Below are 49,117 nucleotides of genomic sequence, written 5' to 3' on the forward strand. Positions count from 1 at the left end.
GCTCCGTTGCGGCGCGCGCGGCGCCGCTCCACAGCACCTGCAGCACGCACAGCACCAACAGAATCGACGATCCGATAGCTCTGCGATACACACCGGGCCTCGTGGGGAACGTTCTTCTCGATCGATTAATGCTTCATGCGCGAATGCCGATTGCGTGACGATTGAGCAAACGGCGCATGAAGGTCTGCCAGCTTTGCTTTATTGCACCTGCGCTTGCATCTGCGCTTGTATCTGCGCCTGTATCTGCGTTTGCAACTGCATTAACGGCGAATCGAAACGGACTTGTTCGGGACGGCGAAGTACTGATGCGACGGTAATGCGTTTGTCCGGCCAAAAACCTGATCTGCGACAACGTTCCGTGCTGAATGCGCCAAGGGGACGGCGACTTTCGGGCTGCAACGGCGACGCATGAGAGGCGCGAATGCGTGGCAGCGAGTAGCAGGGTGCAGCAATTCAACGGACGCGTCAATAGAGTTTAGGGCGGAAACAGACGCTCCGCTAATTGCACGTCGTCATAGACGAAAACTAAAGAGCATGGGTTTTTGTTATGGCCGACGTTATCGGCAATGCCCGATATAAGCGCATGACATCGAGACGTCACGCGAATGTAATTGTTTAATGCGTTTCAATGAGTTTCATTCGCACGCGAATCGGCGCGGGATTGACGCCGTATTCGCGTTTCATTGATTCGCGGATTGCCGCTCATTGCACCTGACTGCCACCTCATTGCCCGCGTATTGCGGATTTCGCGCGGCGCGCATGGCGCGTTACGCGAACAGCCGCCGCAACGCTTCACGTGCATTGCCGACCAGTTCGCTTTCGCCGGCGCGCGCCGGCAGCAGATGAAATTCCAGCGCCGGCAGCGCGGGCAAACCGATGTTGGCCGCGCACGCGACCACGCCGCCGCCGAGCGACGACTCGTTCAGACAGGAAATGCCGAGCCCCGCTTTCAACGCGAGCTGCAAACCCGCGACGCCCGACGCCGAATGCGACACCACGTACGCGACCTTGTGTTCGTCGAGCAGCCTGACGACGAAGCGCTGCAACAGGCAGGTGGCCGGCAGCAGCACCAGTTGATAGGGCGCGGCGGGGCGCGGATCGGCATCGGCGGCGCTGGCCCACAGCAGCTTTTCGCGCCGCACCGCGGTGCCGGCGGTGCTGGCGGCGCGGCTGCCGGTTGCCGCCTGGCTGCCGGCTGTGGCGCGCGCGCCGCCCGGGCCGCTGACGAGGCGCGCCGACAGACCGATGTCGAACGACGCGTGATCCTGCGCGCCGCTGTCGATCACCGTGCTCGGCAGCACGGTCACGTGCAGCTTCAGTCGCGGATGCTGCTCCGAGAAGGTCTTCAGGATTCGCGCGATGTCGTGCGGGCGGTAGTAGTCGGTGATCGCGATGCGCAACTCGCCGTCGAGCGAGCGGCCTTGCAGGTCGTCGAACGCCGCTTCGCTCATCGCGAGAATACGGCGCGCGTGTTCGAGCAGACGCGCGCCGGCCGGCGTCGTGCTGACGCCCTGACGGCCGCGCACGAACAGCGGCTGGCCGGCGCGCTCCTCGAGTTTCTTCAACTGCTCGCTGACCGACGACTGCGACAGGAACACCCGCTCGGCGCCCGCCGACACGCTGCCCGAGTCGGCGACCGCGACGAAGGTGCGCAGCTGGGTAAAGTCAAAACCGCGTTGGCTCATGATTCGGATATTCCGATATGTTCGATCTGAATTTCCGGCTTTTCCGATGGAAAGCCCAGCCGTAGCATACCTCCGAATTACTTGCGGAGGGTGTAATGAACAAGCTGTTATCGACGGCGCCGGGCGGTTCCCGCGAATTTGGCGCGCAGCATCGGTGGAAAGTGCTCGGCGTGGGCTTTGCCGCGAATGCGAGCTTTTCGGCGGCGTTTTCGGGCATCCCGACCACCGCGGTGTTTTTGCGCTCGGGCTATCACCTCGGCAACCATGAGCTCGGTCTGGTGCTCGGCATGCTGGGCCTGGGCATTGCGGTCAGCGAACTGCCGTGGGGGCTGCTGACCGACCGCTGGGGGGATCGCCGGGTGTTGCTGCTGGGCTTGCTGTCGACGGCCGCGGCGCTCGCCGGTCTCGCGTTGTTCGTGTCGCCCGGTCCCGGTTATGTGCCGGGCATGAGCATGCTGGCGCTCGGGCTGCTGCTGGTCGGCCTGCTCGGCGGCAGCGTCAATGGCTCGAGCGGCCGCGCGGTGATGGCGTGGTTTCGCGAGGGCGAACGCGGCCTCGCGATGAGCATCCGCCAGACCGCGGTGCCGGCGGGCGGCGGCCTCGGCGCGCTGGTGCTGCCGCTGCTCGCGTCGCGCTACGGTTTTGTCAGCGCCTATGCGGTGCTGGCGGTGGCCTGCGCGGTGACCGCGTGGTTTGCGTGGCGTTGGCTGCACGAGCCCGCGCCCGCGGATGACGCGGCGGTGGACGGTTCGAAGGAGACGCGTGGCCTGAATGCGGTGCAAGGCTCAGCGGCGGCACATGGCCCGAACGCGGCACACATTGCGAAGCCGGCGCACGGCGCGCAGCGGCCGGCTAGCGCAGCGCCGGCGAGTGCCGCTGCGGCCCCATCCAGCACCGCGTCGCCGCTGCGCGAACTGTCGATCTGGCGCGTCGCGCTCGGCGCCGGCGCGTTGTGCGTGCCGCAGATCGCCGTGATCACGTTCGGCACCGTGTTCCTGCACGACTTCGGCCGTGCCGGCGTGTTCGCGATCAGCGCGACGATGGCCGCGGTGCAGACCGGCGCCGCGGTCGCGCGGGTCTGGAGCGGTGCATGGACCGACCGGCGCGGCAATCGTCGCGCGTATATGCGGGCGTGCAGTCTGCTGACCGCGCTGCTGTTCGCACTGCTCGCGCTGGCGACCGGTCTCGCCGGCCTGCATCACGGCGTGAGCGTCGTGCCGTTCGCGCTGCTGCTCGTGCTCGGCGGCGTCAGCGCGTCGGCATGGCACGGCGTCGCGTACACGGAACTCGCGACGATCGCCGGCACCCGTCGCGCGGGCACCGCGCTCGCGATGGGCAATACCTGCGTGTTTCTCACGCTGTTCGTGACGCCGCTCGCGATTCCGGCGTTGCTGTCGGTGGGGGCGTGGCCGCTGGTGTGGGCGATCGCGAGCGCCTGTGCGTTGCTCGCGTGGCCGGTGTTGCCGGCCGCGGCGGCGGCACGCGCGATGCGGGCCGCGCGGGTCTGAAAGGGCGAACGCCGAACGCCGAACGCCGAAGGGCGAAGGGCGAAGGGCGAAGGGCGAAGGGCGAAGGGCGAAGGGCGAAGGGCGGGCCGGCGGCGAGCGCCACCGGCCGCCCGCCGCCCGCCGATTGGCAGCCCTACGCAATTAACAGTTGTTTGCAGCGACATAGGATCGTTCCGATTGCCGCGACGGTATCAGGGTGATGTGATGGCTTGCCCGCCAGCGACCGGCGGCGGGGCTGCGGCGGCGTCGTGTGTGGGATCGCGCGGCGCGGCCCGCGCGCTAACCCACCCCTGACAACGAGCGAGAACAATCGTGGCGAATCTTCGAATCATTCTGGCTGACGACCATCCCTTCGCACTGCTGGGCTTCAGATCGACGCTGGAGTCCAGCAAGGACATTTCCATCGTCGGCGAAGTGCTTACGTCCACCGCGTTGCTCGCGCTGCTGCTGCGCACGCCGTGCGACGTGCTGGTCGTCGACCTGTCGATGCCCGAGACCCCCGGCGTCGCAGAGGACGGTGTGAACCTGATCAAGCGCATCCGCAGCACGCGGCCCGCGCTGCGCGTGCTGGTGGTGACCGCGCAGACCAATCCCGCGATCCTGCGCATGGTCGCCGCGGACGGCACCGTCAGTCTGTTCAGCAAAAGCGACTCGCTCGCCCAACTGCCCGACGCGATTCGCGAGTGCGCGCGCGGGGTGCGCCACCTGAGCCCGTCGATGACCGCGGCGCTGGAGCGCGCGTATCGGGACGGCAGCATGCTGGTCGGCGCGCTGCTGCTGACCAAACGGCAGAGCGAGATTCTGCGCCGGCTGGTCGATGGCGAGTCGATCGACGAGATCGCTCTGGCGCTCGGCTGCCGGCGTCGCGCGGTCACCAATCAGAAGCGCGAAGCGATGGCGCGGCTCGGCGTGCGCGACGAAGCCGCGCTGTTTTCGCGGATCCGCAGCAACGGGATGCTGTTTCACTGGCGCGAGCGCGAATCATGAGCGGCGCTTCACCGGCCCGGCGGCGGCAATAACGCGCCGCCACCCATAGCGGGCAGCGCGCGCACGCGCCAGTACCGTTGTCGACGGGATCGGGGATGCTTCCCTGCGCGCAGCAGGGGCCGGTCGGCAGCGCAACAACAAAGAACAGAACAAAACAACGCATGAGAAAACTGCACGTCGTCGTGGCGGACCGCCACGATTGCATTCGCGCCGGTATCCGCTATCTGCTGCGCGACGAACCTCATCTCGACATCGTCGGCGAGGCGTCGAGCCTCTCCGCTCTCGCCGGCCTGCTCGAGAGCGGCCGCTGCGATGTCGTCGTGTCCGACCTCGAGATCGCCAACCTCGCGCAGTTCGACGACGACAGCCGCGCCCCGCCGGTGTTGCGCCGCTTGCTGCGCGGCGACGCGCGTCCGCGCGTGGTCGTGCTGACCCTCTCCACGCGCGAACAGATGTGGGCCGGGCTGCGCAACCTGGGCGTGAGCGGCATCGTCGACAAGCGCGACGCGCCGCCGGCGCTGCTCGCCGCGATCGATGCGGTCGCCGCCGGCCGCCAGCATCGGTCGGCGTGGGTCCAAGCCGCGCTCGACACCGGCGCGTCCGCGCTGTCGCCTCACGACGGCTCGATGAGCGCGCGCGAGTGGGAAGTGTTCCAGCTCTATGCGCAAGGTCTGCCGGTGCGTGAGATCGCGGCACGTCTGCAACGCAGCGGCAAGACGATCAGCACGCACAAGCGCACCGCGATGCGCAAGCTCGGGCTCGAAACGGAGGCCGATCTGACGCGATACGCGAGGCAGATCGGATTGATCTAGCCGATTTGATCTAGCGCAAGCCGCGTCCAATCATTCGTTTTTTTAGTACCGATACCGCAGCGGACGGAGATCTCGTAGGACTTTTCCGATTGGCCGCCTGGGGGGCGCCTCCTACATTGACCGCCTGACCGAAGCGCGTCGCTCGCGTGCGTGTCCCGCATGCGGCGAATGCTTCGGCTATTTCGTGATCCTGAGCTTCCTCGCGTGGCAAGACGGACCGGGAAATCGGCGGCGGATGCTTCGTGCGAGCGCGCGGCGCGTTCCGCCTGGTGGCTGAACGGAGAGGAGGGCGGATGGCTGGATTAGGCAAGCGATTGTGGTGCGAAGGGATGGGCACGGCGTGGCTCGTGTTCATCGGCTGCGGCAGCTCGGTGCTGGATACCCATCGGGTTCTGCAAGGCAGCGGCGTGCTCGAAATGTCGCTGGCATTCGGTCTGGCGCTCGCCACCGCCAGTTACGCGTTCGGCAAGGTGTCCGGCGCGCATTTTAACCCCGCGGTCACGGTCGGTTTCGCGGTCGCGAATCGTTTTCCGGTGCGCGACCTGCTGCCCTACATCGCCGCGCAGATTCTCGGCGCGCTGCTGGCCGCCGCGTTGCTCGCTCAGATTGCGAGCGGCCGGCCGGGCTTCGAACTGGCGGCGAGCGAATTCGCGGCGAACGGCTTCGGCGCCCATTCGCCCGCCGACTATCCGTTGCAGTCGGCGCTGGTGCTGGAGTTCGTGCTGTCGTTCGCGTTCGTCGCGGCCTGTCTGGTGACCGTCGCGCGCAAGGAGCTCGCGCCGCTGGCGCCGTTCATCTGCGGCTGCTGTCTGATGCTGGTCTATCTGATTTCGATTCCGGTCACCAACGGCTCGGCCAATCCCGCGCGTTCCACCGCTCAGGCGCTGTTCGTCGGCAACTGGGCGCTCGATCAGCTGTGGCTGTTCTGGGCCGCGCCGCTGGCCGCGGCGATCGCGGCCGGCCTGCTGGTGTCGTTTCTGAACGGGCCGCCAGAGACGTCGGCAGAGGCGGCGTTAGCGGACGGACGGGGCGACGTCGCGTGAGCGGGCAGCGCGGTGGTGGGCCGGTTCGCGTTGCCGCGTTGGTTTGCGTGCGCTTTGTTGTTCGCGGCGTATGGCCTGGCTGCGCCCCAGGCCGCTGGCGGCAGCGCGCCGCAGATGCAGGCCGAACTGGCGTCCAGCCCCTTTCCCGCTCGCCTCACGGTCGGCGTCCTCGCCGACGGCTGGCCGCCGTTCGATATCTCGCAGGACGGCCAGCTCACCGGCATGAGCGGCGAGCTGTTGCGCGCGCTTGTCGGGCCGAACGTCGTCATCGAGACGAAGGCGTTCCCGGACCTCGCGCAGATGCTCGCCGCCGCCTGCGCCGGCCACGTCGATCTGCTGGCGAGTCTCACGCGCACACCCGAACGCGAACGCTGCGTGAGCTTCACCGCGCCGTATTTCCGCTCGTCCGTGTCGGCGGTCGTGCGGCGCGGCGACGCCCGTTATGCGAAACCGGACGCGCTGGCCGGCGCGCGAATCGCGGTCGAGCTCGGTTTTTCGCGCGAACGCCTGCTGCGCGCCGGCATGCCGCGCGCCGAACTCGTCACGTTCGCGAGCACCCGCGAAGCGCTCGACGCGGTGCTGCGCGGCACCGCCGACATCTACTTCGGCTCGACCGCGGTCGTCCAGTTCGAACTGGCCACCGATGCGTTCCGCGATCTGCGCGTGGCCTACGAGCAGCGCGGCAACGCGCTCGACGTGCGCATCGCGGTGCCGCTCGCACGCTCCGCGTTGCGCGATCAATTGAATCGCGCGCTCGCAGCGCTGAACCCGGCCGAGGCCGCGGCGATCCGCGCGCGCTGGCTGTCCGTCGGCTTCGATGCGCGCTCGGTGCCGTCGGTGTCGTCGGTGCCGGACGCGCCGGGGTTCCAGCTCAGCGCGGACGAAAGGCGCTGGCTCGCAGCGCTGTCGCCGTTGCAGATCGGCTTCGACAGCGACTGGCACCCGTTCAGCTACGTCGACGACCGCGGCCGCCCCGTAGGTCTGACCGCCGATTACCTCGGCTACCTGAGCAGCACGCTGGGCGTCCAGTTCAGGCGCGCGCGCTTCGACGACTGGGCCGCCACCGTCGCCGCGTTCCGGCGCGGCGAACTCGCGATGCTGTCCACCGCGTCGAGCCGGGGGCCGCTGCTCGAGGGGGCGAGTCGCAGCCGCGTGTACGCGAGCACGCCGCTGGTGCTGGTCGGGCGCAGCGGCGCGGCGCCGATACGCGGGCCGGAGGATTTCGCGACGTCGCGCGTCGTGATGTCCTCGCATGTGGCCGGCTGGCTGCCGCTCGCGCTCGCGGCGGTGCCGCCCGAGCAGATCGTCGTCGCGCGCAGCCTCGGCGACGCGCTGCGCCAGGTCGCGAGCGGCGAGGCGGACGTGCTGGCCGGCAACGCGGCCGCGATCGGCGCGCAGCTGCGGCAGGGCTATCAGGGCGTGCTCGAGGAGCTCGGCACGCTCGGCGACTCCGACTCGCTGTACTTCGCGGTGCGCGAGGATCTGAGCCCGCTCGTCAAGCTGATCGACCGCGCGTTGCAGGCGATGCCGGCCGCCGACAAGCAGCGCATCCGCGACAAATGGGTGAGTGCCGCTGTGCCGGTCGATACGACCGTGAGCGTGTCCGCGGTGCGCCTGTTGCCGGCGCTGATCGGCATCGGCGTCGTGCTGCTGGTCACGCTGCGCGCGTACCTGCTGTTGCAGCGCGAGGTCCGGCTGCGCAAGCGGACCGAGCGCGAGCTCGCGTTGCAGCTCAATTTCCAGGAAACGATGATGAAGACGGTGCCGTATCCGCTCATCGCGAAAGATCTGGACGGGCGCTACATCGCGATCAACGAAGCGTATGAGAAGGTTTCCGGACTGAGCCGCGAGGCCGTGCTCGGACGCACCACCACCGAGAGCGGCTTCTGGGGCGAGGTCAACAGCCGCAAGCTCGACGACATCACGCGCGAGGCTCTGGCCGGCGCGAACATGGCGAAGGTCGAGCTGCAATTCGAGGACGCGGCCGGCGAGCAGCGGCATGGCCTGTTCTGGACCCGCGTGTGCCACGGCGGCGACGGGCAGCCGGTGTGCGTACTGGGCACGATGGTCGACATCACCGTGATCCGCCGCGCGCTCGAACGCGCGCGCAAAACCCAGCGGCGGCTGTTCGACGTCACCAGCTCGCTGCCGGCGGTGGTGTTCCAGTTGCGGCGCACGCCGGCCGGCGAGTACTCGTTTCCGTATATCGGCGGCAACACCCGCTCTCTGCTCGGCGCCGCGTGGCGCGGGCAGCGCGCGCGGGTCGATTTCCGGCGCGTGGCGGAAGCGGACCGGGCGATGGTGATCGCCGAGCTCGAGCGTTCGGCCAGCGCCGCCACACCGGTACATATGGAGTTTCGCCTCGACAGCGCGGGACAGCACAAGTGGGTCCGCGCCGAACTGGTGCCGCGCCGCGACGCGGATGGCGGCGTGGTGTGGAGCGGTTACTGGGTCGACGCGAGTGTCGAGCGCGCGCGTGCCGAGGAACTCGCGCGGGCGCGCGACGTGGCCGAGGCGGCTTCGCGCGCGAAAGACGATTTCTTCGCGATGATGAGCCACGAAATCCGCACGCCGATGAACGGCGTGCTGGGTCTCGTCGAAGTGCTCGAACGCACGCCGCTCAGTACCGACCAGAGCGAAATGCTCGGCATGATCGACGAATCGGCGGGTGCGCTGCTGCAGATTCTCGACGACCTGCTCGACTATTCGAAGATCGAAGCGGGGCGGCTGACGCTCGAGGCCGAGCCGCTCGATCTGCGCGAACTCGTCGATAACGCGGTCGGGCTGCTGGCGGGCCGCGCGCATGAAAAGGGCTTGCGGGTGCGCGTCGAGATTGCGTCCGAAGTCGGCGCGACGCTGCTGGGCGACAGCGTGCGGCTGCGGCAGATCCTGTTCAACCTGGTCGGCAATGCGATCAAGTTCACTGCGCAGGGCGAGGTGGGCGTGAGCGTGGCGGTGCTCGAAGCGCGCGACGCCGGGCCCATGTCCGCGCACCGCTTTGCGCAGACGCTCGAAATGATCGTGCACGACACCGGCATCGGCATCGCGCCGGATGTGCAGGCGCGTTTGTTCGAGCCGTTCGTGCAGGCCGAGTCATCGACCACGCGGCGCTTCGGCGGCACCGGGCTGGGCCTGACGATCTGCCGCAAGCTGGTCGAGATGATGAACGGCACGCTCGAATTGCGCAGCGCACCTGGATGCGGGACCAGCATGATCGTGCGGCTGACGCTGCCGGTCGTCGCGCGGCACGCTGCACCGGGCGGGTTGCGCGGCAAGCGCGGCGTCGTGATCGCGAGCGATCCGGGCATCGGTCGCGCGCTGGTGCAGTTCGGCGCCGCGCTCGGGCTCGACTTGCGCAGCATTGCACCCGATGCGCCGGCGTTGCGCGAGCGCGCGGCGCTCGCCGACGCGCAGTTGCTGTTCGTTTGCGACGGCGTGACACTCGCGGCCCAACCCGGCGCGGCGACGCGCATCGTCACGCTGAGCGACGAGCCGACCCCGACCGGCTACCGGATTCTTGATGGCAACGTGCGGCTGAGCGTCAATCCGCTGTCGTTGCGCGGCCTCGGCGCCGCGTGCGCCGCGTGCGCGGCTGCGCTGAGGAGCGGCGCGGCGACGGCGCCGGACGCCGGCGGAATGCCGCTGGCGGCGCAACGCGCGACGCCGCCGCCGGATCGCGATCGGGCGCTCGCGAGCGGGCGGCTGATTCTGGTCGCGGAGGACCATCCGGTGAATCAGGAGTTGATCCGTCATCAACTGGCGTTGCTCGGCTATGCGTGCGACGTCGCGAACGACGGCGCGCAAGCGCTCGCCGCGCTGCAGCGCACGAGCTACGGCTGCCTGATCACCGATTGCCACATGCCGAATCTGTCCGGCTACGCATTGACGCGGCGCATTCGCGCGGACGAGGCACGCGCCGGCGGCGCGCGGCGTCTGCCGATTCTCGGCATCACCGCGAACACCGCACCCGACGATCTGCGGCAGTGTCGCGAAGCCGGCATGGACGACAGCCTGATCAAGCCGACCCGGCTGGCTACGCTGCGGGACTATCTGAGTCGCTGGTTCGGTCGCGAGGAAGACACGGACGGTGGCAGCGACGGAGACGCCGACAGTGGCGCTGGGGACGACAGCGACGGTGGGCGGCAAACCGCGCAGGCGGACGGCGAGTCGCCGGCAGTACCGGCGCTTTCGGCAAGCGACTCGCCCGCACCACGGCCAGACAGCACCGAACCATTCGGCGCGCCCGATCTCGCGCGAATGATGCGTTTGTGGGGGAGTGAAGCGACGGTCAAGGCGCTGCTCGACTCGTTCGTTGCTGCGCTACGCGACGATCTGCAAGCGCTCGCGGCGCTGCTGGAGCAAGCGGAACTGACGGAGCGCGCAGAGTTGACGCCATTCAGCGAGTGGCTGCATCGAGTGATGGGAGCGGCGAGCGTGCTGCAATACGCGCCGCTGATTCAGGCGCTGGACGCGTACCGGCAGAACCTCGCCGGAAAATCGCCCGAGCATATGCGCGAACAGGGCCGCGCGCTGCTCGAAACCTGCACGGCGATGCTCGGCGGTATCGAACAGCAAGCGGCGTTGCTCGGATAACGAGGTAGCTCGCATCACGCAGATACCGCGATCGCGTGCGCAAAAAACCGGCAATGCAAACGCTGAAGACGAAAAAAAACGCGGCCCGAAGACCGCGTTAAAGATTTGGAGACATCCTTCGATGAAGGAGTCACTTCTCGCAGGCAGAAGCATACCAGGGATAACGCGACTTATTCATTACAAAAAGTGCAATTAACTCTTCGGTTAAATCGCTTGAAACGCGACGACGAAACATCCTTCGTCGTCATTCGATGCCTGTTTTTACGCACGTTTGCGCGTTGAGCGCGCTTTTTGCTGCAAGCGGAATGTTTGAATTCAGCTTGACGATCGGTGTGCTTCAGCCTCGCGCCGCAGCGTCGCAACCGTGCAATCGAGCGAACGGGACCCGTCCCCGGACCCCCACCGGCAGCGAACGATTTGCACTAGTATGTGGAAGCCCCGCGCGGCTCAAGCGTCGCCGCGGCGGCGCATCAAAAGTCCGGAGAAGACCATGCTTACGCTGCGAAAACTGAATCTGGCCGTGTTGTTGTGGGCGCTTGCATCGGGCGTCGCGTACGCGGATACGGTCGAGTTGAAAGCGGCGCTCGAACCGTCGAGCGAAGTGCCGCCGCGCGTGAGCCGCGGCCACGGCGTGCTGAACGCGACGTTCGACACCTCCAGCCAGTCGCTGCAATGGACCGCCACTTACGAAGGCCTGAGCGGCCCGGCGACCGCCGCGCATTTCCACGGTCCCGCGCCGGTCGGTCAGAACGCGAAGGTGCAGGTGCCGATCGAGAAAAACGCGCTTGCGAGCCCGATCAAGGGCAGCGCGAAGCTGACCGAACAGCAGGTCACCGACCTGATGGCCGGGCAGTGGTATTTCAATATCCATACCGCGCAGAATCCGATGGGCGAGATCCGCGGCCAGGTGTTGCCGGCGAACTAGTTGCACAGCCGTACCTTCGCGCTGACTGCGACCGCGACCGCGACCGCGACCGCGACCGCAACCGCAACCGCAACCGCAACCGCAACGTCGCGCGCCGCCCGCGATCAACACAAACCAATGCTTTCCGCCACCCGCCCAACCCGCCGCGATTAGAACCCGCCACCCACCGGCGTCCGCGCCGACGCACGTACGATGACGGCACTTCAACGAAGGAAACGAAGGAGCATGTCCCGATGAGCTGGCAACGCGCGCTCGCCTGCTGGTATTTGCGGCGGAATTTCCGGCCGGAAACCCTTAAGCCGTCCATCAATGTCGACCGGGCCCGCGCGCTCACCGCGAAGCGCGTGTGGTCGCCGAAGGTGCCGCGCGGCTGGCAACTGCGCGAAAGCTACGGCGCCGCCGATGCGCCGCTCGTCGGCGAATGGTTCGAGCGTGTGGGCGTTGCAAATGCCGCAAACGGCGCAAACGGCGCACCGGCCATCGCCGCCACTCCCACCGTGCTGTACTGCCACGGCGGCGGCTATTACTTCTGCTCGCCGAGCACGCACCGGTCGCTGACCTTCGGGCTCGCGACCCGCGCCGACGCGCGGCTTTTCTCCCTCGACTACCGTCTCGCGCCCGAGCATCGCTTCCCGGCCGCGCTCGACGACGCCACCGCCGCCTATCGCCAGTTGCTCGCGCTGGGCATCGCGCCCGGTTCGATCGTGATCGCCGGCGATTCGGCCGGCGGCGGCCTCGCGCTCGCCACGCTGGTCGCGCTGCGCGACGCCGGCGATCCGCTGCCCGCGGGCGGCCTGCTGTTCTCCCCGTGGACCGATCTGGCGACGACCGGCGCAAGCCTGCGCGGCAACGACGCGGTCGATCCGATGTTCTGCGGCGCGTCGATCGAACGCGCGGCGAAGATTTATCTGGGCGACGCGGCGCCGACCGATCCGTATGCGTCGCCGGTCTACGCGCAACTGCGCGGGCTGCCGCCGCTGTTCATGCTGGCCGGCAGCACCGAAGTGCTGCTCGACGACGCGCGCCGGGTCGCCGACAACGCGCGCGCGGCGGGTGTCGAGTGCGAATGCGAGGTGTGGAAGAACGTGCCGCACGTGTGGCCGCTGTTCGCGCCGTTCATGCCGGAGGCGAACCGCGCGCTCGATCGCGCGGCCGCGTTCGTGCGCCGCGCGACCAGCCGCGCCACTGCGGCTGCGCGGGCTACCCAGGCCGCGTAGGCCCCGTAGGTCGCTCAGGCGACGGGCGTGACGTCGAGCGTCTGATACACCGCCTCGATCGTCTGCTGGCCGTACTGCCGTTCGAGCCGCCGCACGGTGAAGTGGCCGTGCGCGACCTGCTGGAAGTGATCGATGAACACCGTGTTGACCATCGCGCCGAGCACCGCGCCGATCGCCGGAATCGATTTGGCCGCGATCTGCTCGCTGACCTGCACCGAAAAGCGCGCGGCGATCGCGTTCAGCAGCCGCAGCAGCGCGGCCGAGCCGTGCGTCGCAAAGCCCTTGCTGGCCACTTCCGACGACGCCTTCGACACCGCCTGCGCAAGCGCGCCGCGCATGAAGAAGTAGCCGAGGTCGGCGTCGTCGTCCTCGCTCGACGTGCCGCCCATGCCGAGCACGGTCAGGCATTGCAGCTGGGTTTCGACCGAGGTCAGATCCTCGCCCTCGCTGCGCGCGATATCGCAGATCGAGCGGAACATCAGCGTGGTCGTGACCGGCAATTCGACCGGCAGCGCGAGCAGTCCGAATGCGCCGCCGGCCGCGCCGGTCGTCGCGACCGCGAACTTGTGCAGCAGGTTGTTCGGCTTGTCGGGCGCGAGCTGCCTCGCGGCATCGCGCCGGCCGAGCGTGCGCAGCGCGATCGCGAGGCACTTGCGCAACGCGGCCTGGGTCGCATCGGACACTTTCTCGTTGGCGAACGCCGGAATGCGCGACAGCAGCTTCTCGATCGGCGCGCCGACGACGCTCGCGAGTTTCATCGTCAGCGCGGGGCTTTCGAGCTGATGCTTGGCGCGCCGCAGCGCGTTCAGATCCTGCTCCGATAAGGTTTGGGCGGCGAGCGGACTCGGCTGCATGGAACTCCCTGACGTCGTCTTGTGGGTGATGTGGGGCAGTGTAACGGCGCGTTGCGGCGCGCCGACACGTCCGGTTTAGAGCCTCGCACCGTGATATGATTCCGCATTCTTTGACACGTCAACTTTTGCTCTATCAAAAATGGCTGTCCATACCGCCGCCCACCATTCGAGTGGGCAAGTTCTACCGTTCCGCGAATCCCTGCTGGCCATGCTCGGCATCTCGTTCGTCACGATGCTGGTCGCGCTCGACCAGACCGTGGTCGGCACCGCGCTGCCCACGATCGTGTCCGAGTTGCGCGGCTTCGAGCTGTACGCGTGGGTCGCAACCTCGTATCTGCTGACCTCGGTGATCACCGTGCCGATCTTCGGGCGGCTCGGCGATTACTACGGGCGCAAGCCGTTCGTGATCGCATCGATCGTCGTGTTCACCGGTGCGTCGGTGCTGTGCGGCGCGGCCAACAGCATGATGTTCCTCGTGCTCGCGCGCGGCCTGCAGGGGATCGGCGGCGGGATGCTGGTCGGCACCGCGTTCGCGTGCATTCCCGATCTGTTCCCCGATTCGGTCGTGCGGCTGCGCTGGCAGGTGCTGATGAGCTCGGCGTTCGGCATCGCCAACGCGGTCGGCCCGTCGCTCGGCGGTTTTCTGACCCAGTACTACGGCTGGCGCTCGGTGTTCTACGTGAATCTGCCGGTCGGCCTGCTGTCGCTGTTCTTCGTCTGGCGCTTCCTGCCGCATCTGCGGCACGTCGCGCATACCGCCAAGATGCGGCTCGACTGGCCCGGCGCATTGCTGATCGCGGTCATGCTCGGCTCGCTGCAACTATTCGTCGAACTGCTGCCGAAGCACGGCATCACGCTCAGCGCGTTCGCGCTGCTCGGGCTCAGCGTCGCCTCGGCGATCGCGCTGTGGCAGTGGGAAAAGCGCTGCCCGACCGCGATCCTGCCGCTCGACATGTTCCGCAACCGCAGTCTCGCCGCGCTGTTCACGCTGGCCGTGCTCGGCGGCTTCACGATGTTCTCGCTGCTGTTCTACGCGCCGCTGCTGTTCCAGGGCGGCTTCGGGATGTCGCCGAAGGAAGCGGGGCTGGTGATCACGCCGCTGGTCGTGTTCATCACGATCGGCAGCATCGCGAACGGGCGTGTCGTGTCGCGCGTGAAGAACCCGAATCTGATGCTGTACATCGGCTTCGCGATGGTCGCGCTGTCGTGTCTCGGCGTGGTCGTCGCGACCCGTTCGATGCAGCAATGGGTGCTGATGTCGTTCATGGTGGTCGGCGGCCTCGGCCTCGGTTTCGTGATGCCGAACCTGACGATCTTCGCGCAGCAGACCGCCGGGCGCGAACACCTGGGCATCGCGACCGCGCTGCTGCAGTCGCTGCGGATGATCGGCGGGATGATCGGCACCGCGCTGACCGGCACGCTGGTCACCCACATGTACCGCAGCGGCGTGCGCGGCGCGCTGGATAGCGCCGGCGCCTCGCACTGGTTCGCCGATCTCGGCGACCCGCAGATCCTGATCAACCGCGAAGCGCAGGCGAGCGTCGTCACGCAGCTGACGCAAGCCGGGCACAACGGCGCGATGCTGCTCGAAAGCGCGCGCGAGGCGCTGGTCGGCGCGATCCACCTCGGTCTCGCGATGGCCGCGCTGATCGCGGTCGTGTCGGTGTGGCAAACCCGCCGGGTGCCGCCGATCAAGCTGCAACGCAAGCTCGAGCCGGTGGTTCACGCGGACTGATTTTTTTGACTTGGTGTTTGGCAGGGAAAACATGGAAGAACAGGATCGCGTCGCCGTTATGCAGCAATTCGGCCGCACGTATCGGGCGTTCATGTCGGCATTCGAGGCTCAGGTGGGCCATCCGTTGCCGCGCTGGCGCATTCTGCTGTCGCTGCATGAGCTGGGCGAGTCGTCGCAGAAGCGGCTGGTCGAGCGCTTGCGCGTCGATCCGGGCGCGCTCACGCGGCAACTGAAGACGCTCGAAGGGATGGGCTGGATCGCGCGCAGCATGGATACGCGCGACAACCGCGTGACCAACGTGCGCCTGACCGAAGCGGGGCAGGCGGCGACCGAAGAGAGCCTGCCGCGCCGCAATGCGTTCTTGCACGACACGATGGCGTCGTTGCCGGACGAGGCGCTCGGCGCGCTGTCGGGCGCGCTGAAGATGCTGGAGGCGCGGATCGGCGAGGTGATGGCGAATGCCGCCACCGTTACGGCCGCGGGCGCGGGCGCTGCTGCTAACGCCGCGCAGGCGGGCGCCGGCGACGAAGCCGCATAACACGCGCGTCGTTGTTCGCGCGCTGCGCGGGGCGATAAAAAAGGCTGTGGACCATCGGTCCACAGCCTTTTTTCATGTGCGGGAGCGCGGCGGCGCGCTTCGCTCAGAAGAACGTTTCGATCACTTCCTTCACGCGATACTGCGGATCGACGACCAGCACCTGCTTCCATTTATCGAAGGTCAGGCACGGATGCGAGATGTCGAACGCGATCATGTCGCCCACTTTCAGATCGGCGCCGGCGGGAATCCGCAGATACGCGTGCTGATCCATCAGACCGAAGATTTCCCAGCCTTCGCTCGCGGCGATGTCGCGCGGCGCGTCGGTGCCCGGCCGGTAGTGGCGCGCCGGTTCCGGCAGGCCCGCGTCGAACGCGGAGTCGCGTTTGCCGAGGCCGATGATCGCGCGATCCGGCTCCGGAATCGACTGCACGTACGCCCACAATTGCAGCGCCGGCAGCAGCCCTTCGCCCATTTTCTTCGCGACCGGATTGCGCTTGAAGATGTCGGTTTGCGCCTTGCGATAGATGCCGACGTCGTGCGTCAGATAGCAGCCGGGGCGCAGCACGACCTCGACCTTGCCGTTTTGGGTGGCCTGCGCGAATTCTTCGGCGACCACGTCGTACCACGCGGAGCCCGCGCCCGACAGCACCGCCGGCGTGCGCGCGAAGCGGCCCTGTTCGACCAGTTCGCGGGTGACCGCGACCGCGCCTTGCAGGAACGCGCGCACCTCGGCTTCTTCCTTCAGCACACCTTCATACAATTCGACGCCCGCGAGCTTGATCACGTCCGGATAGCGGGCGATCGCGTCGAGCACCGCGTTGCGCTGCGCGTCGTCGCGCACGCCGGTGCGCCCGCCCGGCACGCCGAGTTCGAGCAGCACCTGCAACGGCTTTTTCACCGACGTGAAGAACTTGCCGAGTTGCTCGACGCCCTCGGCCGAATCGACGAGGCAGAAAAATTCGAAGTCAGGATCGCTGAGCAATTCGGCGATCATCATCATGTTGCGGCGGCCCACCAGCTGGTTCGCCATCAGGATGCGCGACACCCCGCCGTGATAGGCGGCGCGCACCTGGTGCGCGGTTGCGAGCGTGATGCCCCACGCGCCGGTTTCGAGCTGGCGGCGAAACAGCTGCGGCGCCATCGTGGTCTTGCCGTGCGGCGCGAGCTTCACGCCGTATTCGGCGACGAACGCCTGCATCCACTTCAGGTTATGTTCGACGCGATCCGCGTACAGCACCGCGGCCGGCAGGCTGACGTCTTCGTCGAGCAGGTTCCATTCGAGGCGCGCGGCATCCGTGAGCTGGATGCTGGTGCCCGGAACCATGCCCAAGCCCTTGCTATAAGGATCAATCGTCGCGCCTTGATAGTTTGTAACTTTCATGTCTCCGTGCTCCATCGTCCGGTTAAATTGAATCAGGATTTGACTTTACCATGTTACCGAAAGTACGATGTCCGCACGAATGTTATTTAGTACCACGGCTTTCGCGGGGCTTGCATCGAGCCGCTGAGGCCAGGTCGCGAACCCCACCGTCCGCCATGAGCAGTAGCGCCGAACCGCTGGCTTTCGACATCGTCGCGCGCATCGCCGAATGCGCGCCCGAGTTGCGTTCGGCCGAGCGCAAGGTCGCCGCGCTGATTCTCGACGACCTCACCGGCGCGTCGCGCGCGAGCATCGGCGCGCTCGCGCAGCAGGCCGGGGTCAGCATCGCGAGCGTCACGCGCTTCGCGAAGGCGGTCGGCTGCCGCGACGTGCGCGAACTGAAGCTGCGGCTCGCGCAGGCGGCCGCGGTCGGTCAGCGCTTTCTGGAGCGCGACGCAGCAAGCGACGCACCCGAACCGATCGCGACCCGCGTGTTCGACGAGCTGCAAACCGCGCTCGCGCACAACCACCAGCTGCTGCGCCAGGCGCCGCTCGCGGAAGCGGCGGCCGCGCTGCGCGCCGCGCGGATGATCTACGTGTTCGGCATGGGCGGCGGCTCGACCGCGCTCGCCGACGAAATGCGTTTCCGGCTCGTGCGGCTCGGCCGGCCGGTCGCGACCTACCAGGACGGCCTGTTGCAGCGGATGGTCGCGAGCACGGTGTCGCGCGACTGCGTGGTGCTCGCGCTGTCGACCACCGGCCGCGTGCCCGAACTGCTCGAAAACTGCCGGATCGCGCGCAGCTACGGCGCGACTGTGATCGCGCTGACCGCGCCGGCCTCGCCGCTCGCGAAGCTGGCCGACTGGGTGATCCCGATCGTCGCGTTCGAGACCGACTTCATTTACAAGCCGTCGTCATCCCGTTACGCGATGATGATGGCGCTCGATGTACTCGTCACCGAACTCGCGGTCAGCCAGGGCGACGAGAGCCGTGAACTGCTGCGCCGCATGAAGCACGCGCTCGACGCGCACCGCGGCGGCGGCGACCGACAACCGTTAGGAGACTGAACCATGCATTCGCATCCCGAAGCCGCCGATACGCTGATCGTCGGCGCGCAACTGTACGACGGCACCGGCGCGCCGCCGGTCGAGCGCGACGTGGCGATCCGCGACGGGCGCATCGTCGCGATCGGCAATCTGTCGAACTGGCTCGCGGAAGAGGTGATCGAGGCCGAGGGGCGCGCGCTCGCGCCGGGCTTCATCGACGTGCACACGCACGACGACACCCACGTGATCCGCTCGCCGCAGATGCTGCCGAAGATCACGCAGGGGGTGACCACGGTGATCGTCGGCAATTGCGGGATCAGCGCGTCGCCGGTGTCGCTGAAGGGCGATCCGCCCGATCCGATGAACCTGCTCGGCGAGCGCGACGCGTTCCAGTACCCGACCTTCGCCGCCTATGTGGACGCGGTCAACGCCGCGCGCCCGGCGGTCAACGTCGGCGCGCTGATCGGCCATACCGCGCTGCGCAACAACCAGATGGACCGGCTCGACCGCGCGGCGAGCCCGCAGGAAATCGACGGGATGCGCGTGCAGCTCGAAGAAGCGCTCGAGCACGGCGCGCTCGGGTTGAGTTCGGGGCTCGCGTACGGCTCGGCGTTTGCCGCGCCGACCGAGGAAGTGATGGCGCTCGCCGAGCCGCTCGCGCTCGCAGGCGCGCTGTACACCACGCACATGCGTACCGAGTTCGACGCGATTCTCGATGCGATGGACGAGGCGTACAAGGTCGGCCGCCATGCGCGCGTGCCGGTCGTGATCTCGCATCTGAAGTGCGCGGGGCCGTCGAACTGGGGGCGCAGCGTCGAGGTGCTGAAGTCGCTCGAAGGCGCGCGCGGCTCGCAGCCGGTCGGTTGCGACTGCTACCCGTACAACCGCAGCTCGTCGACGCTCGATCTGAAGCAGGTGACCGGCGATATCGACATCACGATCACGTGGTCGGAGCCGCATCCGGAGATGGCCGGCAAGCTGATCCGCGAGATCGCGGCCGAGTGGGGCGTAACGCAACAGGAAGCCGGCAAGCGGCTGCAACCGGCGGGCGCGGTCTATCACAACATGTCGGAAGACGACGTGCGGCGCATCCTGTCGCATCCGGCGACGATGGTCGGCTCGGACGGCCTGCCGAACGATCCGCTGCCGCATCCGCGGCTGTGGGGCGCGTTTCCGCGCGTGCTCGGCCACTATGTGCGCGATGCCGGTCTGCTGCCGCTCGAAGAGGCGGTGCGCAAGATGACGAGCCTGTCCGCGCGCCGCTTCGGGCTCGCGCAGCGCGGCGAGGTGCACGTCGGCTATCACGCGGACCTGGTGCTGTTCGACCCGGCCAGGGTGCTCGACGTCGCGACCTTCGACAAACCGCAGCAGGCGGCGGCCGGGATCGACGCGGTGTGGGTCAATGGCGTGCTCACGTATCGCGACGGCGCGGTGACCGGCGAGCGGGCCGGCTGCTTCGTCGCGCGCGGCGCGGTGCCGAAGGCCGACGCACCGCACGCGTTCTGATTTTTTCTCGATTGAAACGATTGATGGTGGCACGCGCGGCGACGGCGCCGCGCAGATGCCCGACTTTTTAAGGAGTGTGACGATGAAGCGATATGGCGTGGAAGGCGGAAAGGGTACCGGCGGTCAGGTGATGCCGTTTGCGCGCGCGGTCGAGGCGGACGGCTGGCTGTTCGTGTCGGGCCAGACGCCGATGGAAAACGGCGAAGTGATCAACGGCGGCATCGTCGAGCAATCGCACAAGGCGATCCAGAACGTGTTCGCGATCCTGAAGGAAGCCGGCTACGGCGCCGAGCACGTGGTGCGCTGCGGCGTGTGGCTCGACGATCCGCGCGACTTCGCATCGTTCAACAAGGTGTTCCGCGAGTACTTCGGCGAGAACCCGCCGGCGCGCGCGTGTGTGGTGTCGTCGATGGTGATCGACTGCAAGGTCGAAGTGGACTGCGTCGCGTATAAGAAGCCGGCGGCCTGAGCGGTCTAGTTGAGCTTTGAAACGGCAGGGGCGCCGGGGACCTTGATGGTCCACGGCGCCCCTGTTGCGTTGACGGCTGGACGCGTTGTTCAGCCGCGGGCGCTTACTGTCGCGCGAGCCGCAGATTGTCCGGCATCGGCGAGTTGTAGTTGGTGCGGAACGGATTGATATCGAGCCCGCCGCGCCGCGTATAGCGCGCATACACAGCGAGCTTCAACGGTTTGCACATCTTCATGATGTCGACGAAGATCCGCTCGACGCACTGCTCGTGAAAACCGGTGTGATTGCGGTACGAGATGATGTAGCGCAAGAGGCTCGCCTGATCGATCTGCGGACCCGCGTAGTGAATCTGCACGGTGCCCCAGTCGGGCTGGCCGGTCACCGGGCAGTTCGACTTCAGCAGGTTCGAGAACAGCGTTTCCTCGACCGGCGCTTCATCGTGCGCGGCGCTCAGGAGCGACGCGTCCGGCTGATAGACGTGCGCGTCGAGTTCGAGCCGGTCGAGCGACAGACCGTCGAATTCTTCCATCTTCAGCTTCGCGAATTCATGCGGCGTGGCCAGATGCACCGACACGGTCGCGCCGCACGACGCGGACACGTCGCGCCTGATCGTGTCGCGCACGCTCTCCACCGACTCGAACGCGGTCTGCGCGAACGAGCCGAGATACAGCTTGAACGATTTGGACTCGACGATGTTCGGCGAGTCGGCCGGCACGAAGAACGTCGCGACCGCGATCTGCGGCTTGCCGCGCGTATTCAGCCACGACAGTTCGTACGCGTTCCAGATGTCGGTGCCGAAGAACGGCAGGCGCGCGCCGATGCCGATCGCCTCGCGCGCGTTGCTGCGCGCGATCGGGAACAGCAGCGTCGGATCGTATTGTTCGGTGTAAGTCGAGGACTTACCGAGCGGGGATTGTTCGGGTGTCATGATGCGTTCACGATGCCACTCAGCACGTGCCCGGTCGCCGTTACGACGCGGGCCGATTCGCAGTGGCCAAGCTGGTCGTCGAAGAAAAAGTCCGGCTCGAACTCGCGCAGGAAAGCGCTTTTGTCGAGGCCGCCGAGGAACATCGCTTCGTCGATTTCGATGTTCCAGGCCATCAGGGTGCGGATCGCGCGCTCGTGCGCGGGCGCCGAGCGGGCGGTAACGAGGGCCGTGCGAATCCGCATTTGCGCGGCGCTGTCCGCGAGTTTCTGCAGACGGTGCAGCGCTTCGAGCAGCGGCTTCAGCGGGCCGTCCGCGAGCGGCAGGTGCTTGTTGTCGATCTCGTGACTGACGAATGCGCGCAGGCCGTCGTTCTGGAAGATCCGCTCCGCTTCGTCGGAAAACAATACCGCGTCGCCGTCGAACGCAATGCGGATTTCGTCCGGGTACTTGCCCGCCATTTTCGCCGATTCCGGCAAGACGCGTGCGGCCGGAAAACCGGCGGCGAGCGCATCGCGCACGTCCTGCTGATTCGCGGACAGAAACAGCGACGCATTGAGCGGCTTCAGATAACCGAACGGCGCACGCCCGCGCGTGAACACGCCGCGCTCGACCGTCAGGCCGTGTTCGCGGCACGAATGAAACGCGCGCAGGCCGCTGATCGGATCGCTGCGCGACAGGATCACCACTTCGACGCGATGGCCGCCGGTGTTCAGCGCGAGCAGCTTGCGAATCAGCGGAAACGCGACGCCGGGTTTGGCGGGCACGTGCAGGCGCTCGCGCTGCAACGCTTCGTACGCGCGCAGGTCGCCGGCCTCGTACACGCGGTTCTCTTCTTCGAAGTCGAACAGCGCGCGCGACGAGATCGCGACCACCAGTTTGTCGGCGAGTGAAATCGGCATGGATACGTTCCGGTGTCCGAATGGATCAGGCGAGGAACAGGCGGTAGACCGGGTTCTTCGTCTCCTCCCAGTTCGGATAACCGAGCGTCGCGAGGAAGCGGTTGAATTCCGCATTCTCGCTTTCGGGCACCTGGATGCCGACCAGGATCGAGCTGTAGTCCGCGCCCTGGTTGCGGTAATGGAACAGGCTGATGTTCCAGTTCGGCGCCATCGACGACAGGAACTTCATCAGCGCGCCCGGCCGCTCCGGAAACTCGAAACGGAACAGACGCTCGTCATGCGCGAGCGGCGAGCGGCCGCCGACCATGTAGCGGATGTGCTGTTTCGACAGTTCATCGAAGGTCAGGTCGACGGTTGCGAAGCCGTGCGTTTCGAACGCGCCGGCGATCTGCGCGGACTCGCTGCGATTGCGGATCTGCACGCCGACGAAGATGTGTGCTGAATTCGCGTCCGCGATCCGGTAGTTGAACTCGGTCACGTTGCGGGTGCCGACCAGTTCGCAGAAGCGTTTGAAACTGCCGCGTTCTTCGGGGATCGTCACCGCGAAGACCGCTTCGCGTGCTTCGCCGACTTCCGCGCGTTCGGCGACGAAGCGCATCCGGTCGAAGTTCATGTTCGCGCCAGAGGTGATCGCGATCAGCGTCTGGTTCTCGATGCCCTCGCGCTCCGCGTATTGCTTCAGGCCGGCAACGGCCAAAGAACCCGCCGGTTCGAGCACGCTGCGGGTGTCCTGGAACACGTCCTTGATCGCCGCGCACAGTGCATCGGTATTCACGAGCAGCACGTCGTCGAGGTATTCGCTGCACAGGCGGAAGGTTTCTTCGCCGACGAGTTTGACCGCGGTGCCGTCGGAGAACAGGCCCACTTCATTCAGCGTCACGCGTTCGCCCGCTTTCAGCGATGCAGCCATCGCGCACGAATCGTCGGTCTGCACGCCGATCACCTTGATCTCCGGACGCACGGATTTGACGTACGCGGCCACGCCTGCCGCAAGTCCACCGCCGCCGATCGGCACGAAGATCGCGTGGATCGGCCCCTGATGCTGGCTCAGAATTTCCATCGCAACCGTGCCCTGGCCGGCGATCACATACGGGTCGTCGAACGGATGGACGAAGGTCAGGCCGCGCTCTTCCTGCAGCTTCACCGCGTGCCCATACGCATCGCTATACGACTCACCCGACTGCACGACCTCGACGGTCGGCCCGCCGTGCGTACGAATCGCGTCGACCTTCACCTGCGGGGTCGTCACCGGCACGACGATGATCGCCTTCACGCCCATCCGCGCCGCCGACAACGCGACCCCCTGCGCATGATTGCCTGCCGACGCGGTAATCACGCCGCGCGCGAGCGCATCGGCCGGAATATGCGCCATCTTGTTGTACGCGCCGCGCAGCTTGAACGAGAACACCGGCTGGTTGTCCTCGCGCTTCAGATACACCGGGTTATGCAGCCGCGTCGACAGATTCGGCGCGCGTTCGAGTTCGGTCTCGCGCGCGACGTCGTAGACGCGGGCGGTCAGGGTCTTTTTCAGGTAGTCGTGGGAGGCCATACGGGTGGCGCGGGGCGCTGTGTGAGACGGGAAAGCGACAATGATAGCGCCAACGGTGTGTGCGCCGGCCTTTCCGCGCGTTCCGCGCCAACGCCGGCGGGCCCGTTGCGGCGGGGTGTCGTCTCGCGATGCCGGCGCCGTCCTGTCAACCGTCCGGACGGTCAGCCAATCGCCGGCCCAAAGCCGCCCGATTTACCGCCCAGCACGCCCCCCGATTCGTCCCGAAAGCGCCCGAACCCCCGCCGCTGCCCGATTTCCACCCGCAACGCCTGGCGGCATCATGCGGTAGAATTTCGTTTTGGAATAAGGATCGGAAGATGCACTGGCAGCCCCGGAGCGCCCACTTGATGCCCGTCCCGCGCGAATCGTGTCCCGCGGCGGAGCGTCATGTCCGTCATGCACGATCGTGTAGCTGCCTCTGAGTGCCGCGAAGCGGTTGGCGTGGGTAGACCGCCGGCCGTTCGCCTCCTTGCAAGCCCTAGAAGATTTCAAGCATTGCGCCCCACGCGCATTGTCGGCCGACGCCTCGCGATGAGAGCGCCCGGCTGACCTACCGAGTCGTCCAACCATGAACGCACCTCAAGTTTTCGATCCGCACGGCGCCGCCGCTGCGGTGGCCGCCGATCCCGAAGCGCGCCTGCGCGAAATTCCCTATAACTACACGTCGTTCTCCGACCGCGAAATCGTCATCCGCCTGCTGGGCAACGACGCCTGGGACGCGCTCGCCGAACTGCGCGCCGAACGCCGTACTGGCCGCTCGGCGCGGATGCTGTACGAAGTGCTCGGCGATATCTGGGTAGTGCGCCGCAACCCGTATCTGCAGGACGATCTGCTCGACAATCCGAAGCGCCGCGCGATGCTGATCGAGGCGCTCAATCACCGCCTCGCCGAAATCGAGAAGCGCCGCCGCGCCGATCTGAGCGAACACGGCGATGAAGCCGGCGTCGAGCGCGCCGCCCGGGTCGAGAAGCTCGTGCAGGCCGCGCGCCGCGCCGTCGAAGAATTCGGCAAGGAATTCCAGCAGACCTACGACCTGCGCCGCCGCGCGACCCGCGTGCTCGGCAAGGTCACGCAGAAAGACAACATCAAGTTCGACGGGCTGTCGCGCGTTGCGCACGTGACCGACGCGACCGACTGGCGCGTCGAATACCCGTTCGTCGTGCTGACGCCGGACTCCGAGCAGGAGATCGCCGGCATGATCAAGGCCTGCTTCGAGCTCGGCCTGACCGTGATTCCGCGCGGAGGCGGTACCGGCTACACCGGCGGCGCGGTGCCGCTCACGCCGTTCTCGGCCGTGATCAACACCGAAAAGCTCGAACAGCTCGGCCCGGTCGAGATGACCGAGCTGCCGGGCGTCGATCGCAAGGTCGCGACGATCTTCTCCGGCGCGGGCGTGGTCACCCGTCGCGTGACCGAGGCGGCCGAGCAGGCCGGCTTCGTGTTCGCGGTCGACCCGACTTCGCTCGATGCGTCCTGCGTCGGCGGCAACGTCGCGATGAACGCGGGCGGCAAGAAGGCCGTGCTGTGGGGCACCGCGCTGGACAACCTCGCATGGTGGCGGATGGTCGACCCGGAAGGGAACTGGCTCGAAGTCACGCGTCTCGATCACAACCTGGGCAAGATTCACGACATCGAAGTCGCGCGTTTCGAGCTGAAGTGGTTCGACGGCAACCACGCGCCGGGCGAGAAGCTGCTGCGCAGCGAAGCGCTCGACATCAAGGGCCGCGTGTTCCGCAAGGAAGGCCTCGGCAAGGACGTCACCGATAAATTCCTCGCCGGCCTGCCGGGCGTGCAGAAGGAAGGCTGCGACGGTCTGATCACGTCGGCGCGCTGGATTCTGCACAAGATGCCCGCGCATACGCGCACCGTCTGCCTCGAATTCTTCGGCCAGGCGCGCGAGGCGATTCCGAGCATCGTCGAAATCAAGGACTACCTGTTCGAAACGTCGCGCCAGGGCGGCGCGATTCTGGCTGGCCTCGAACACCTCGACGAGCGCTATCTGCGCGCGGTCGGCTACGCGACCAAGAGCAAGCGCAACGCGTTTCCGAAGATGGTGCTGATCGGCGACATCGTCGGCGACGACGCGGACGCGGTCGCGCAGGCCACCTCGGAAGTCGTGCGGATGGCTAACGGCAAGAGCGGCGAAGGCTTCGTCGCGGTCAGCGCCGAAGCGCGCAAGCGCTTCTGGCTCGACCGCAGCCGCACCGCCGCGATCGCCAAGCACACCAACGCGTTCAAGATCAACGAAGACGTGGTGATTCCGCTCGACCGGATGGGCGAGTACACCGACGGGATCGAGCGCATCAATATCGAGCTGTCGCTGAAGAACAAGCTGCAACTGGTCGACGCGCTCGAAGCGTTCTTCAAGGCCGGCAAGCTGCCGCTCGGCAAGTCCGACGACGCGAACGAAATCCCCAGCGCCGAACTGCTCGAAGATCGCGTGCAACAGGCGCTCGATCTGCTCGCGCGGGTGCGTACCCGCTGGGAGTTCGTGCGCGACAAGCTCGATCTGTCGCTGCGCGAGGCGCAGCACTACCTGGTTGGTCTCGGCTACGAAGCGTTCGCCGAGAAGTTCGCCGACCGCGTCGATGCGCAGCCGGGCGCGAACGTGTTCCATCTCGCGCAGGACCGCACGATCCGCGTGTCGTGGAAGCAGGAAATCCGCGCCGAATTGCGGCAGATTTTCAATGGCGGCGAATTCAAGCCGATCCTCGACGAGGCCCAGGCGATCCACAAGCGGGTGCTGCGCGGCCGCGTATTCGTCGCGCTGCACATGCACGCGGGCGACGGCAACGTGCACACGAACCTGCCGGTCAACTCCGACAACTACGAGATGCTGCAGGACGCGCACGTCGCGGTCGCGCGCATCATGAAGCTCGCGCGTTCGCTCGACGGCGTGATCTCCGGCGAACACGGCATCGGCATCACCAAGCTCGAATTCCTGACCGACGACGAAATCGGCGAATTCCGCGCCTACAAGCAGCGCGTCGATCCGCATGGCCGCTTCAACGCGGGCAAGCTGCTCGAAGGCGCGGACCTGCGCAACGCGTACACGCCGAGCTTCGGGCTGATGGGCTACGAATCGCTGATCATGCAGCAGTCCGACATCGGCGCGATTTCCGAATCGATCAAGGACTGCCTGCGCTGCGGCAAATGCAAGCCGGTGTGCGCGACCCACGTGCCGCGCGCGAACCTGCTGTACAGCCCGCGCAACAAGATTCTCGCCACCTCGCTGCTGGTCGAGGCGTTCCTGTACGAAGAGCAGACCCGCCGCGGCGTGTCGATCAAGCACTGGGACGAATTCAACGACGTCGCCGATCACTGCACGGTCTGCCACAAGTGCGTGACGCCGTGCCCGGTGAAGATCGACTTCGGCGACGTGACGATGAACATGCGCAACCTGCTGCGCAAGATGGGCAAGAAGAAGTTCAATGCGGGCAACGCGGCCGGCATGTTCTTCCTGAACGCGACCAATCCGCAGACCATCAACCTCGCGCGCACCGCGATGATGGGCGTCGGCTACAAGGCGCAGCGCCTCGGCAACGAAGTGCTGAAGAAGTTCACGAAGAAGCAGACCGCGCATCCGCCGGCAACGGTCGGCAAGCCGGCGATCACCCAGCAGGTGATCCACTTCATGAACAAGAAGATGCCGGGCAATCTGCCGAAGAAGACGGCGCGCGCGTTGCTCGACATCGAGGACAACAAGATCGTCCCGATCATTCGCAATCCGAAGACCACCACTTCGGATACCGAAGCGGTGTTCTACTTCCCGGGCTGCGGCTCGGAGCGGCTGTTCTCGCAGGTCGGTCTGGCGACTCAGGCGATGCTGTGGGAAGCGGGCGTGCAGACGGTGTTGCCGCCGGGCTACCTGTGCTGCGGTTATCCGCAGCGCGGTTCGGGCCAGTTCGACAAGGCCGAGCAGATCGTCACCGATAACCGCGTGCTGTTCCACCGCGTCGCGAATACGCTGAACTATCTCGACATCAAGACGGTGGTCGTGTCGTGCGGGACCTGCTACGACCAGCTCGCCGGGTATGAATTCGAGAAGATTTTCCCGGGCTGCCGGATCGTCGACATTCACGAGTACCTGCTCGAGAAGGGCATCAAGCTCGACGGCGTGAACGGCGTGCGCTACATGTACCACGACCCGTGCCACTCGCCGATCAAGACGATCGACCCGGTCAAGCTGGTCAATCAGCTGATGGGCTCGGAGAACGACGGCTACAAGATCGAGAAGAACGATCGCTGCTGCGGCGAATCGGGCACGCTCGCGGTGACGCGTCCGGACGTGTCGACCCAGGTGCGCTTCCGCAAGGAAGAGGAAATCCGCAAGGGCGCCGCGAAGCTGCGCGGCATTCCGCTGGTCGCGGAAGCGGGCGCGAATGCGATCAATCCCGCCAATGCATCGGCGGGGGCCGCCGGCGCGCCGACCGGTTCGGTGCTGAAGGCCGGCGACGGTCCGCAGCCGAACGGGGCGACCGACGTGAAGATCCTGACCAGCTGCCCGTCCTGCCTGCAAGGGCTGTCGCGCTACAACGAGGATGCCGGCACCGAGGCGGATTACATCGTGGTCGAGATGGCACGTCACGTGCTCGGCGAGAACTGGATGGCGGACTACGTTCAACGGGCGAACAATGGCGGAATCGAGCGCGTGCTGGTTTAATGGCACGACCGACGATTCTTTGCTGAGGACGACGATGGACTGCGTTTTTTGCCGTGAAGACGGCGGCGATGTGCTGTGGCAGGACGACTCGCTGCGGGTCGTCCTCGCCGACGAAGCCGATTACCCGGGCTTTTGCCGGGTCATCTGGAATGCGCATGTCGCCGAGTTTTCGGATCTTTCCGGTAGCGAGCGCGATCGCGTGATGCACGCGGTGTACGCGGTCGAACGCGCGCTGCGGCGCGTGATGCAACCGGTGAAGATCAACCTGGCGAGCCTCGGCAACCAGGTGCCGCACGTGCACTGGCACGTGATTCCGCGTTATTCGAACGACGCGCATTTCCCCCTGCCGATCTGGGCGCCGCGCCAGCGCACGGTGTCCGAAGCGATGCTGTCGGCGCGCCGTGCGCAAGCCACGCTGCTGCGCGAGGCGGTGCGGCAGGAAATCGAACAGGCGCTGGGCTGAACGTCCCCGCGCCGGTGCCGCTCGCCGGGTTCGCCGCCAATGGCGCGGCGAGCCCGGCGAGCGCCGTTATCTATTAGAGGCCAACATGAGCGGATTGACCCCCGAGACGCCGGTGCCGACCGGCGTGGTCGTGCATTCGAAGTCGCGTGTGCTCGAAGTGCAGTACGCAAACGGCGAAGCGTATCGTCTGCCGTTCGAGTTGCTACGCGTGTATTCGCCGTCGGCGGAAGTGCAGGGCCACGGGCCCGGCCAGGAAACGCTGCAGACCGGCAAGCGCGAGGTGACGATCACGATGATCGAAGGCGTCGGCAATTACGCGCTGCAGCCCACGTTCTCCGACGGTCATTCGACCGGCATCTATTCGTGGGACCTGCTGCACGACATGGCGGTGCGCCAGGACGATTTGTGGCGCGCGTATCTCGCGAAGCTGGCGGCGGCCGGCGTCGATCGCGACACGCCGATGGTGCCCGCCGCGGCGGCGCACGGCCACTGTCACTGATACGATTCGCCCCCTCACGCCGCGCGAGCGGCGCAACATTCAAGAAAGAACACGCGAAAGGACGAGCGCGATGAGCAAAACCCACTTCGGCTTTCAATCGGTCGACGAACAGGACAAGGCGCAGAAGGTGGCGGGGGTGTTCCACTCGGTGGCCTCCAACTACGACTTGATGAACGACCTGATGTCGGGCGGATTGCACCGCGCGTGGAAGATGTTCACGATCGCCCAGGCGAATGTGCGGCCGGGCTTCAAGGTGCTCGACATCGCGGGGGGCACCGGCGATCTGTCCAAGGCATTCGCGAAGCAGGCGGGCGAGAGCGGCGAAGTCTGGCATACCGACATCAACGAATCGATGCTGCGGGTGGGCCGCGACCGGCTGCTCGACAAGGGCGTCATCACCCCAGCGCTGCTGTGCGACGCGGAGAAAATCCCGTTTCCGGACAACTACTTCGACGTCGTCACGGTTGCGTTCGGTCTGCGTAATATGACCCATAAGGACGTCGCGCTCGCGGAGATGCGGCGCGTGCTGAAGCCGGCCGGGCGTCTGCTGGTGCTGGAATTCTCGAAGGTGTGGGAGCCGCTCAAGAAGGTCTACGACGTGTATTCGTTCAAGGTGTTGCCGTGGCTCGGCGAGCGTTTCGCCAAGGACGCGGACAGCTACCAGTACCTGGCGGAGTCGATTCGTATGCATCCGGACCAGGAAACTTTGAAAACAATGATGGAACAAGCGGGTCTCGACGGCGTCAAATATTACAATTTGTCAGCTGGCGTGGTAGCGTTACATGTGGGGACGAAATACTAGGGTCCCTAACCCATCGATTTTTAAAGGAAATTCCGAAATGTCCGATTCCACGTTGTTATCTCCCTGTAAGGTGAAGCGGTCGCTGGCGAGAAGAATCGGACTGATCGCGATGGTCGGTCTGATCATGACCGGCACCCTTGTCTCTCTCGACGCCGAAGCCCGCCGCATGGGCGGGGGCCGCAGCATCGGCCGTCAGTCGAATACCGTTCAGCAGCAGCACCAGAGCCCGCCGCCGTCGCAGCCGGGGCAGAACAGCCAGGCTCTCCAGCAGCAGCGCGCGCCGACCCCCACGCCGACGCCGCCCGCGGCGCCTAACCGTAACCGCTGGCTCGGGCCGATCGCGGGTCTCGCCGCGGGTCTCGGTATCGCCGCGTTGCTGTCTCACTTCGGCCTCGGCGAAGCGTTCGCCGGCATGTTTGCGAACGTGATCGTGATCGCGTTGATCGCGATGGTCGGGATCTGGCTGATTCGCCGCTTCATGAACCGTAAGCGCGCCGGGTCGCAGCCGGCGTATGCGGGCGCGGCGCCGTCGCTGAACACGAGCCAGACCGGCTATACGCAGGAGCCGCGCTACAGCGCGCCGTCGACCGGTTCGTACCTCGAGCCGCAAGGTAATCCGGTTACCACGCCGGCAGTCGGCGCGACGCCGTCGGTGCCGGCCGGCTTCGACTCCGAAGCGTTCCTGCGCAACGCGAAGGTGTACTTCGTGCGCCTGCAGGCCGCGTGGGACGTCGGCAACGTCGAGGACATCCGCGAATTCACCACGCCGGAAATGTTCGCCGAAGTGCGCGTCGACCTCGCGTCGCGCGGCGCGCAGTCGAACCAGACCGACGTCGTCCAGTTGAACGCGGATCTGCTCGGTGTCGAGGAGCGCGGCAACGAGTACCTCGCGAGCGTGCGCTTCTCCGGTCTGATTCGCGAACAGCCGGGCGCGGCGGCCGAGCCGTTCGTCGAAGTCTGGAATCTGTCGAAAGCGAACCGTGCCGGCGAAGGCTGGCTGCTCGCCGGCATTCAGCAGGTCGAACAGCACTGAGTTGCTGAAGCGCCGCGCGCGGCTGGTCACAAAGGCCCGCGCGGCGTTGATCCGGTTCATCGCTGACGCATCGAATAGGCCGTTCGGCATAGCAGGCCGCGAAGCGAACGGACGTTACAATAGGAACCCGCGCGAGCACCTCGCTCGCGCGGGTTTTTTCTTGCCACTTTCGATGACCCTTGCCGCCAAGCCCTTCGCTGCTGCTGTCAATCATCTGCTCGCCCGGGAATCATGGGCCCGCGAGCGCCTCGTCCCCTATGCGGGCAAGACCGCCCGCCTGTCATGTCCGCCTGTCGTACTCGCGCTGTTGGTGCAGCCGGACGGCTACCTCGGCACGCTCGACGAAAGCGATGCGCATCAGTTCGACGTGACGATCTCGGTGCCGTCCGATGCGTTGCCGGCCTTCGTGCAAGGCGGCCAGGCGGCCGTGATGAAGCACGTGAAGATCGAAGGCGATGCCGAGTTCGCGACGGTGATCGCGAAGCTCGCCGAGCATCTGCGCTGGGAGCCGGAGGAAGATCTCGCGAAGCTGATCGGCGATGGGCCGGCGTGGCGCATTACTTCGTTGGTGCGCTCGGTCGGCGGCCACGTGCAACGCACCGGCCGCAATCTGCTCGATACCGCGGCCGAATATCTGCTCGACGAAAATCCGCAGCTGGTGCGCCGCACCGCGCTCGCGGATTTCAATGTCGAGCTGGCGCGCGCGCGCGATGCGCTGGCGCGCGTCGAAAAGCGGATCGAGCGTCTCGAACAGAAGGTCGAAGCCCGCGGCGCATATGCGCCGGGCGGCGCCGCCACGTCGCGCGGCACGCGCTAGTCACCGGGCCAAGTCATGCGTTTTCTGCGTTTCCTCAAAATATTCTTCACCGTCATCCGCTTCGGTCTCGACGAGATGATGCTCAGCCGCATCAACGATCGCCGCGTGCGCTTGTTGCTGCGTATCACCACGCTCGGCCGCAAGTTCGACGCGCCGCCGGGCGTGCGTCTGCGGCTCGCGCTTGAAAGTCTCGGGCCGATCTTCGTCAAGTTCGGCCAGGTGCTGTCGACGCGCCGCGATCTGCTGCCGGTCGACATCGCGAATGAACTCGCGAAGTTGCAGGACCAGGTGCCGCCGTTCGACTCGGCGGTTGCGATCGGGCTGGTCGAGAAGTCGCTCGGCGCGCCGGTCGACGTGCTGTTCGACGACTTCGAGCGGGTGCCGGTCGCGAGCGCGTCGATCGCGCAGGTTCACTTCGCGAAGGTCAAGGCCGGTCAGCATGCGGGCAAGGCCGTCGCGGTGAAAGTGCTGCGGCCGAACATGCTGCCGGTGATCGACTCCGATCTCGCGCTGCTGCGCGACATCGCGGTGTGGGCCGAGCGCCTGTGGGCCGACGGCAAGCGCCTGAAGCCGCGCGAGGTGGTCGCCGAATTCGACAAGTATCTGCACGACGAGCTGGACCTGATGCGCGAGGCGGCCAACGGCAGCCAGTTGCGGCGCAACTTCCAGGGGCTCGACCTGCTGATGGTGCCGGAGATGTACTGGGAGTTCTGTACGCCCACGGTGCTGGTGATGGAGCGGATGGTCGGGGTGCCGATCAGCCAGGTCGACACGCTGCGCGCGGCCGGTGTCGATATTCCGAAGCTCGCGCGCGAAGGCGTCGAAATCTTCTTCACGCAGGTGTTCCGCGACGGCTTTTTCCACGCCGACATGCACCCGGGCAACATCCAGGTGAGTCTCGATCCGGCGCACTTCGGCCGCTATATCGCGCTCGATTTCGGCATCATCGGCGCGCTGTCGGACTTCGATAAGAACTACCTCGCGCAGAACTTCCTTGCGTTTTTCAAGCGCGACTACCATCGCGTCGCGACGCTGCATCTGGAGTCCGGCTGGGTGCCGCCGACCACTCGCGTCGAAGAACTGGAAAGCGCGATCCGCGCGGTGTGCGAGCCGTATTTCGATCGCGCGCTGAAAGATATTTCGCTCGGCCAGGTGCTGATGCGGCTGTTCTCGACCTCGCGCCGCTTTAACGTCGAGATTCAGCCGCAGCTGGTGCTGTTGCAGAAGACCATGCTGAACGTGGAAGGCTTGGGCCGTTCGCTCGATCCCGAGCTGGATCTGTGGAAGACCGCGAAGCCTTATCTCGAACGCTGGATGAACGAGCAGATCGGTCTGCGCGGCTGGTACGAGCGGCTCAAAATCGAAGTGCCGCAGTGGAGCAAGACGCTGCCGCAACTGCCGCGTCTGATTCATTACGCGCTGGCCGAGCATCACAATCCGGTCGGCGGCGCCAACGACGACGTGATCCGCCAGATCCTGCTCGAGCAGAAGCGCACCAATCGACTGCTGCAAGGCCTGCTGCTGTTCGGCGTTGCGGTTGGCGTCGGCGCGGTGCTCGCGCGGGCGTTTCTGATGTTCGCTTATGGCGGCTGAGCGCGGCTGACGCCGGCCGGCCACAACCTGTACGAGGCACCCGATGAGCGATCCGACCCAACCCTCCGCACCCGATTTCGAGACCCGCGATCCGAACTCGCCAGAGTTCTGGGACGAACGCTTCGAGCGCCACTTCACGCCGTGGGATCAGGCGGGCGTGCCGTCGGCGTTTCGCGCGTTCGCCGAACGTCATCGCGACGCCGCGGTGCTGATTCCGGGCTGCGGCAGCGCGTACGAAGCAGTGTGGCTCGCGCGGCAGGGCAACCCGGTCCGCGCGATCGACTTCTCGGCTGCGGCGGTCGCGGCGGCGCGCGAGCAGCTGGGCGCGCAGGACGCACAACTGGTCGAGCAGGCGGATTTCTTCACTTATGAGCCGCCGTTCGAACCGGCATGGATTTATGAGCGCGCGTTTTTCTGCGCGTTGCCGCCGGCACGCCGTGCCGACTACGTGCGGCGGATGGCGGAGCTGTTGCCGTCAGGCGGCCTGCTCGCGGGCTTCTTTTTTCTCGGCGCGACGCCGAAGGGGCCGCCGTTCGGCACCGAGCGAAGTGAACTCGACGCGTTGTTCGCGCCGTACTTCGAGCTGATCGAGGACGAGCCGGTGGCCGATTCGATCGCTGTGTTCGCCGGCCGCGAGCGCTGGCTGAGCTGGCGGCGGCGCGCATAACGGCGCGGCCCGCACCGTTCCACACGGCGCGCTCTTGACAGTGGCGCGGGCCGCCCCCAACTGACGCGACGGCGCGCGCGTCGCGCGCCCGCTTCTTGAAAACCGGGGAGCGGCCATCGTTTGCGGCTATAATTCAAGGCTTTGCAAGCGTTTACAAGATTTCAGTAGGGATTTGGAGTAGGAAAGGATCATGCCGATCTACGCTTATCGATGCGGGTCATGCGGTTTCGGGAAGGACGTGCTCCAGAAGATGAGCGACCCCCAGTTGACGCAGTGCCCCGAGTGCGGAAAAGACACTTTTAGCAAGCAGCTCACCGCCGCCGGTTTCCAGCTGAAAGGCTCGGGCTGGTACGTGACCGATTTCCGCGGCGGCAGCGGCGGAACCAGCGCGCCAGCCTCCTCGGAAACGAAGTCCGAGCCGGCCGCCGCGACTTCGGACGCACCGGCTGCAGCCCCTGCCGCGCCCGCGGCCTCCGCTGCGCCGGCGGCCGCCGCGAGCCCGAGCGGCTCCGGCAGCGCCTAGTAGCACAGCCGCCCTGCGTGGGCGGCGCATCTGTCGCGCGGCGGGCCTCGGCCCCCGCGGCTTTCTGGCGGTACACATGACGACGAAAAAAACCACGCTCAAATCGGTGTTTCTGACTGGCCTGCTGGTGCTGGTGCCTCTGGCCATCACACTGTGGGTGCTCGGTCTGATCATCGGCACGATGGACCAGACGCTGTTGCTGCTGCCCATGTCGTGGCAGCCGGAACGCGCGATCGGTTATCGGCTGCCGGGCCTCGGCGCGGTGCTGACGCTCGCGTTCATCTTTGTCGTCGGCCTGTTGACGCAGAACTTCATTGGGCAGAAGCTCGTCCAGTGGTGGGAGTTGCTGGTCGCGCACATTCCGGTGGTCGGCCCGCTCTACACCAGCGTCAAGCAGGTGTCCGACACGCTGCTGTCGAGCAGCGGCAACGCGTTCCGCAAGGCGCTGCTGATCGAGTACCCGCGCCGCGGTTCCTATACGATCGGGTTTCTGACCGGCGTGCCGGGCGGCGACGTGGTCAATCACCTGCAGGAAGACTACGTCAGCGTGTACGTGCCGACCACGCCGAACCCGACGTCCGGCTTCTTCCTGATGGTGCCGAAAAGCGAAGTGATCGAGCTCGACATGACCGTCGACGCTGCGCTCAAGTACATCGTTTCGATGGGCGTCGTGGCGCCGTCCGCGCCGCCGCCGGCGCCGGTGCGCCGCACGACCGTCGAGCCTCCGCTGTAATGCCGGCGCGCAACGTTTCATGCAGGATCACCTGCGGCGCGCCGATCAACCAATGCAAAACGAAAGACAAACATCATGTCGATGAGATCTGAATACTGCGGTCTGGTGACCGAAGAACTGCTGGGCCAATCCGTCTCGCTGTGCGGCTGGGTAAGCCGCCGCCGCGACCATGGCGGCGTCATCTTCATCGACCTGCGCGATCGCGAAGGGCTCGTTCAGGTCGTCTGCGACCCGGATCGCGCCGACATGTTCAAGGTCGCCGAAGGCGTGCGCAACGAGTTCTGCGTGCAGGTCAAGGGTGTCGTGCGCGGCCGTCCGGAAGGCACCACGAACGCGTCGCTCAAGAGCGGCAAGATCGAAGTGCTGTGCCACGAACTGATCGTGCTGAACGCGTCGGTCACGCCGCCGTTCCAGCTCGACGACGACAACCTGTCGGAAACCACCCGCCTCACGCATCGCGTGCTCGATCTGCGCCGTCCGCAGATGCAGCACAACCTGCGTCTGCGCTACCGCGTCGCGATCGAAGTGCGCAAGTACCTCGACGAACAGGGCTTCATCGACATCGAAACGCCGATGCTGACGAAGAGCACGCCGGAAGGCGCGCGCGACTACCTCGTGCCGTCGCGTACCAACCCGGGTCAGTTCTTCGCGCTGCCGCAGTCGCCGCAGCTGTTCAAGCAGTTGCTGATGGTCGCGAACTTCGACCGTTACTACCAGATCACCAAGTGCTTCCGCGACGAAGACCTGCGCGCCGACCGTCAGCCGGAATTCACGCAGATCGACTGCGAAACCTCGTTCCTGACGGAACAGGAAATCCGCGATCTGTTCGAGGCGATGATCCGTCACGTGTTCAAGACCACGATCAACGTCGATCTGGCCGAGAAGTTCCCGGTGATGGAGTACGCGGAAGCGATGCGCCGCTTCGGTTCGGACAAGCCGGACCTGCGCGTGCAGCTCGAATTCACCGAGCTGACCGACGCGATGCGCGACGTCGACTTCAAGGTGTTCAGCACGCCGGCCAATACGAAGGACGGCCGCGTCGCGGCGCTGCGCGTGCCGAAGGGCGGCGAGCTCTCGCGCGGCGATATCGACAGCTACACGGAATTCGTGCGCATCTACGGCGCGAAGGGTCTCGCGTGGATCAAGGTCAACGAAGTCGCGAAGGGCCGTGACGGTCTGCAAAGCCCGATCGTCAAGAATCTGCACGACGAAGCGCTGAAGGCGATCATCGAGCGCACCGGCGCGCAAGACGGCGACATCATTTTCTTCGCGGCGGATCGCGCGAAGGTCGTCAACGACAGCCTCGGCGCGCTGCGTCTGAAGATCGGTCATTCGGAATTCGGCAAGGCCAACGGTCTCGTGCAGACCGGCTGGAAGCCGCTGTGGGTGATCGACTTCCCGATGTTCGAATACGACGAGGAAGACAACCGCTACGTGGCCGCGCATCACCCGTTCACGAGCCCGAAGGACGAGCACCTCGAGTACCTCGAAACGGATCCGGCGCGCTGCCTCGCGAAGGCCTATGACATGGTGCTGAACGGCTGGGAAATCGGCGGCGGCTCGGTGCGTATCTACCGCGAGGAAGTGCAGAGCAAGGTGTTCCGCGCGCTGAAGATCAACGCGGAAGAAGCGCAGGCGAAGTTCGGCTTCCTGCTCGACGCGCTGCAATATGGCGCGCCGCCGCACGGCGGTATCGCGTTCGGTCTGGACCGCATCGTCACGATGATGGCCGGCGCCGACTCGATCCGCGACGTGATCGCGTTCCCGAAGACGCAGCGCGCGCAGGATCTGCTCACGCAGGCGCCGAGCGAAGTCGACGAGCGTCAGCTGCGCGAACTGCACATCCGTCTGCGTTCGCCGGAACCGAAGGTGTAAGTAAGACGAGGGCCGCCGCGCGCGGCCCGCAAGTCTGGCGGCTGGTGGGCTGGCCACAACCTGCAAGCAGCAGGTGACCATGCGGCCCGCCGCCGCAAAAAAGCGACACATGCGCTATGAAAAGGCGCTGAGGTGAACCCGCCTCAGCGCCTTTTTCGTTTTTTGCGTTACAGTGAAGCCACCGTTTTCAGACCCTTTCGACTGTCATCCGACATGTACCGCGCGCGCGTCGCGCCTCGTTTTCTGCCATGCCGAAACCGCCGAAAATTCCGCAGTCCGTCCTCGTCGTCATTCATACGCCCGCGCTCGATGTGCTGCTGCTCGAGCGCGCCGATCATGCCGGCTTCTGGCAGTCGGTGACGGGCTCGAAGGACCGGCTCGACGAGCCGCTCGCCGATACGGCGGTGCGCGAGGTCGGCGAGGAGACCGGCATCATGATCGGCGGCGCGCTGGTGCCGCGCAGCGCGCTGTTCGACTGGCAATACTCGATCGATTACGAGATCTACCCGGAATTTCGCTACCGCTACGAAGCGGGGGTGATCCAGAACACCGAGCACTGGTTCAGCCTGCAGGTGCCCGAGCGCATCGACGTGACGCTCGCGCCGCGCGAGCACACGCGGTTTCAGTGGCTGCCGTATGAAGAGGCGGCGTCGCGGTGCTTTTCCGCGTCGAATGCCGATGCGATCCTGCAGTTGCCGCGCCGGCTCGGCGCGCGGCCGATCGTCGGCACTGAGGCCGGGCCGCTCGCCGGGGAGCGTAGCCAGTGAGCGCAGGCGGCGGTCGCTTCTCCCGTTTGCGGCACACGCTGCTCGGCCGCCGTTACTGGCAGCGCTACCGCTTCACCAGTAACAACGAGGTCAAGCTGCTGCGCTCTGGCGATGAGTTCTTCGACGCGCTGATCGAGCGCATCGATGCCGCCGAGCAAAGCGTCGCGCTCGAAACCTACATCTTCTGCGACGACGAATCCGGCCATGCGGTCAACGACGCGCTGCTGCGCGCCGCGAAACGCGGCGTGCGGGTGCGCGTGATTACCGACGGCATCGGCACCGCGCGGCTGAAAATGTTCGAGCAATGGCCGGCCGCGGGCATCGAGCATCGCATTTACAACCCGCATATCTTCGGCCGCTTCGGCTTTTCGCGCACTCACCGCAAGCTCGCGGTGGTCGACAACGAGATCGCCTATTGCGGCGGCATCAACATCGTCGACGACTACGAGAACAACGGCCAGAAGCTGCCGTACCGGCGCTGGGACTTCGCGGTCGAGTTGCGCGGCCCGGTGGTCAGCGACGTGCGCGACGCGATCGAAGTGCAATGGCGGCGGATTCGCATCGGCCACCGGCCGCTCGACTCGATCAAGCCGGACCTCTCGCCGCACGACGCGAGCTCGCTCGGCAGTCTGCGGCGGCGCCGCCGGCGTCGCAACGAGGAGCTATGGGCGGGCGGCGAGCCGTGCGTCGCGTTCGTCGCGCGCGATAACCTGATCAATCGCCGCGCGATCGAAAAGGCCTACCTCGCCGCGATCGGCCAGGCGCGCCACGAAATCCTGCTGGCCAATCCGTACTTCATGCCGGGACGCAAGCTGCGGCGCGCGCTGGTGTACGCGGCGAAGCGCGGCGTGGACGTGAAGCTGATCATCGGCCGCAAGGAGTTCAAGGCGCTCGATTACGCGGTGCCGTTTCTCTACAACGCGCTGTTGCGCGCGGGCGTGCAGATCGCCGAGTACGAGAAGACGCTGCTGCACGGCAAGGTCGCGGTGGTCGATTCCAACTGGGGCACCGTCGGCTCGTCGAATCTCGATGCGTTGAGCCTGATGCTGAACAACGAGGCGAACGTGGTGCTGGTCAATGATCAGTCGATTGCGAGCTTGCGCGAGGCGATCCTCGGCGCGTTCGCGGACGCGCGCCCAATCGATGAAGCGCACTACGAAAAGCGCCCGGCGCGGGTGCGCGCGATCAGCTGGATCGCGTACACGAGCTACCGCGTGGCGATGAAAGTGTTGACGGTTGGCGGTTACGACTAGCGGTGCAAAGGCTCCGCGCGTGCCCTGCAACGCGAGCCGGTTACGGCAGGTACGGAGCGGCGGCGAAGCACGGCGCGCGCGAGACAGAAAGAGAACACGCGCGCGCAGATCGGCAAGCCTCGACACAAGGCAAACGCCTCTAAAAATCTGATTGATCTACTTGATGAAAGCCGCAAAATTAGAGGCCGGGTTAGAAACCGGTTTCTAATAAAGTCCTTGTTTAGCGGACGGTCGCCCTCAATAATAGTACGGCCGTTCGATTTTAATTCTGGTCACATTAGAACGGTAAAAAGCTATGCGAAAAGGCGAACAAACGCGAGCCGCGATTCTCGATGCAGCACTCGATCTGGCAAGCCGTGACGGACTGGAAGGTCTGACCATCGGCCTGCTCGCCGAGCGTATGCAGATGAGCAAGAGTGGAGTGTTCGCGCATTTCGGGTCGCGCGAGGATCTGCAGGTCGAGGTCGTGCGCGAATATCACCGCCGCTTCGAAGAGGAGGTGTTCTTCCCGAGCTTGCGCGAGCCGCGAGGTCTGCCGCGCCTGCGCGCGATGATTTCCCGCTGGATCGAAAAACGCATCCAGGAAGTCACGACCGGCTGCATTTATATCAGCGGTGCGGTCGAATACGACGATCGCGCGGACAGCCAGGTGCGCGAGCAACTGGTGGCGAGCGTGACGATGTGGCGTGCGGCGCTCACGCGCGCAATTTCGCAGGCGATGGAAGAAGGGCATCTGCGGGCCGATACCGATCCGCAACTGATGCTGTTCGAACTGTATAGCGTCACGCTAGGTCTGCATCACGACGCGCGCTTCCTGCATCTGCCGGATGCGGTGCGTCTGACGTGGGCCTCGCTGGAAAAACTGATTAATTCGTATCAGAGCGAAAGCCGTTAGGCGCGTCGCCGGCTCCACCGGCAACGCGCGGCGCAGAAAGTCCGTCGACGGATTCAGCCAACGGCCTGGCTTCTTGTCAAACTTGGGAGAGAGTCATGGGACAGTACGCCGCGCCGCTGCGCGACATGCAATTCGTGTTGCACGAACTGCTCAACGTCGAAGCCGAACTCCGGCAAATGCCGAAGCACGCGGATCTCGATGCCGACACGATCAACGCGGTGCTCGAGGAAGCCGGCAAGTTCTGCTCCGAAGTGCTGTTCCCGCTCAACCACAGCGGCGATCAGGAAGGCTGCACGTACGCCGGCGACGGCGTCGTGACCACGCCGAAGGGCTTCAAGGAAGCCTATCAACAGTATGTGGAAGCCGGCTGGCCGGCGCTCGGCTGCGACCCGCAGTACGGCGGCCAGGGGCTGCCCGCGTTCGTCAACAACGCGCTGTATGAAATGCTCAACTCGGCGAACCAGGCGTGGACGATGTATCCGGGTCTGTCGCACGGCGCGTACGAATGCCTGCACGCGCACGGCACACCCGAGTTGCAGCAACGCTATCTGCCGAAGCTCGTGGCCGGCATCTGGACCGGCACGATGTGCCTGACCGAGCCGCACTGCGGCACCGACCTCGGCATTCTGCGTACCAAGGCCGAGCCGAACAGCGACGGTTCGTACGCGATCAGCGGCACCAAGATCTTCATCTCGAGCGGCGAACACGATCTGGCGGAAAACATCGTGCACCTCGTGCTCGCGCGTCTGCCGGATGCGCCGAAGGGCACCAAGGGTATTTCGCTGTTCATCGTGCCGAAGTTCATCCCGAACGATGCGGGCGAACCGGGCGAGCGCAACGGCGTGAAGTGCGGCTCGATCGAACACAAGATGGGCATTCACGGTAACTCGACCTGCGTGATCAATCTCGACAACGCGAAGGGCTGGCTCGTCGGCGAGCCGAACAAAGGCCTGAACGCGATGTTCGTGATGATGAACGCCGCGCGTCTGGGTGTCGGCATGCAGAGCCTGGGTCTGACGGAAGTTGCATACCAGAACTCGCTGACCTACGCGAAAGAGCGTCTGCAGATGCGTTCGCTGACCGGCCCGAAGGCGCCGGAAAAAGCCGCCGATCCGATCATCGTGCATCCGGACGTGCGCCGTATGCTGCTCACGCAGAAGGCCTACGCCGAAGCGGGCCGCGCATTCTCGTACTGGGCCGCGCTGCATATCGACAAAGAACTCTCGCACGCGGACGAAGCCGAGCGCAAGGAAGCGGCCGACCTCGTCGCGCTGCTCACGCCGATCCTGAAGGCGTTCCTGTCGGACAACGCGTTCGAAGGCACCAATCACGCGATGCAGATCTACGGCGGCCACGGCTTCATCGCCGAGTGGGGCATGGAGCAATACGTGCGCGATGCGCGTATCAACATGATCTACGAAGGCACCAACGGCATCCAGTCGCTCGACCTGCTCGGCCGCAAGGTGCTCGGCGACATGGGCGCGAAGATGAAGAAGTTCGGCAAGCTGGTCGCCGCGTTCGTCGAAGCCGAAGGCATCAAGCCGGAAATGCAGGAGTTCGTGAACCCGCTCGCCGACATCGGTGAAAAGGTCCAGAAGCTGACGATGGAAATCGGCATGAAGGCGATGCAGAACCCGGACGAAGTCGGCGCCGCCGCGGTGCCTTATCTGCGTACCGTCGGTCACCTGGTGTTCTCGTACTTCTGGGCCCGCATGGCACGTATCGCGCTCGATAAGGAAGCATCGGGCGATCCGTTCTACAAGTCCAAGCTCGCCACCGCGCGCTTCTACTTCGCGAAGCTGCTGCCCGAAACGGCAATGACGATCCGCCAGGCGCGCGCCGGTTCGAAGCCGATGATGGACGTCGAAGAAGCGTTGTTCTAACGCAGACCCCTCACGCGAGGCGCCGCGCCGTGCGCCGCCTCGCTCCCGTCACATCCTGCGCGAAGCCTGCCTGACGCTTCGCACTACCGCATAACTCCCCGGAGAAACGACGTGAGCAATCTGATCATTCGCAAGGTAGCCGTGCTCGGCGCCGGCGTGATGGGCGCGCAGATCGCCGCGCACCTGATCAACGCCAAGGTGCCCGTGCTGCTGTTCGATCTGCCTGCAAAAGAAGGCCCGAAGAACGCGATCGCGCTGAAGGCGATCGAGAATCTGAAGAAGCTGTCGCCGGCGCCGTTCGGCGTGAAGGACGACGCGCAATACATCCAGCCGGCCAACTACGACGACGACATCGCGAAGCTCGCCGAATGCGACGTCGTGATCGAAGCGATCGCCGAACGGATGGACTGGAAGCACGACCTCTATAAGAAGGTTGCGCCGCATCTCGCGCCGCACGCGATCTTCGCGACCAACACGTCGGGTCTGTCGATCACTGCGTTGTCCGAAGGATTCTCCGACGAGCTGAAGGCGCGCTTTTGCGGCGTGCACTTCTTCAACCCGCCGCGCTACATGCATCTGGTCGAACTGATCCCGACCGCGACGACCCGCCCGGAAATTCTCGACCAGCTCGAAACCTTCCTGACCAGCGTGGTCGGCAAGGGCGTGGTGCGCGCGAAGGATACGCCGAACTTCATCGCGAACCGGGTCGGCATTTTCTCGATCCTCGCGGTGATCACCGAGGCCGCGAAGTTCGGCCTGCGCTTCGACGAAGTGGACGACCTGACCGGCTCGCGGCTGGGCCGCGCGAAGTCGGCGACGTTCCGCACCGCCGACGTGGTCGGTCTCGACACGATGGCGCACGTGATCAAGACGATGCAGGACACGCTGCCGGACGATCCGTTCTTCCCGGTCTACGAAACGCCGGCCGTGCTGGCCGAACTCGTGAAGAAGGGCGCGCTCGGTCAGAAGACCGGCGGCGGCTTCTACAAGAAGGAAGGCAAGGCGATCAAGGTGCTCGATCCGAAGACGGGCGAGTACATCGACGGCGGCGCGAAGGCGGACGAAATCGTCGGCCGCATTCTGAAGCGCCCGGCCGCCGAGCGTCTGAAGCTGCTGCGCGAAACGCAGCATCCGCAGGCGCAGTTCCTGTGGTCGATTTTCCGCGACGTCTATCACTACATCGCGGTGCATCTGGAGTCGATCGCCGACAACGCGCGCGACGTCGATCTCGCGATCCGTTGGGGCTTCGGCTGGAACGAAGGCCCGTTCGAAGGCTGGCAGACCGCCGGCTGGAAGCAGGTCGCCGAGTGGGTGCAGGAAGACATCGCGGCGGGCAAGGGTCTCGCGAACGTGCCGCTGCCGTCGTGGGTGCTCGAAGGTCCGGTCGCGGAGAAGGGCGGCGTGCATACCGCCGAAGGTTCGTGGTCGCCGGCCGCGCAGCGCTTCGTGCCGCGCTCGTCGCTCGACGTCTATAAGAAGCAGGTGTTCCGTGCGCCGCTCGCCGGCGAAACCGGCGCCGATCCGAAGACCTACGGCAAGACGCTGTTCGAAACCGACGCGGTGCGCGCATGGGTTGACGATCGCGCGGGCGAGGACGACGTGCTGATCGTGTCGTTCAAGAGCAAGATGAACACGATCGGACCGTCGGTGATCGACGGTCTGACGCAGGCGATCGAACTGGCCGAAAAGGACTACAAGGGGCTGGTGGTGTGGCAGCCCACGTCGCTGAAGCTTGGCACGCCGGGCGGTCCGTTCTCGGCGGGCGCGAACCTCGAAGAGGCGATGCCCGCGTTCATGATGGGCGGCGCGAAGGGCATCGAGCCGTTCGTGAAGAAATTCCAGCAGGGCATGCTGCGCGTGAAGTACGCGAACGTGCCGGTGATCTCGGCGATCTCGGGCATCGCGCTCGGCGGCGGCTGCGAACTCGCGCTGCATAGCGCGAAGCGGGTTGCGCACATCGAGAGCTATATGGGTCTCGTCGAAGTCGGCGTGGGTCTGGTGCCGGCCGGCGGCGGTCTGAAGGAAGCGGCGCTGCGCGCGGCCGAAGCCGCGGGCCAGGTCGGCGCGACCAGCGATCTGCTGAAGTTCCTGCAGAAGTCGTTCGAGAACGCGGCGATGGCGAAGGTCTCGGCGTCCGCGCTCGATGCCCGCACGATGGGCTATCTGAAGCAGTCCGATACGATCGTCTTCAACGTGTTCGAGCTGCTCGACGTCGCGAAGAAGGAAGCGCGCGCGCTTGCCGCCGCCGGTTACCGTGCGCCGCTGCGCGCGGTGGCGGTGCCGGTCGCGGGCCGCTCGGCGATCTCGACGATCAAGGCGTCGCTCGTCAACATGCGCGACGGCCGCTTCATCAGCGAGCACGACTTCCTGATCGCGAGCCGGATCGCCGAGGCGATCTGCGGCGGTGACGTGGAAGCGGGCAGCCTCGTCGACGAAGAATGGCTGCTGCAACTCGAGCGCCGTGCGTTCGTCGATCTGCTCGGTACGCAGAAGACGCAGGAACGGATCATGGGCATGCTGCAGACCGGCAAGCCGGTGCGCAATTAAGAGCGGCTGACAGCAACAAGACTGCATGGGGCGGCAGTCCGCGCAAAAGCGCACTGCCGTCTAGCAACCAGTTGCATGGGACCAGAGTAAGCGCTAAAGCGCCAACCAGGCGACCCGTAAATGGGACCAGAGTAAGCGCTAAAGCGCCAACTCTGGTCGACATAGGAGATTCAAATGGCAAAGCAATTGCAAGACGCATATATCGTCGCCGCGAGCCGTACGCCGATCGGCAAGGCGCCGCGCGGCGTGTTCAAGAACACGCGCCCGGACGAGCTGCTGGTGCACGCAATCAAATCCGCCGTCGCGCAGGTGCCGGGTCTGGACACCAGCGTGATCGAAGACGCGATCGTCGGCTGCGCGATTCCGGAAGCGGAGCAGGGCCTGAACGTCGCTCGGATCGGCGCGCTGCTCGCCGGTCTGCCGAATACGGTCGGCGGCGTCACGGTGAACCGTTTCTGCGCGTCCGGTCTGACCGCGCTCGCGATGGCCGCGGACCGGATCCGCGTCGGTGAAGCGGACGCGATGATCGCCGGCGGCTGCGAATCGATGAGCATGGTGCCGATGATGGGCAACAAGCCGTCGCTGTCGCCGCATATCTTCGATCGCAACGAAGACATCGGCATCGCGTACGGGATGGGCCTGACCGCGGAGAAAGTCGCCGAGCGCTGGAAGATCAGCCGCGAAGCGCAGGACGCGTTCTCGGTCGAATCGCACCGTCGCGCGATCGCCGCGCAACAGGCCGGCGAATTCAACGACGAAATCGCCGCGTACACGCTCACCGAACGTTTCCCCGATCTGGCGACCGGCGAAATCCGCGTGAACACGCGCGAAGTGTCGCTCGACGAAGGCCCGCGTGCGGAAACCTCGCTGGAAGGCCTCGCGAAGCTGCGCGCAGTGTTCGCGAACAAGGGCTCGGTGACGGCCGGCAACAGCTCGCAGACTTCGGACGGCGCGGGCGCGCTGATCGTCGTGTCGGAAAAGATGCTCAAGCAGTTCAACCTGACGCCGCTCGCGCGCTTCGTCAGCTTCGCGGTGCGCGGCGTGCCGCCGGAAATCATGGGCATCGGCCCGAAAGAAGCGATTCCGGCCGCGCTGAAGGCCGCCGGCCTGAAGCAGGACGACCTCGACTGGATCGAGCTGAACGAGGCGTTCGCCGCGCAGTCGCTGGCGGTGATCCAGGACCTCGGTCTCGATACGTCGAAGATCAACCCGCTCGGCGGCGCGATCGCGCTCGGCCATCCGCTCGGCGCGACCGGCGCGATTCGTGCTGCGACCGTCGTGCACGGGCTGCGTCGCCGTAACTACAAGTACGGGATGGTGACGATGTGCGTCGGCACCGGGATGGGCGCGGCGGGCATCATCGAGCGTCTGTAAGCGGTATCCAATGGTCCGCGCGGGGTGGGGTGCCAGCCGCGACGGACGATTCAACGGTTCGCAGGCCGCCCGGCTTGCGGGCCGTTTTTCACATTCAGCAGGAGCGAGACGAGATGGAACAAACGACGACGGACATTCTGGTCGAACGCGCCGACGCGGTGCTGACGATCGCCTTCAACCGGCCCGGCAGGAAGAACGCGATCACCGCCGCGATGTATCAGACGATGGCCGATGCGCTCGTCGCGGCGCAAACGGATACCGCGGTGCGCGCGATCCTGATCCGCGGCAGCGCCGGCATTTTCAGCGCGGGCAACGATCTCGAAGACTTCATGAAGACGCCGCCGGTCGGCAATAACCCGCCGGTGTTCCAGTTCCTGCGCGCGCTCAGCTCGGCGGAAAAGCCGGTGGTCGCGGCGGTCGCGGGTCCGGCGGTCGGCATCGGCACGACGCTGCTGCTGCATTGCGATCTGGTCTACGCGGCCGATACCGCGAGTTTTTCGCTGCCGTTCACGCAGCTCGGGTTGTGTCCGGAAGCGGCATCGAGCCTGCTGTTGCAGCGTGTGGCCGGCTATCAGGCGGCGGCCGAAAAGCTGCTGCTCGGCGAGGCGTTCGACGCGGCCGAGGCGCATCGGATGGGCATCGTCAACCGGGTGTTGCCGGCCGCCGATGTCGATACGTACGCGGCGACCCAGGCCGCGAAGCTGGCCGCGTTGCCGGCGTCGTCGCTGCGGCTCACCAAGAGTCTGATGAAACGCGCGAGCCAGCAGGAACTGCAGACGCAGATGGACGAGGAGGCGGTGCACTTCGCGAAGATGCTGCTCGCGCCCGAAGCGCGCGAGGCGTTCAAGGCGTTCTTCGAGAAGCGCAAGCCGGATTTCCGGCAGTTCGACTGACGCGCCGGGAGGCGGGTGCCGGGTTCAGGCGTGGGTGTCGTAATCGACGTAGCTCGATTCGCGGCAGAAGCTGACGAGCCGCACCCCAGCCTGTCGCGCTATCGCGATCGCCAGCGACGACGGCGCCGAGATCGTCGCGAGCATCGGCACGTCGACGCGCGCGGCTTTGCGCACCAGCTCATAGCTCGCGCGGCTCGACATGAACACGAAGCCGTCGCGGGTATCGGCGCGCGATAACACCAACTGGCCGATCAATTTATCCAGCGCGTTGTGGCGGCCGACGTCCTCGAACGCGTAGCGGATCGCGCCTTGCGCGTCGCACCACGCGGCCGCGTGCAGACCGCCGGTCAAGCGGGTGAGCGCCTGGTGTTCGGGTAGTGCGCGCGCGGCGCGCGCGATCGCATCGGGCGCGAGGCGCTGCAGAAAGCCGGTGTCGGTCACGCGCTCGGGCTGCAGATCGAGCAGGTCGATGCTTTCGATCCCGCACACGCCGCAGCCGGTGCGCCCGGCGAGCGCGCGACGCTTTTCCTTCAGGCCGGCGAACGCCTGCTGCACGACCTGCAGCTGCACCTCCGCATGCGGCAGCTCGCCATGATCGTGGAACTCGACTTCGATGTCCTGAATGTCGCTGCCGCGCTCGACGATCCCTTCCGAAATCGCAAAGCCGACCGCGAACGCTTCGAGATCGCGCGGCGTGCACATCATCACCGCGTGCGAAATGCCGTTGAACACCAGCGCGACCGGCCACTCCTGGCCGACGTGATCGCTGGCGGTTTCGACCGACGTGCCGCGATGGCGGCGCACGTCGAGTTGCAGCGCGCCGGGTTGTTCGGCGGGATCGGTGTCGTGCGCGCGGGCGGGGTCGCCGGCGGGCCGCGCGTGTTCGTGTTCGTTCAAGCTGCTTCACTCCTGTACTGTGCCGCGCCCGCCGGGTGGGCCGCCGGCGCGCGAATAAGGTTCTAAAATACCTCAAGCGACGCCCGCACGCTGCCCGTCATCGAGAAGGAGCCTTGTCATGGGACTCAACGAAGCACCGCTTCTGTTCGACTTCGAAGTCGCGTCTTCGGAGAATTTCACCTATATCCCGATGTCGGTGCGCTTCAATCTCGACCGCTTCGGACTGCGCATCTCGCTCGCGCAATGGCAGCAATTGCCGCTCGAAGACCGCAAGCTGCTCGCGCGTTTCCCGGTCGATGAAGACACGCAGATCGAACCGAATTTCGATCACGCGCTGTTCGAAATGCTGCGTACCCACGCGAACGTCGAACCGGAATGGTTCACGCCTGACGACGCGCCGGCGTGGCGTAGGACCGACAGTGTGCCCGAAGGCGTCACGCATCAGGCGGGGCTCGCCGGACTTGCCGCGCCGAGCGTCGCGCGCTGGGCCGAGCTGGAGCCGTTCAAGCGCTACGTGCTCGCGAAGCTGTCGCGCAAGCCGGAAGCGAACCATGACTTCGTCCCGGCGATGCGGGAGTTTGGTGCGGCCGGCTAGGCGCGGCCGGCTAGGTGCGGCCGGCTAGGTGCGGCCGGCTAGGTGCGGCCGGCCAGGCGCGGCCGGCCACGCACGCCGCATAAATTTTTCCCCACCACCCTCAACCCGGTCCCGAACGCTGCCGATATCCAAAGGTTGGCGTGTAAAAGAATCGCGTCGATGCGGCCCGCACGCACCGACAGGCGAACGCGCGCTCCCGCCCTCGGAACGATTGACGTTCGGAACCCATGAATCCTCTCTTATCGAAGCGGCTACTGATCAATCTCGCGGTCGTGGTCGTCGCTGTCGGGGCCAACGCGTTCATCGCGTACACGCAGATTCGCGGGCAGCGCGACGCCGACGCCCGTCTGCAGCAATCGACCAGCGTGCGCCAGAACCTTGATGCGTATCGCGCCGCGCTCGATAACGGGCTGGCCGCGCTGCGCCGGCTCAAGGCCGCGGGCGAGCCGGTGCCGCCCGAGGCGGCCGCTTCGATCACCACCCAGCTTGCCGGCCGCGAGCACGTGCTGCGCGACGAACTGGCGAGCGAACCGCATATGGCCGGCGCGCTGGCGAGCCTGAGCGCGGCGCGCCACGCGTTGCAGCACGATCTCGAAGAGACGCTGCGCAAAAACGCGAGCGCCGTGGCGGTTACCGCGAGCGCCGCATCGAATCCGACTCCACATCCCCTCCCCGCCGTCCCCGCGAGCAC

At 65.9% G+C, this 49,117-nt stretch carries 39 protein-coding genes and 1 pseudogene (1 of these 40 running past the window's edge); 32 read left to right on the forward strand and 8 right to left on the reverse strand.

Annotation, left to right across the window (positions count from 1 at the left end; translation table 11 throughout):
• Window positions 1-91: the 5' portion of a c-type cytochrome gene (locus tag BTH42_RS02210; protein WP_075295330.1), read on the reverse strand. It extends 641 nt beyond the left edge of the window; 91 of the gene's 732 nt are visible here — the first part of the coding sequence; the start codon lies at window positions 89-91; the stop codon falls past the left edge of the window.
• Between the two features lie 676 nt (window positions 92-767).
• Window positions 768-1,685 (reverse strand): LysR family transcriptional regulator, encoded by a 918-nt coding sequence (locus BTH42_RS02215; protein ID WP_075295332.1) that lies wholly within the window; start codon window positions 1,683-1,685, stop codon window positions 768-770.
• 95 nt (window positions 1,686-1,780) lie between these two features.
• Here BTH42_RS02215 and BTH42_RS02220 point away from each other — a divergent pair, with 95 nt between their 5' ends.
• The 7 genes from BTH42_RS02220 (at window position 1,781) to BTH42_RS02255 (ending at window position 12,770) form a co-directional block, all read left to right on the forward strand.
• On the forward strand, window positions 1,781-3,193 hold the full coding sequence (locus BTH42_RS02220) for an MFS transporter (protein WP_075295334.1): 1,413 nt from the start codon (window positions 1,781-1,783) through the stop codon (window positions 3,191-3,193).
• Between the two features lie 312 nt (window positions 3,194-3,505).
• Window positions 3,506-4,180 carry a response regulator transcription factor gene (locus BTH42_RS02225; protein ID WP_083654645.1) on the forward strand — a complete coding sequence of 225 codons (675 nt, stop codon included), beginning with the start codon at window positions 3,506-3,508 and terminating at the stop codon, window positions 4,178-4,180.
• Between the two features lie 161 nt (window positions 4,181-4,341).
• Complete coding sequence (locus BTH42_RS02230) at window positions 4,342-4,992, forward strand: response regulator transcription factor (RefSeq protein WP_075295336.1); 651 nt, start codon at window positions 4,342-4,344, stop codon at window positions 4,990-4,992.
• Between the two features lie 293 nt (window positions 4,993-5,285).
• Window positions 5,286-6,035 (forward strand): aquaporin Z, encoded by a 750-nt coding sequence (gene aqpZ / locus BTH42_RS02235; protein WP_075295337.1) that lies wholly within the window; start codon window positions 5,286-5,288, stop codon window positions 6,033-6,035.
• 114 nt (window positions 6,036-6,149) lie between these two features.
• A complete protein-coding gene (locus tag BTH42_RS02240; protein ID WP_083654646.1) occupies window positions 6,150-10,628 on the forward strand; it encodes an ATP-binding protein in 4,479 nt (1,492 codons plus the stop codon).
• Window positions 10,629-11,118: 490 nt separating this feature from the next.
• Window positions 11,119-11,553, forward strand: a complete 435-nt coding sequence (locus tag BTH42_RS02245; protein WP_075295401.1) for a CHRD domain-containing protein — start codon at window positions 11,119-11,121, stop codon at window positions 11,551-11,553.
• A gap of 233 nt (window positions 11,554-11,786) precedes the next feature.
• On the forward strand, window positions 11,787-12,770 hold the full coding sequence (locus BTH42_RS02255; RefSeq protein ID WP_075295340.1) for an alpha/beta hydrolase: 984 nt from the start codon (window positions 11,787-11,789) through the stop codon (window positions 12,768-12,770).
• 14 nt (window positions 12,771-12,784) lie between these two features.
• Here the strand turns inward: BTH42_RS02255 and BTH42_RS02260 are convergent, their stop codons facing one another.
• Window positions 12,785-13,624: an EcsC family protein gene (locus tag BTH42_RS02260; protein ID WP_075295342.1), complete on the reverse strand. Its 840-nt coding sequence runs from the start codon at window positions 13,622-13,624 to the stop codon at window positions 12,785-12,787.
• A gap of 139 nt (window positions 13,625-13,763) precedes the next feature.
• Here BTH42_RS02260 and BTH42_RS02265 point away from each other — a divergent pair, with 139 nt between their 5' ends.
• Together BTH42_RS02265 and BTH42_RS02270 are read left to right on the forward strand one after the other, a co-directional pair.
• Window positions 13,764-15,359, forward strand: coding sequence for an MFS transporter (locus tag BTH42_RS02265; RefSeq protein ID WP_075295343.1), 1,596 nt, complete (start codon window positions 13,764-13,766; stop codon window positions 15,357-15,359).
• Between the two features lie 31 nt (window positions 15,360-15,390).
• Window positions 15,391-15,897: a MarR family winged helix-turn-helix transcriptional regulator gene (locus BTH42_RS02270; RefSeq protein WP_075295345.1), complete on the forward strand. Its 507-nt coding sequence runs from the start codon at window positions 15,391-15,393 to the stop codon at window positions 15,895-15,897.
• Between the two features lie 103 nt (window positions 15,898-16,000).
• Here BTH42_RS02270 and BTH42_RS02275 read toward each other — a convergent pair whose 3' ends face one another.
• On the reverse strand, window positions 16,001-17,278 hold the full coding sequence (locus tag BTH42_RS02275; protein WP_075295347.1) for an amino acid deaminase: 1,278 nt from the start codon (window positions 17,276-17,278) through the stop codon (window positions 16,001-16,003).
• Window positions 17,279-17,433: 155 nt separating this feature from the next.
• Here BTH42_RS02275 and BTH42_RS02280 point away from each other — a divergent pair, with 155 nt between their 5' ends.
• From BTH42_RS02280 to BTH42_RS02290, 3 genes are all read left to right on the forward strand, one after another.
• Complete coding sequence (locus BTH42_RS02280) at window positions 17,434-18,324, forward strand: MurR/RpiR family transcriptional regulator (protein ID WP_075295349.1); 891 nt, start codon at window positions 17,434-17,436, stop codon at window positions 18,322-18,324.
• 3 nt (window positions 18,325-18,327) lie between these two features.
• Window positions 18,328-19,809, forward strand: a complete 1,482-nt coding sequence (locus BTH42_RS02285; RefSeq protein ID WP_075295351.1) for an amidohydrolase family protein — start codon at window positions 18,328-18,330, stop codon at window positions 19,807-19,809.
• Window positions 19,810-19,891: 82 nt separating this feature from the next.
• A complete protein-coding gene (locus tag BTH42_RS02290; protein WP_008923846.1) occupies window positions 19,892-20,278 on the forward strand; it encodes a RidA family protein in 387 nt (128 codons plus the stop codon).
• Window positions 20,279-20,381: 103 nt separating this feature from the next.
• On the opposite strand, the gene queF is transcribed toward BTH42_RS02290, so the two are convergent.
• Genes queF through ilvA form a run of 3 tightly spaced genes read right to left on the reverse strand, consistent with a single transcriptional unit; the run spans window position 20,382 to window position 23,696 of the window.
• On the reverse strand, window positions 20,382-21,206 hold the full coding sequence (queF, locus tag BTH42_RS02295) for an NADPH-dependent 7-cyano-7-deazaguanine reductase QueF (protein WP_075295353.1): 825 nt from the start codon (window positions 21,204-21,206) through the stop codon (window positions 20,382-20,384).
• Window positions 21,203-22,105, reverse strand: a complete 903-nt coding sequence (locus tag BTH42_RS02300; RefSeq protein WP_075295355.1) for a 5'-nucleotidase — start codon at window positions 22,103-22,105, stop codon at window positions 21,203-21,205. The genes queF and BTH42_RS02300 overlap by 4 nt, the downstream gene beginning before the upstream one ends.
• 25 nt (window positions 22,106-22,130) lie before the next feature.
• Window positions 22,131-23,696, reverse strand: coding sequence for a threonine ammonia-lyase, biosynthetic (gene ilvA, locus BTH42_RS02305; protein WP_256701717.1), 1,566 nt, complete (start codon window positions 23,694-23,696; stop codon window positions 22,131-22,133).
• A 526-nt stretch (window positions 23,697-24,222) separates the two neighbouring features.
• On the opposite strand from ilvA, the gene BTH42_RS02310 reads away from it, so the two are divergent.
• The 18 genes from BTH42_RS02310 (at window position 24,223) to BTH42_RS02395 (ending at window position 46,934) form a co-directional block, all read left to right on the forward strand.
• Window positions 24,223-28,317 (forward strand): FAD/FMN-binding oxidoreductase, encoded by a 4,095-nt coding sequence (locus BTH42_RS02310; RefSeq protein WP_075295359.1) that lies wholly within the window; start codon window positions 24,223-24,225, stop codon window positions 28,315-28,317.
• 34 nt (window positions 28,318-28,351) lie between these two features.
• Window positions 28,352-28,780 carry an HIT family protein gene (locus tag BTH42_RS02315; protein ID WP_075295403.1) on the forward strand — a complete coding sequence of 143 codons (429 nt, stop codon included), beginning with the start codon at window positions 28,352-28,354 and terminating at the stop codon, window positions 28,778-28,780.
• 85 nt (window positions 28,781-28,865) lie between these two features.
• Window positions 28,866-29,279 carry a gamma-butyrobetaine hydroxylase-like domain-containing protein gene (locus BTH42_RS02320; RefSeq protein WP_075295361.1) on the forward strand — a complete coding sequence of 138 codons (414 nt, stop codon included), beginning with the start codon at window positions 28,866-28,868 and terminating at the stop codon, window positions 29,277-29,279.
• 70 nt (window positions 29,280-29,349) lie between these two features.
• The gene (ubiE, locus tag BTH42_RS02325) at window positions 29,350-30,081 is read left to right on the forward strand and encodes a bifunctional demethylmenaquinone methyltransferase/2-methoxy-6-polyprenyl-1,4-benzoquinol methylase UbiE (RefSeq protein ID WP_075295363.1); all 732 of its coding nucleotides are present in this window, start codon (window positions 29,350-29,352) and stop codon (window positions 30,079-30,081) included.
• Window positions 30,082-30,118: 37 nt separating this feature from the next.
• Window positions 30,119-31,114 carry a Tim44 domain-containing protein gene (locus BTH42_RS02330; protein ID WP_075295365.1) on the forward strand — a complete coding sequence of 332 codons (996 nt, stop codon included), beginning with the start codon at window positions 30,119-30,121 and terminating at the stop codon, window positions 31,112-31,114.
• A 172-nt stretch (window positions 31,115-31,286) separates the two neighbouring features.
• Complete coding sequence (locus tag BTH42_RS02335) at window positions 31,287-31,931, forward strand: SCP2 domain-containing protein (protein WP_075295405.1); 645 nt, start codon at window positions 31,287-31,289, stop codon at window positions 31,929-31,931.
• Window positions 31,932-31,946: 15 nt separating this feature from the next.
• On the forward strand, window positions 31,947-33,524 hold the full coding sequence (ubiB, locus tag BTH42_RS02340) for a ubiquinone biosynthesis regulatory protein kinase UbiB (protein WP_075295366.1): 1,578 nt from the start codon (window positions 31,947-31,949) through the stop codon (window positions 33,522-33,524).
• Window positions 33,525-33,567: 43 nt separating this feature from the next.
• Window positions 33,568-34,191 carry a methyltransferase domain-containing protein gene (locus BTH42_RS02345; RefSeq protein ID WP_075295368.1) on the forward strand — a complete coding sequence of 208 codons (624 nt, stop codon included), beginning with the start codon at window positions 33,568-33,570 and terminating at the stop codon, window positions 34,189-34,191.
• A gap of 190 nt (window positions 34,192-34,381) precedes the next feature.
• On the forward strand, window positions 34,382-34,714 hold the full coding sequence (locus tag BTH42_RS02350) for an FmdB family zinc ribbon protein (RefSeq protein ID WP_075295370.1): 333 nt from the start codon (window positions 34,382-34,384) through the stop codon (window positions 34,712-34,714).
• 76 nt (window positions 34,715-34,790) lie between these two features.
• Window positions 34,791-35,447: a DUF502 domain-containing protein gene (locus tag BTH42_RS02355; RefSeq protein ID WP_075295371.1), complete on the forward strand. Its 657-nt coding sequence runs from the start codon at window positions 34,791-34,793 to the stop codon at window positions 35,445-35,447.
• A gap of 75 nt (window positions 35,448-35,522) precedes the next feature.
• Complete coding sequence (gene aspS / locus BTH42_RS02360; RefSeq protein WP_075295373.1) at window positions 35,523-37,322, forward strand: aspartate--tRNA ligase; 1,800 nt, start codon at window positions 35,523-35,525, stop codon at window positions 37,320-37,322.
• 248 nt (window positions 37,323-37,570) lie between these two features.
• A complete protein-coding gene (gene nudB / locus BTH42_RS02365) occupies window positions 37,571-38,089 on the forward strand; it encodes a dihydroneopterin triphosphate diphosphatase (protein WP_075295375.1) in 519 nt (172 codons plus the stop codon).
• Window positions 38,086-39,342, forward strand: a complete 1,257-nt coding sequence (gene clsB / locus BTH42_RS02370) for a cardiolipin synthase ClsB (protein ID WP_075295376.1) — start codon at window positions 38,086-38,088, stop codon at window positions 39,340-39,342. Before nudB ends, clsB begins: the two co-directional genes overlap by 4 nt.
• A gap of 295 nt (window positions 39,343-39,637) precedes the next feature.
• Window positions 39,638-40,237, forward strand: coding sequence for a TetR/AcrR family transcriptional regulator (locus BTH42_RS02375; protein ID WP_075295378.1), 600 nt, complete (start codon window positions 39,638-39,640; stop codon window positions 40,235-40,237).
• Window positions 40,238-40,332: 95 nt separating this feature from the next.
• A complete protein-coding gene (locus BTH42_RS02380) occupies window positions 40,333-42,120 on the forward strand; it encodes an acyl-CoA dehydrogenase C-terminal domain-containing protein (protein ID WP_075295380.1) in 1,788 nt (595 codons plus the stop codon).
• A gap of 111 nt (window positions 42,121-42,231) precedes the next feature.
• On the forward strand, window positions 42,232-44,667 hold the full coding sequence (locus tag BTH42_RS02385) for a 3-hydroxyacyl-CoA dehydrogenase/enoyl-CoA hydratase family protein (RefSeq protein WP_075295382.1): 2,436 nt from the start codon (window positions 42,232-42,234) through the stop codon (window positions 44,665-44,667).
• Window positions 44,668-44,841: 174 nt separating this feature from the next.
• Window positions 44,842-46,041: an acetyl-CoA C-acyltransferase gene (locus tag BTH42_RS02390; protein ID WP_075295384.1), complete on the forward strand. Its 1,200-nt coding sequence runs from the start codon at window positions 44,842-44,844 to the stop codon at window positions 46,039-46,041.
• Between the two features lie 113 nt (window positions 46,042-46,154).
• Complete coding sequence (locus BTH42_RS02395) at window positions 46,155-46,934, forward strand: enoyl-CoA hydratase (protein WP_075295386.1); 780 nt, start codon at window positions 46,155-46,157, stop codon at window positions 46,932-46,934.
• A 24-nt stretch (window positions 46,935-46,958) separates the two neighbouring features.
• Here the strand turns inward: BTH42_RS02395 and fdhD are convergent, their stop codons facing one another.
• On the reverse strand, window positions 46,959-47,750 hold the full coding sequence (gene fdhD / locus BTH42_RS02400) for a formate dehydrogenase accessory sulfurtransferase FdhD (RefSeq protein ID WP_143751953.1): 792 nt from the start codon (window positions 47,748-47,750) through the stop codon (window positions 46,959-46,961).
• Between the two features lie 199 nt (window positions 47,751-47,949).
• Here fdhD and BTH42_RS02405 point away from each other — a divergent pair, with 199 nt between their 5' ends.
• Both BTH42_RS02405 and BTH42_RS02410 read left to right on the forward strand, forming a co-directional pair.
• Window positions 47,950-48,426: a nitrate reductase associated protein gene (locus BTH42_RS02405; protein ID WP_075295390.1), complete on the forward strand. Its 477-nt coding sequence runs from the start codon at window positions 47,950-47,952 to the stop codon at window positions 48,424-48,426.
• A 227-nt stretch (window positions 48,427-48,653) separates the two neighbouring features.
• Window positions 48,654-49,117, forward strand: a pseudogene (locus tag BTH42_RS02410) (diguanylate cyclase); the annotation flags it as partial.

The sequence above is a fragment of the Burkholderia sp. SRS-W-2-2016 genome (assembly GCF_001931485.1).
Taxonomy (GTDB): Bacteria; Pseudomonadota; Gammaproteobacteria; order Burkholderiales; family Burkholderiaceae; genus Paraburkholderia.

Bases quoted from the DNA above. Each gene is read 5' to 3' on its own strand.
- BTH42_RS02215 (WP_075295332.1), bottom strand. From the start codon at position 1,685: ATGAGCCAACGCGGTTTTGACTTTACCCAGCTGCGCACCTTCGTCGCG.
- BTH42_RS02220 (WP_075295334.1), top strand. From the start codon at position 1,781: ATGAACAAGCTGTTATCGACGGCGCCGGGCGGTTCCCGCGAATTTGGC.
- BTH42_RS02230 (WP_075295336.1), top strand. From the start codon at position 4,342: ATGAGAAAACTGCACGTCGTCGTGGCGGACCGCCACGATTGCATTCGC.
- aqpZ (WP_075295337.1), top strand. From the start codon at position 5,286: ATGGCTGGATTAGGCAAGCGATTGTGGTGCGAAGGGATGGGCACGGCG.
- BTH42_RS02240 (WP_083654646.1), top strand. From the start codon at position 6,150: ATGCAGGCCGAACTGGCGTCCAGCCCCTTTCCCGCTCGCCTCACGGTC.
- BTH42_RS02245 (WP_075295401.1), top strand. From the start codon at position 11,119: ATGCTTACGCTGCGAAAACTGAATCTGGCCGTGTTGTTGTGGGCGCTT.
- BTH42_RS02255 (WP_075295340.1), top strand. From the start codon at position 11,787: ATGAGCTGGCAACGCGCGCTCGCCTGCTGGTATTTGCGGCGGAATTTC.
- BTH42_RS02260 (WP_075295342.1), bottom strand. From the start codon at position 13,624: ATGCAGCCGAGTCCGCTCGCCGCCCAAACCTTATCGGAGCAGGATCTG.
- BTH42_RS02265 (WP_075295343.1), top strand. From the start codon at position 13,764: ATGGCTGTCCATACCGCCGCCCACCATTCGAGTGGGCAAGTTCTACCG.
- BTH42_RS02270 (WP_075295345.1), top strand. From the start codon at position 15,391: ATGGAAGAACAGGATCGCGTCGCCGTTATGCAGCAATTCGGCCGCACG.
- BTH42_RS02275 (WP_075295347.1), bottom strand. From the start codon at position 17,278: ATGAAAGTTACAAACTATCAAGGCGCGACGATTGATCCTTATAGCAAG.
- BTH42_RS02280 (WP_075295349.1), top strand. From the start codon at position 17,434: ATGAGCAGTAGCGCCGAACCGCTGGCTTTCGACATCGTCGCGCGCATC.
- BTH42_RS02285 (WP_075295351.1), top strand. From the start codon at position 18,328: ATGCATTCGCATCCCGAAGCCGCCGATACGCTGATCGTCGGCGCGCAA.
- BTH42_RS02290 (WP_008923846.1), top strand. From the start codon at position 19,892: ATGAAGCGATATGGCGTGGAAGGCGGAAAGGGTACCGGCGGTCAGGTG.
- queF (WP_075295353.1), bottom strand. From the start codon at position 21,206: ATGACACCCGAACAATCCCCGCTCGGTAAGTCCTCGACTTACACCGAA.
- BTH42_RS02300 (WP_075295355.1), bottom strand. From the start codon at position 22,105: ATGCCGATTTCACTCGCCGACAAACTGGTGGTCGCGATCTCGTCGCGC.
- BTH42_RS02310 (WP_075295359.1), top strand. From the start codon at position 24,223: ATGAACGCACCTCAAGTTTTCGATCCGCACGGCGCCGCCGCTGCGGTG.
- BTH42_RS02315 (WP_075295403.1), top strand. From the start codon at position 28,352: ATGGACTGCGTTTTTTGCCGTGAAGACGGCGGCGATGTGCTGTGGCAG.
- BTH42_RS02320 (WP_075295361.1), top strand. From the start codon at position 28,866: ATGAGCGGATTGACCCCCGAGACGCCGGTGCCGACCGGCGTGGTCGTG.
- ubiE (WP_075295363.1), top strand. From the start codon at position 29,350: ATGAGCAAAACCCACTTCGGCTTTCAATCGGTCGACGAACAGGACAAG.
- BTH42_RS02330 (WP_075295365.1), top strand. From the start codon at position 30,119: ATGTCCGATTCCACGTTGTTATCTCCCTGTAAGGTGAAGCGGTCGCTG.
- BTH42_RS02335 (WP_075295405.1), top strand. From the start codon at position 31,287: ATGACCCTTGCCGCCAAGCCCTTCGCTGCTGCTGTCAATCATCTGCTC.
- ubiB (WP_075295366.1), top strand. From the start codon at position 31,947: ATGCGTTTTCTGCGTTTCCTCAAAATATTCTTCACCGTCATCCGCTTC.
- BTH42_RS02345 (WP_075295368.1), top strand. From the start codon at position 33,568: ATGAGCGATCCGACCCAACCCTCCGCACCCGATTTCGAGACCCGCGAT.
- BTH42_RS02350 (WP_075295370.1), top strand. From the start codon at position 34,382: ATGCCGATCTACGCTTATCGATGCGGGTCATGCGGTTTCGGGAAGGAC.
- BTH42_RS02355 (WP_075295371.1), top strand. From the start codon at position 34,791: ATGACGACGAAAAAAACCACGCTCAAATCGGTGTTTCTGACTGGCCTG.
- aspS (WP_075295373.1), top strand. From the start codon at position 35,523: ATGTCGATGAGATCTGAATACTGCGGTCTGGTGACCGAAGAACTGCTG.
- nudB (WP_075295375.1), top strand. From the start codon at position 37,571: ATGCCGAAACCGCCGAAAATTCCGCAGTCCGTCCTCGTCGTCATTCAT.
- BTH42_RS02375 (WP_075295378.1), top strand. From the start codon at position 39,638: ATGCGAAAAGGCGAACAAACGCGAGCCGCGATTCTCGATGCAGCACTC.
- BTH42_RS02380 (WP_075295380.1), top strand. From the start codon at position 40,333: ATGGGACAGTACGCCGCGCCGCTGCGCGACATGCAATTCGTGTTGCAC.
- BTH42_RS02390 (WP_075295384.1), top strand. From the start codon at position 44,842: ATGGCAAAGCAATTGCAAGACGCATATATCGTCGCCGCGAGCCGTACG.
- BTH42_RS02395 (WP_075295386.1), top strand. From the start codon at position 46,155: ATGGAACAAACGACGACGGACATTCTGGTCGAACGCGCCGACGCGGTG.
- BTH42_RS02405 (WP_075295390.1), top strand. From the start codon at position 47,950: ATGGGACTCAACGAAGCACCGCTTCTGTTCGACTTCGAAGTCGCGTCT.